Source organism: Comamonas sp. E6, from assembly GCF_001010305.1.
In the GTDB taxonomy this organism is placed as follows: domain Bacteria; phylum Pseudomonadota; class Gammaproteobacteria; order Burkholderiales; family Burkholderiaceae_C; genus Comamonas; species Comamonas thiooxydans.
In genome coordinates this window covers 1-55,954 of record NZ_BBXH01000003.1, presented here as the reverse complement: position 1 = coordinate 55,954, position 55,954 = coordinate 1, and the positions used below count along the sequence as shown (strand labels likewise).

The 55,954-nt window shown below is 61.3% G+C and carries 52 protein-coding genes and 1 pseudogene (1 of these 53 cut by a window edge); 28 read left to right on the top strand and 25 right to left on the bottom strand.

Annotated elements, in window-relative coordinates; translation table 11 throughout:
* The 3 genes from CSE6_RS00665 to CSE6_RS00655 form a co-directional block, all read right to left on the bottom strand.
* Positions 1–28: the 5' portion of an alpha/beta hydrolase fold domain-containing protein gene (locus tag CSE6_RS00665; protein ID WP_059439676.1), read on the bottom strand. The gene continues 974 nt to the left of window position 1, outside the view; only the first 28 of its 1,002 coding nucleotides appear in the window; the start codon lies at positions 26–28; its stop codon lies beyond the left edge, outside the window.
* A complete protein-coding gene (locus tag CSE6_RS00660) occupies positions 25–981 on the bottom strand; it encodes a class I SAM-dependent methyltransferase (RefSeq protein ID WP_034380845.1) in 957 nt (318 codons plus the stop codon). Before CSE6_RS00660 ends, CSE6_RS00665 begins: the two co-directional genes overlap by 4 nt.
* 150 nt (positions 982–1,131) lie before the next feature.
* Positions 1,132–1,437 carry a hypothetical protein gene (locus CSE6_RS00655; protein ID WP_034380842.1) on the bottom strand — a complete coding sequence of 102 codons (306 nt, stop codon included), beginning with the start codon at positions 1,435–1,437 and terminating at the stop codon, positions 1,132–1,134.
* A gap of 117 nt (positions 1,438–1,554) precedes the next feature.
* Here CSE6_RS00655 and CSE6_RS00650 point away from each other — a divergent pair, with 117 nt between their 5' ends.
* From CSE6_RS00650 to CSE6_RS00630, 5 genes are all read left to right on the top strand, one after another.
* Complete coding sequence (locus CSE6_RS00650; protein WP_034354171.1) at positions 1,555–2,271, top strand: methylated-DNA--[protein]-cysteine S-methyltransferase; 717 nt, start codon at positions 1,555–1,557, stop codon at positions 2,269–2,271.
* A gap of 208 nt (positions 2,272–2,479) precedes the next feature.
* Complete coding sequence (locus CSE6_RS00645; RefSeq protein ID WP_059439675.1) at positions 2,480–3,271, top strand: SDR family oxidoreductase; 792 nt, start codon at positions 2,480–2,482, stop codon at positions 3,269–3,271.
* 126 nt (positions 3,272–3,397) lie between these two features.
* A complete protein-coding gene (locus CSE6_RS00640) occupies positions 3,398–3,820 on the top strand; it encodes a PaaI family thioesterase (protein WP_012838708.1) in 423 nt (140 codons plus the stop codon).
* Positions 3,821–3,955: 135 nt separating this feature from the next.
* Positions 3,956–4,972: an NADP-dependent oxidoreductase gene (locus tag CSE6_RS00635; protein ID WP_012838707.1), complete on the top strand. Its 1,017-nt coding sequence runs from the start codon at positions 3,956–3,958 to the stop codon at positions 4,970–4,972.
* Between the two features lie 200 nt (positions 4,973–5,172).
* Complete coding sequence (locus CSE6_RS00630) at positions 5,173–6,078, top strand: SDR family oxidoreductase (protein WP_034354164.1); 906 nt, start codon at positions 5,173–5,175, stop codon at positions 6,076–6,078.
* A gap of 45 nt (positions 6,079–6,123) precedes the next feature.
* Here CSE6_RS00630 and CSE6_RS00625 read toward each other — a convergent pair whose 3' ends face one another.
* Positions 6,124–6,747: a DUF1566 domain-containing protein gene (locus CSE6_RS00625; RefSeq protein WP_238585623.1), complete on the bottom strand. Its 624-nt coding sequence runs from the start codon at positions 6,745–6,747 to the stop codon at positions 6,124–6,126.
* 200 nt (positions 6,748–6,947) lie between these two features.
* Between CSE6_RS00625 and CSE6_RS00620 the strand changes: the two genes are divergently transcribed.
* From CSE6_RS00620 to CSE6_RS00600, 5 genes are all read left to right on the top strand, one after another.
* On the top strand, positions 6,948–8,147 hold the full coding sequence (locus tag CSE6_RS00620; protein ID WP_034380836.1) for a multidrug effflux MFS transporter: 1,200 nt from the start codon (positions 6,948–6,950) through the stop codon (positions 8,145–8,147).
* A complete protein-coding gene (locus CSE6_RS00615; protein WP_059439674.1) occupies positions 8,140–9,573 on the top strand; it encodes an MFS transporter in 1,434 nt (477 codons plus the stop codon). The genes CSE6_RS00620 and CSE6_RS00615 overlap by 8 nt, the downstream gene beginning before the upstream one ends.
* 288 nt (positions 9,574–9,861) lie before the next feature.
* On the top strand, positions 9,862–11,160 hold the full coding sequence (locus tag CSE6_RS00610; protein WP_003062415.1) for an efflux RND transporter periplasmic adaptor subunit: 1,299 nt from the start codon (positions 9,862–9,864) through the stop codon (positions 11,158–11,160).
* 18 nt (positions 11,161–11,178) lie between these two features.
* Complete coding sequence (locus CSE6_RS00605; RefSeq protein ID WP_059439673.1) at positions 11,179–14,346, top strand: efflux RND transporter permease subunit; 3,168 nt, start codon at positions 11,179–11,181, stop codon at positions 14,344–14,346.
* On the top strand, positions 14,343–15,785 hold the full coding sequence (locus tag CSE6_RS00600) for an efflux transporter outer membrane subunit (protein ID WP_059439672.1): 1,443 nt from the start codon (positions 14,343–14,345) through the stop codon (positions 15,783–15,785). Before CSE6_RS00605 ends, CSE6_RS00600 begins: the two co-directional genes overlap by 4 nt.
* A gap of 125 nt (positions 15,786–15,910) precedes the next feature.
* Here CSE6_RS00600 and CSE6_RS00595 read toward each other — a convergent pair whose 3' ends face one another.
* Positions 15,911–16,549 (bottom strand): TetR/AcrR family transcriptional regulator, encoded by a 639-nt coding sequence (locus CSE6_RS00595; RefSeq protein ID WP_034354146.1) that lies wholly within the window; start codon positions 16,547–16,549, stop codon positions 15,911–15,913.
* 170 nt (positions 16,550–16,719) lie between these two features.
* Positions 16,720–17,220 (bottom strand): flavodoxin family protein, encoded by a 501-nt coding sequence (locus tag CSE6_RS00590; protein WP_034380827.1) that lies wholly within the window; start codon positions 17,218–17,220, stop codon positions 16,720–16,722.
* Between the two features lie 552 nt (positions 17,221–17,772).
* On the opposite strand from CSE6_RS00590, the gene CSE6_RS00585 reads away from it, so the two are divergent.
* From CSE6_RS00585 to CSE6_RS00560, 6 genes are all read left to right on the top strand, one after another.
* Complete coding sequence (locus tag CSE6_RS00585; RefSeq protein ID WP_059439700.1) at positions 17,773–20,904, top strand: EAL domain-containing protein; 3,132 nt, start codon at positions 17,773–17,775, stop codon at positions 20,902–20,904.
* 51 nt (positions 20,905–20,955) lie between these two features.
* Positions 20,956–21,285: a YnfA family protein gene (locus CSE6_RS00580; protein ID WP_034354139.1), complete on the top strand. Its 330-nt coding sequence runs from the start codon at positions 20,956–20,958 to the stop codon at positions 21,283–21,285.
* 252 nt (positions 21,286–21,537) lie between these two features.
* Positions 21,538–25,065 (top strand): chromosome segregation protein SMC, encoded by a 3,528-nt coding sequence (smc, locus tag CSE6_RS00575; RefSeq protein ID WP_034380825.1) that lies wholly within the window; start codon positions 21,538–21,540, stop codon positions 25,063–25,065.
* A gap of 36 nt (positions 25,066–25,101) precedes the next feature.
* The gene (locus CSE6_RS00570) at positions 25,102–26,451 is read left to right on the top strand and encodes a cell division protein FtsZ (RefSeq protein WP_034354132.1); all 1,350 of its coding nucleotides are present in this window, start codon (positions 25,102–25,104) and stop codon (positions 26,449–26,451) included.
* A 63-nt stretch (positions 26,452–26,514) separates the two neighbouring features.
* Positions 26,515–28,641 (top strand): NAD-dependent DNA ligase LigA, encoded by a 2,127-nt coding sequence (gene ligA / locus CSE6_RS00565; RefSeq protein ID WP_059439671.1) that lies wholly within the window; start codon positions 26,515–26,517, stop codon positions 28,639–28,641.
* 30 nt (positions 28,642–28,671) lie between these two features.
* On the top strand, positions 28,672–29,718 hold the full coding sequence (locus CSE6_RS00560) for a patatin-like phospholipase family protein (RefSeq protein ID WP_012838693.1): 1,047 nt from the start codon (positions 28,672–28,674) through the stop codon (positions 29,716–29,718).
* Between the two features lie 41 nt (positions 29,719–29,759).
* Here the strand turns inward: CSE6_RS00560 and CSE6_RS00555 are convergent, their stop codons facing one another.
* The 3 genes from CSE6_RS00555 to CSE6_RS00545 all read right to left on the bottom strand — a co-directional run bounded on the left by CSE6_RS00555 (position 29,760) and on the right by CSE6_RS00545 (position 32,510).
* A complete protein-coding gene (locus CSE6_RS00555) occupies positions 29,760–30,110 on the bottom strand; it encodes a hypothetical protein (protein ID WP_034380816.1) in 351 nt (116 codons plus the stop codon).
* Between the two features lie 76 nt (positions 30,111–30,186).
* Entirely contained in the window at positions 30,187–31,032 is an 846-nt protein-coding gene (gene dsbG, locus CSE6_RS00550) for a thiol:disulfide interchange protein DsbG (protein WP_052088796.1), read from the bottom strand.
* 56 nt (positions 31,033–31,088) lie between these two features.
* Positions 31,089–32,510: a prolipoprotein diacylglyceryl transferase family protein gene (locus tag CSE6_RS00545; protein ID WP_238585622.1), complete on the bottom strand. Its 1,422-nt coding sequence runs from the start codon at positions 32,508–32,510 to the stop codon at positions 31,089–31,091.
* 184 nt (positions 32,511–32,694) lie between these two features.
* Here CSE6_RS00545 and CSE6_RS00540 point away from each other — a divergent pair, with 184 nt between their 5' ends.
* The 4 genes from CSE6_RS00540 (at position 32,695) to CSE6_RS00525 (ending at position 37,083) form a co-directional block, all read left to right on the top strand.
* Positions 32,695–33,369 carry a response regulator gene (locus CSE6_RS00540; RefSeq protein WP_003062385.1) on the top strand — a complete coding sequence of 225 codons (675 nt, stop codon included), beginning with the start codon at positions 32,695–32,697 and terminating at the stop codon, positions 33,367–33,369.
* On the top strand, positions 33,369–35,186 hold the full coding sequence (locus CSE6_RS00535; protein ID WP_083994655.1) for an ATP-binding protein: 1,818 nt from the start codon (positions 33,369–33,371) through the stop codon (positions 35,184–35,186). Before CSE6_RS00540 ends, CSE6_RS00535 begins: the two co-directional genes overlap by 1 nt.
* Positions 35,187–35,368: 182 nt before the next feature.
* A complete protein-coding gene (locus CSE6_RS00530; RefSeq protein WP_034354112.1) occupies positions 35,369–36,088 on the top strand; it encodes a c-type cytochrome in 720 nt (239 codons plus the stop codon).
* Positions 36,089–36,105: 17 nt separating this feature from the next.
* A complete protein-coding gene (locus tag CSE6_RS00525; protein WP_059439669.1) occupies positions 36,106–37,083 on the top strand; it encodes a c-type cytochrome in 978 nt (325 codons plus the stop codon).
* Between the two features lie 286 nt (positions 37,084–37,369).
* Here the strand turns inward: CSE6_RS00525 and cyoE are convergent, their stop codons facing one another.
* Together cyoE and CSE6_RS00515 are read right to left on the bottom strand one after the other, a co-directional pair.
* Positions 37,370–38,275, bottom strand: a complete 906-nt coding sequence (gene cyoE, locus CSE6_RS00520) for a heme o synthase (RefSeq protein WP_003062379.1) — start codon at positions 38,273–38,275, stop codon at positions 37,370–37,372.
* A 24-nt stretch (positions 38,276–38,299) separates the two neighbouring features.
* Positions 38,300–39,478, bottom strand: a complete 1,179-nt coding sequence (locus CSE6_RS00515; RefSeq protein ID WP_034406124.1) for a heme A synthase — start codon at positions 39,476–39,478, stop codon at positions 38,300–38,302.
* A 659-nt stretch (positions 39,479–40,137) separates the two neighbouring features.
* Between CSE6_RS00515 and CSE6_RS00510 the strand changes: the two genes are divergently transcribed.
* On the top strand, positions 40,138–41,445 hold the full coding sequence (locus tag CSE6_RS00510; protein ID WP_059439668.1) for an integrase family protein: 1,308 nt from the start codon (positions 40,138–40,140) through the stop codon (positions 41,443–41,445).
* Between the two features lie 507 nt (positions 41,446–41,952).
* On the opposite strand, the gene CSE6_RS00500 is transcribed toward CSE6_RS00510, so the two are convergent.
* From CSE6_RS00500 to CSE6_RS00470, 7 genes are all read right to left on the bottom strand, one after another.
* Complete coding sequence (locus CSE6_RS00500) at positions 41,953–42,444, bottom strand: class I SAM-dependent methyltransferase (RefSeq protein ID WP_059439666.1); 492 nt, start codon at positions 42,442–42,444, stop codon at positions 41,953–41,955.
* Between the two features lie 89 nt (positions 42,445–42,533).
* A complete protein-coding gene (locus CSE6_RS00495) occupies positions 42,534–43,118 on the bottom strand; it encodes a hypothetical protein (RefSeq protein ID WP_059439665.1) in 585 nt (194 codons plus the stop codon).
* Positions 43,118–44,263 carry a hypothetical protein gene (locus tag CSE6_RS00490; protein ID WP_059439664.1) on the bottom strand — a complete coding sequence of 382 codons (1,146 nt, stop codon included), beginning with the start codon at positions 44,261–44,263 and terminating at the stop codon, positions 43,118–43,120. Before CSE6_RS00490 ends, CSE6_RS00495 begins: the two co-directional genes overlap by 1 nt.
* 52 nt (positions 44,264–44,315) lie before the next feature.
* Positions 44,316–45,008: a hypothetical protein gene (locus CSE6_RS00485; RefSeq protein ID WP_046462749.1), complete on the bottom strand. Its 693-nt coding sequence runs from the start codon at positions 45,006–45,008 to the stop codon at positions 44,316–44,318.
* Positions 45,009–45,145: 137 nt separating this feature from the next.
* Complete coding sequence (locus CSE6_RS00480) at positions 45,146–45,403, bottom strand: hypothetical protein (protein WP_034380790.1); 258 nt, start codon at positions 45,401–45,403, stop codon at positions 45,146–45,148.
* Between the two features lie 123 nt (positions 45,404–45,526).
* A complete protein-coding gene (locus CSE6_RS00475) occupies positions 45,527–46,747 on the bottom strand; it encodes a GGDEF domain-containing protein (protein ID WP_046462748.1) in 1,221 nt (406 codons plus the stop codon).
* 269 nt (positions 46,748–47,016) lie between these two features.
* Entirely contained in the window at positions 47,017–47,415 is a 399-nt protein-coding gene (locus tag CSE6_RS00470; RefSeq protein ID WP_059439698.1) for a hypothetical protein, read from the bottom strand.
* Between the two features lie 38 nt (positions 47,416–47,453).
* Between CSE6_RS00470 and CSE6_RS00465 the strand changes: the two genes are divergently transcribed.
* Complete coding sequence (locus CSE6_RS00465; protein WP_152668527.1) at positions 47,454–47,783, top strand: hypothetical protein; 330 nt, start codon at positions 47,454–47,456, stop codon at positions 47,781–47,783.
* On the opposite strand, the gene CSE6_RS00460 is transcribed toward CSE6_RS00465, so the two are convergent.
* From CSE6_RS00460 to CSE6_RS25970, 3 genes are all read right to left on the bottom strand, one after another.
* On the bottom strand, positions 47,751–48,722 hold the full coding sequence (locus tag CSE6_RS00460) for a recombination-associated protein RdgC (RefSeq protein WP_059439663.1): 972 nt from the start codon (positions 48,720–48,722) through the stop codon (positions 47,751–47,753). The genes CSE6_RS00465 and CSE6_RS00460 overlap by 33 nt on opposite strands.
* Before the next feature lie 64 nt (positions 48,723–48,786).
* Positions 48,787–48,984, bottom strand: a complete 198-nt coding sequence (locus CSE6_RS00455) for a hypothetical protein (RefSeq protein ID WP_039051124.1) — start codon at positions 48,982–48,984, stop codon at positions 48,787–48,789.
* 47 nt (positions 48,985–49,031) lie between these two features.
* Positions 49,032–49,169 carry a hypothetical protein gene (locus CSE6_RS25970; protein WP_193751081.1) on the bottom strand — a complete coding sequence of 46 codons (138 nt, stop codon included), beginning with the start codon at positions 49,167–49,169 and terminating at the stop codon, positions 49,032–49,034.
* Positions 49,170–50,110: 941 nt separating this feature from the next.
* On the opposite strand from CSE6_RS25970, the gene CSE6_RS00450 reads away from it, so the two are divergent.
* Entirely contained in the window at positions 50,111–50,371 is a 261-nt protein-coding gene (locus CSE6_RS00450; protein ID WP_059439662.1) for a hypothetical protein, read from the top strand.
* A gap of 429 nt (positions 50,372–50,800) precedes the next feature.
* Here CSE6_RS00450 and CSE6_RS00445 read toward each other — a convergent pair whose 3' ends face one another.
* From CSE6_RS00445 to CSE6_RS00430, 4 genes are all read right to left on the bottom strand, one after another.
* Positions 50,801–51,022, bottom strand: a complete 222-nt coding sequence (locus CSE6_RS00445) for a hypothetical protein (protein WP_059439661.1) — start codon at positions 51,020–51,022, stop codon at positions 50,801–50,803.
* 19 nt (positions 51,023–51,041) lie between these two features.
* Entirely contained in the window at positions 51,042–51,599 is a 558-nt protein-coding gene (locus CSE6_RS00440) for a hypothetical protein (protein ID WP_059439660.1), read from the bottom strand.
* A gap of 1,007 nt (positions 51,600–52,606) precedes the next feature.
* Positions 52,607–52,849, bottom strand: coding sequence for a hypothetical protein (locus CSE6_RS26380; protein WP_152668526.1), 243 nt, complete (start codon positions 52,847–52,849; stop codon positions 52,607–52,609).
* Positions 52,850–52,937: 88 nt separating this feature from the next.
* Positions 52,938–53,273 (bottom strand): hypothetical protein, encoded by a 336-nt coding sequence (locus CSE6_RS00430; protein ID WP_148728250.1) that lies wholly within the window; start codon positions 53,271–53,273, stop codon positions 52,938–52,940.
* Positions 53,274–53,365: 92 nt separating this feature from the next.
* Here CSE6_RS00430 and CSE6_RS00425 point away from each other — a divergent pair, with 92 nt between their 5' ends.
* The 5 genes and pseudogenes from CSE6_RS00425 to CSE6_RS00405 form a co-directional block, all read left to right on the top strand.
* Positions 53,366–53,647: a hypothetical protein gene (locus CSE6_RS00425; protein WP_059439658.1), complete on the top strand. Its 282-nt coding sequence runs from the start codon at positions 53,366–53,368 to the stop codon at positions 53,645–53,647.
* A complete protein-coding gene (locus CSE6_RS26375) occupies positions 53,640–54,086 on the top strand; it encodes a hypothetical protein (RefSeq protein WP_238585621.1) in 447 nt (148 codons plus the stop codon). The genes CSE6_RS00425 and CSE6_RS26375 overlap by 8 nt, the downstream gene beginning before the upstream one ends.
* Positions 54,083–54,802: a phage antirepressor KilAC domain-containing protein gene (locus CSE6_RS00415; protein ID WP_059439657.1), complete on the top strand. Its 720-nt coding sequence runs from the start codon at positions 54,083–54,085 to the stop codon at positions 54,800–54,802. Before CSE6_RS26375 ends, CSE6_RS00415 begins: the two co-directional genes overlap by 4 nt.
* A complete protein-coding gene (locus tag CSE6_RS00410) occupies positions 54,799–55,752 on the top strand; it encodes a hypothetical protein (protein ID WP_059439656.1) in 954 nt (317 codons plus the stop codon). The genes CSE6_RS00415 and CSE6_RS00410 overlap by 4 nt, the downstream gene beginning before the upstream one ends.
* Positions 55,742–55,954 (top strand): annotated as a pseudogene (locus CSE6_RS00405) (hypothetical protein); the annotation flags it as partial. The gene CSE6_RS00410 and the pseudogene CSE6_RS00405, both read left to right, overlap by 11 nt.

Genomic DNA, 55,954 nt, shown 5'->3' with positions numbered 1-55,954 from the left:
TGCGGCCCTGATCTGTGCCCTCGCTCATGGCTGCTGGTCCGCCGCCAGTGCAGGAGCGCGATAGACCATGACCTTGAGGCTGCGCTCTTCGTCCACATCGGCAAATACGGCCGGGTTGGCCAGGCGCTCGACGAACTGCAGCTCGGGTGCGATTTCCGCCATCTGCTCGCGCAGAAAGTCGGTGCCGAGTTCGGGGGCGTTCAGGCACAGCAGAACCTGGCCGCCAGGCACCAGCAGATCGGGCAGGCGACGCATCAGGCGCGCATAGTCCTTGGTGGCGATGAAGCTGCCTTTTTGGTAGCTGGGCGGGTCCACGACGATCAGGTCGTACGGTCCGCTGCGGTTGATCTTGCCCCAGCTGCTGAAAATATCGTGGGCGGCGAAGCTGGCGCCGGCCTTGACGCCATTGAGCTGATGGTTGTGCTGACCCGTGGCCAGAGCGCCCTTGCTCATGTCCATATTGAGAACCTGGCCCGCGCCAGCCAGCTTGGCCACGACCGAGAACGCGCAGGTATAGGCAAACAGATTGAGCACCTTCATGCGCGCGGGCCGCTCATGGGCCAGCACCTGCCGGCGCACCCAGTCGCGGCCGGCGGCCATGTCGAGGAACAGGCCGTGGTTCTGCCCGCGTGCGATATGGATCAGATAGCGGGCGCCGTTCTCTGTGACCACATGCGGCTCGGGCAGCTCGCCGGCCATGACGCGGGTTTCGACCTTGCCGCCGCTTTCGCGGGTCTGGAAGGCCCAGGTCAGAGGCAGTCCGGCCGGGGCGATCTGCTGCCAGCGCTGCTCCAGCGCCTGACCGATCTGGCTCAGCTGGGCTTCCTCCATGGGGGCAAAGCTGGTCAGCACGATGACGGGCGCAAAAGCATCCAGCGAGATCTGCTCGCAGCCCGGATACCGCCCGCCGCGGCCATGAAAGATGCGCTGGGCATCAGTGGGGAAGGGCATCTGGGCAATGGCGGCTAGCAGGGCTTGCATGGAAAGAGAACAGTCACACGGTCAAACAAGCCGCCAGTGTAGGCATTGCAGCGAGCTCCGGTGGCCAGGGCGGCACATGTCCCTTGCAATGGTTGGCGGCCCGGGCCGGCGCTGACGGCCTCGGGACTCGCGCCGCCCGCGCCCGTTCACTCAGTGGTAGATGCGCCGCACATCGAAAAAACAGCTTTCGGTGCCGCCAATGCCTTGCAGGCCGGCTTCGGCAGCGGCGCGGGCGGCTTTCATCCAGCGCTGGAAGGTGAGCTTGGCGTCGTCGGTGATTTCTTCGGGAGGGGTGTCTTCCAGGCCTTGCACCAGCGACAGGGCTTCGCCGACCTGTTCCTCTCCGCCGAGCTGGCGGGCCAGCACACGCGCATAGCGTGCCTCGGCCTGCTGGCGTTTGTCCTCGGGCAGCTCGGGGTAGTCGCAAAGAGAGACGGTGAAATGGGCTTCTTGCATGTCCGTATATCCACAGTGTTTTGACTGTTTAAATATACAGTAATTAACTGTTTTTGCATCCAGTCTTTCTGGAAATTTTTGCAAAAACAAATGGACTGCGTTTTGTAGACTGTGGCAATGAATCCTGCTGCTTCATTGCCCTTGCCAGGGCATGCCCTGTTTGTCACGCGCATCGGTGCCTGTGGTCTGGCCTGGAATGCCGCTGCCATCTGCGCCGTGCAACTGCCCGAGGCCAGCTGGGGCGAGACCCGGGAGCGCATGCTGCTGGGTCTGTCCAAACGCCATGCGCTGCAGCCGCAGCGCGGGCCTGCGGCATATGGTGCCGTGACCTCCATCTCCGCTGTTCCGGGCTTTGCCGTGCAGGCCATGGCCGGGGTGCAGTGTCTGCTGGCCGGAGTGAATGCGCAGATCGAGCCGTGCTGGGCGCAGCCCAGCGCAGAGGCCGTGGCTGCCGGCGTGCTGGGAGATATGCGGCAGGACAGAGTGCAAGGCCCGGTTGGTGTTCTGCCTGACCTGCAGGAGATTGCACTCGACGAGTTCGCCGTGCCTGCATTTCACAGCCAGGTCTATGCCTTCACGCGCGCCCTGGCGCCAGGGCGGACCAGCACTTATGGCGAAGTTGCCGCAGCGCTGGGTGAGGCCGGTGCAGCGCGCGCCGTGGGCCAAGCGTTGGGAGCCAATCCGTTTGCGCCGATTGTTCCCTGCCATCGCGTGCTGGCCGCAGGGCGGGCACCGGGAGGCTTCTCGGGCGGTCAAGGCGCTTTGACCAAGCTGCGCATGCTGGAGATCGAAGGCGGGGCCTGGGGCGGCACGCAGTCGCTGTTTGCCGATTGAAGGCGCCGGATGCGCTTTGCCTGGCTGCTGCCGGCAGACCCTGCAAGCCGCGTCAGGGGGGGCTCTGCCACCTGCGGGACAGCGCCGACACGCAGGTGACAACACCGGGCCTGAGGCGCCCGCACAATTCATGCAGCTTTTGACGGGCAGGCCTTGCAAGGCACTGCGCACCCGGTTTGAACCTTGAAAACAAACAGGAGACATGAGAATGACACGTACGGTGCAGCAACTTTTCGACCTCTCGGGCAAGACGGCCCTGGTGACCGGCGGCTCGCGTGGCCTGGGTCTGCAGATGGCGCATGCGCTGGGCGAGGCCGGCGCGAAGATTCTGCTGAGCTCGCGCAAGGCCAAGGATCTGGAAGAGGCCGCAGCCGAACTCAAGGCCGTGGGCATAGAGGCCGACTGGATTGCTGCCGACTGCTCGGACGAGGCCGATATCACGCGCCTGGCCAAGGAGGCCGTGCAGCGTCTCGGCCATGTGGACATTCTGATCAACAATGCCGGAGCCAGCTGGGGCGCGCCGGCCGAGGACCACCCGACAGCGGCCTGGGACAAGGTGATGAACCTGAATGTGCGCGGCTATTTTCTGCTGAGCCAGCAGATCGCCCGCCTGTCCATGCTGGAGCGCAAGAGCGGCCGCATCATCAATCTGGCCTCGATCGCCGGCCTGGGCGGTAATCCCACGGGCATGAAGACCATTGCCTACAACACCTCCAAGGGCGCAGTCATCAATTTCACGCGCGCGCTGGCCGGCGAGTGGGGCGAGCACGGCATCACCGTCAACGCCATCTGCCCAGGCTTTTTCAAGACCAAGATGGCCGCCGTGCTGATCGAGACATTGGGCGAGGACGAAATGCGCTCCCATGCGCCGCTGCGCCGTCTGGGCGACGATGAGGATCTCAAGGGCCTGACGCTGCTCTATGCCAGCGATGCCGGCAAGCACATCACCGGCCAGTGGATGGCCGTGGATGGCGGCGTGAGCGCTCTGGTCGGTGGTTGATAGTGGCGGATGAAGGGTGAGTCATGTTTTTTGTGCGGCGCAGCATTCTGAGGCTGTCCGCCGCGCTTACATTCACGGTTCAGCTGCTGCGGTCTGCGGCGCATCACTCTTCTGAAAGGTTTCGCGGTGTTGTCATTTGGTCCTGAAATTCCCTTTGTGCATGAGCTGGGCTTCACCCTCCACAAGATGGAGAACGGGGAGTCCGAGCTGCACTTCACACCGCGTCCCGAACATCTGAATTCCTTTGGCATCACCCATGGCGGAGCTTCGATGACGCTGATGGATGTGACCATGGCCGTGGCTGCGCGCAGCGTGGATTTCGATCTGGGCGTGGTCACCATCGAGATGAAAACATCGTTCATGCAGGCGGCCAATGGCCCGCTGGTGGGCAAGGGCGTGCTGCTGCATCGCACCGGCACCATGGCTTTTACCGAAGGCCGTATCTATGACGCGCAGGGTCGACTCTGCGTACATGCCACGGGCACCTTCAAGTACATGAAGCGCAGGCCTGCGGCCGAAGGCGGATTGCAAGCCCTGCCCACGGATTGAGTACGGATCGGTTGCTCTGTTTTTATGAGCGGCTACCGCTTTACCTATCGTTGTTTTGTGTGTTATCAGCTCCAAGTGCGAGGTATATCAAGCGCTTGAAGCTATGAAATCTGAAGTTCAAACAGGAGACGAAACATGACGGTCAATCAGCAAATCCTTCTGGACAACCGCCCCCAGGGCGAGGCGGTGGAGAGCAATTTCAAGCTGGTGCAGTCGCCGCTGCCCACGGTGGGCGAGGGCCAGGTGCTGGTGCGCCACCACTATCTGAGCCTGGACCCCTATATGCGCGGCCGCATGAACGACTCCAAGAGCTATGCCCAGCCCCAGCCGCTGGGTGAGGTCATGCAGGGCGGCACGGTAGGCGAGATCGTCGAGAGCCGCCACCCCAAGTTCAAGGCTGGCGATAAGGTGGTCGGCATGGGCGGCTGGCAGGAATATTCGCTGCTCGACCCCAGCGTGCCCGGTGCGCTGCGCAAGGTCGACACCACCCATGTGCCGCTGTCCTACTATCTGGGCGCCGTGGGCATGCCGGGCGTGACGGCCTGGTATGGCCTGGTCAAGATCATCAACCCCAAGGCCGGTGAAACCATGGTTGTCAGCGCTGCCACCGGTGCCGTGGGCAGCGCCTTTGTGGCGCTGGCCAAGGCACGTGGCTGTCGCGTGGTGGGCATTGCGGGCGGCGCCGAGAAATGCCGCTACGCCGTGCATGAGCTGGGCTTTGATGCCTGCATCGATTACCGCGAGCACCCCGATGTCAAGACCATGGCCAAGGCCTTGAAGGATGCCTGCCCCAACGGCATCGACGGCTATTTCGAGAACGTGGGCGGCTATATCTTCGACGCCGTGCTGCTGCGCACCAATGCCTTTGCGCGTGTGGCCCTGTGCGGAATGATTGCCGGCTATGACGGCCAGCCTCTGCCGCTGGCCAATCCGGCGCTGCTGCTGGTCAACCGCATCAAGCTCGAAGGCTTTATCGTCAGCGAGCACATGGAAGTCTGGGGCGAGGCCCTGACCGAGCTGGGCGGCCTGGTGGCAGCCGGCAAGCTCAAGCCGCGCGAGACGATTTCCCAAGGTCTGGCCTCGGCGCCCGGCGCGTTCCTGGGCCTGCTCAAGGGCAAGAACTTCGGCAAGCAGCTGGTGAAGCTGATTTAACCCACTGCGGCTGAAAAAATCACCCCCTGAGGCGCTTTGCCTGGGCGGCCCCGCGCCTTCCCCCTCTCTCGCTTCGCGGGAGGGGGACGATGCCTTCGCCGGAGCGGCCCCGCAGCGAGGCGGCTCTTGCTTGGCATCTCTAATCTGGAGTGCGCCAGTTGCAGGCGCTATTCCCATATAAAAAATATCCGGAGACAAGAATGATCACGAATTTCGCGGGAAAGACGGCGGTTCTGACAGGTGCGGGCTCGGGCTTCGGGCTGGAGTGCGCGCGCATCGGAGCCGCCAGAGGCATGAATCTGGTGCTGGTCGATGTGCAGCAGGAGGCGCTGGACAAGGCCGAGGCCGAGCTCAAGGCTGCCGGGGCCAAGGTGCTGGCGCGCAGGGTCGATGTGTCGGATGCGGCGCAGATGGAAAGACTGGCCGCCGAAGTCAAGGAGACCTTTGGTGCGCCGCACTTTGTCTTCAACAACGCGGGCGTCGGCGCGGGCGGCCTGGTCTGGGAAAACACCGTTGCCGACTGGCAATGGGTGCTGGGCGTCAATGTCTGGGGCGTAATCCATGGCGTGCGCCTGTTCACGCCCATGATGCTGGAGGCCGCCAAGGCCGATCCCGCCTATGAAGGCCATATCGTCAATACCGCCAGCATGGCGGGTCTGCTGGCGCCGCCGAACATGGGCATCTACAACGTCAGCAAGCACGCGGTGGTGTCGCTGACCGAGACGCTGTACCAGGACCTGGCCCTGGTCTCGGACCAGGTCAGTGCCAGTCTGCTCTGCCCCTTCTTCGTGCCCACGGGCATAGGCCATAGCGAGCGCAACCGACCCCAGGGCCTGGAGGCGCAGCCTTTGACGGCCAGCCAGAAGATCGGCCAGGCCATGACCGACAAGGCCGTGGGCTCGGGCAAGGTCACGGCGACCGAGGTGGCGCAGAAGGTGTTCGATGCCATGGCCTCGGGTCAGTTCTATATCTACAGCCATCCGCAGGCCCTGGGTTCGGTGCAGGTGCGCCTGGAAGATGTGGTTCGGGGCCGCAACCCGACGGATCCGTTCGCGCACAAGCCCGAACTGGGCGAGAGCCTCAAGGCCGCACTGCGCGCTGGCTGAGCCGGCGGGAGTTGAAAAAGCCTTGCCAAAGCGGCAAGGCTTTTTTCATGGTGTGGCCGAAGTTTGGGGGCCGAGCTCGGCCTCGGTGGCAGGGCGCACCAGGCGCAGCAGCAAGGCATTGCCTTTGCCCATATCGGGCACGGCCTGCAGTGTCTCGGTGTTGACCGCCCAGGCCTGCTGGGCCGAGAGGCCGGAGAGGCTGCTGGATTTGTCCACCTGGGCGTAGTTGTAGGTGTTCAGGCGCTGGGCATTTACGGCGGCCGTGCCCGTCCAGTGCCAGTCGCGTGGCGCATTGGGAAAGAGTTCCGGGTTCAGGCCCTGGGGTTTGCTGCTGCGGTCCAGCAGGCGCTTGAGTTCATTGACGCGTGGCAGGCGCCAGCGCAGGTTTTCGGCCTTGCTGCGTTCTGCGGCATGGGTTACGGCCTGCTTGTAGCTGAAGACCTCGGCCTGACCGCCGCAGGCCTTGCCATTCCAGCTCATGCCCTCGGCGCAGCGTGACCAGGCCAGCCTGGCGCGCGTGTCTATCACCATGCTGGCATCGGGCGAGAGCTGAAAGGCCGGGGCAGCAGGCGCGGGCTGTGCGCCGGCCGACTGAGACGCCAGACATAGCGCAGCGAGTGTGGTCAGGAGTGAAAAGGGCAGACGTGGGAAGGAGCTTGCAGCAATCACGGCGAGAGCAGGGAATGGTGGTTGAGCCCATTGTGCTTGTTGTCCATGCGGTCATGGCCTGGATGACCGGGTCTAAAGCCTTGTAATTGAGGGCTTAGGCACAGGCGCTGCCCGGCGGACTGGCGTGAGCCTGCAAGGTCATGCAGGAAACCGGCAGCTGTTCAGCACATAAATCAAGTTACCACGACAATCACACCCCTATGCAAGCTTCTGTCTCCCTGCGTCTGGTTCTGATCCTGGGCCTGTTGTCGGCCATCGGGCCTTTCGCCATCGATATGTATCTGCCGGCCTTGCCCCAGATCGGCGCCAGCCTGGATGCCCAGGTCGGGGCCGTGCAGGCCAGTCTGACCGCGTTCTTTCTCTCCATTGGTGTGGGCCAGCTGCTCTATGGGCCGGTCTCCGACATGCTGGGCCGCAAGCCGCCGCTGTACTTTGGTCTGACGGTCTTTGCCGCAGCCAGCGTGGGATGTGCGCTGGCTCCGAATATCGAGACACTGGTGGCGTTTCGCTTTGTGCAGGGCCTGGGCGCTGCGGCCTGCATGGCCGTGCCGCGTGCCGTGGTGCGTGATCTACATACCGGCCATGCTGCCGCGCGCATGATGTCGCTGCTGATGCTGGTGTTCAGCGTCTCGCCGATTCTGGCGCCTCTGGCCGGCAGCGGCGTGATTGCCCTGGCTGGCTGGCGTGCCGTGTTCTGGGTGGTGGCGGGCGCAGCCGTGCTGGGCCTGGTTGCCACGTGGCGTGGCGTGGAAGAGACCCGCACGGCCGAGGCGCGACTGGACAGCAGCCTTGGCGGTGCGCTCAAGGCCTATCTGGTCCTGTTGCGTGACTGGCACTACCTGGGCCTGGTGTTCATCGGCGGCTGCGCCATGGCGGGCTTTTTCGTCTATCTGGCGGGCTCGCCCTTTGTGCTCATCAACTACTACGGTCTCTCGTCCACCCAGTACAGCATGGCGTTCGCGCTGAACTCCATCGCCTTTATCGGCGCGGCGCAACTGACGGGGCGGCTGGGCCAGCGCTTTGGTCTGGTCAATGTGGTCAAGGCTGCGGCTTCTGCTTCGGGCCTGACCATGGCCGCATTGCTGCTCTATTACCTGCTGGGCGGTGAGAAGCTGGCGGTGCTGATCGTGCTGTACTTCATTGCCAGCGCCTTCATGGGCCTGGTGATTCCCACGACCTCGGTGCTGGCCCTGGAAGAGCATGGCGAGATTGCGGGCACGGCCTCTGCCTTGCTGGGAACGCTGCAGATGCTGAGCGGCGCGGCCGCCATGCAGATCGTGGGGCATTTTTCCAACGGCAAGCCTCTGCCCATGGTGGTGGGCATGGCGACAGGGGCACTGGTGGGTGTGGCGCTGACCTGGATCACGCTGGGCCGTGTGCACCGAGTCGCCCATGACTGAGAGCACTGCTCAAGCTTCCCCTGCCTACGATGGCCTGCCTGACGGTGCGCGTGGCCGCGCCATGCTGGTCATCATTCTGGGACTGACGCTGTCGGTGCTGGACAGCAGCATCGTCAATCTGGCCTTGCCCGCCATTGCGCGCGAGCTGCAGGCCAGCTCGGCCCTGACTCTCTGGGTGGTCAACGCCTATCAGCTCGCCGGCCTGGTGCTGCTGCTGCCGCTGGCAGCCCTGGGCGAGCGCCTGGGTTATCGGCGCATCTATCTGCTGGGCATGACGGTGTTTGTCATTGCCTCGGTGGCGGCCACGCTGGCCAGCTCGCTGAGCACGCTGATTGCAGCGCGCGTGTTTCAAGGCATGGGTGCGGCGGGCATCATGAGCGTGAATGCAGCGCTGGTGCGCTTGACCTATCCGCGCGCCATGCTGGGACGCGGCATGGCCATCAACTCGCTGGTGGTGGCGACCTCGTCCATGGCCGGGCCTTCGGTGGCCGCTGCCATCCTGTCGGTTGCCAGCTGGCCCTGGCTGTTTGTCATCAATGTGCCGCTGGGCTTGATGACCTTGTGGATGGGGCGCAAGGCGCTGCCGGCCAACCCCGTGGTGCGCAAGGATGGCGAGCCGATAGCGGCGCTTGACGTTTTGCTCAATATTCTGATGTTCACCCTGCTTTTTTTGGGCGGTGAGCAACTGGGCGTGCGCATGGGGCAGGATCAGGGCGCTGCGGGCAGCCCGCTGATGCCTTCGGGCTGGTGGCTGCTGGGTGCCGGGCTGGTGGTCGGCTACGTCTATCTGCGCCGTCAGTGGCACAAGGCGGCTCCCTTGTTTCCGGTCGATCTGATGCGCATTCCCGTGTTCCGGCTGTCGATGTGCGGCTCGGTCTCGGCCTTCTGCGCGCAGATGCTGTCCTATCTGGCCCTGCCGTTCCTGCTGCTGGAGGCGCGCGGTCTGTCACCCATGGAGGCAGGCATGCTGATCACGGCCTGGCCGCTGGCCACCGTGCTGACGGCGCCGGTGGCCGGGCGTCTGATCGGCAAGTATCCCGACGGGCTGCTGGGCGGCATCGGCATGGCCATGTTTGCCTGCGGGCTGTGGCTGCTGGCGGCCATGCCGGTCGATGTGGCGCACTGGGACATGGTCTGGCGCATGCTGCTGGCGGGCAGCGGCTTCGCGCTCTACCAGTCGCCCAACAATCACACCATCGTCACCTCGGCTCCCATGTCGCGCAGCGGCGCGGCGGGCGGCATGCTGAGTTCTGCCCGCATGACCGGGCAGACGCTCGGTGCCGTGGTGCTGGCCACCATCTTTGCCATCTCGGGCGGGCATGGTGGCAATGCTGAACTGCTGGCGCTGGCTGTGGCCGGCTGTTTTGCGGCGCTGGCCGGAGTTTTCAGCATCTTGCGCGTACGCCCGGGCAAGCAGCAGCATTGATTTGGCAGCAAAAGCGGCTTCTGTCCTGATATTGAGAGCGTAGCCAGTTGCCGATTCCGGGGTTTTGCGGGTTCTGGCTCTAGTCCGTTGTGACGAGGAGCCTTGCTGCCAAGGTTTTCTACAGTGGTGTCTCAAGCCAGAGACCGCTGCGACGCCGCATGCCCGCATGACAGGAGAATGGCAAGCGGGTGATTGCCGGCATGTCATTGCGCCTTTGGCTGCTTTACATTTTATTAATATTGTCGGCGCACAATGTTGACAAGTTCTTTAGTTCAGACCGCTCCACGTATGAAGATTGACCAGCCCGCTTCGCTGAGCCCGCGCCGAGAGGCGCATTTTTCTTGCCTTCCCAGTGCAAGCCAGCAAGGTCATCGCCAGCAGCGCTGGACACTGGCTGTGGGAGCCATGCTGATTGCCGCTGCGCTGGCGGGCTGCTCCAAGCCCGAGGCGGAGCAAAAAGGCCCGCCCAAGTCCGAGCCCAAGGTCGGCGTGGTTACCTTGCAGTCGCAAAGCCAGCAGCTGGATGCCAGCCTGCCGGGGCGCACCCGTGCCTTCATGACGGCCGAAGTGCGTCCCCAGGTCTCGGGCATCATTCAGCAGCGCTTGTTCACCGAAGGCGCTCTGGTCAAACAGGGCCAGCAGCTCTATCAGATCGACGCCGCATCGTTGAAGGCTGCCGAGGCCAGCGCTGCGGCTGCCGTGGCCAAGGCCGAAGCCAGCCAGCGCACGCTGGCTGCAACGGCACGGCGCAATGCCGAGCTGGTCAAGATCGACGCGATCAGCAAACAGGCGTTTGACGAAAGCCAGGCGGCGGCGGCCCAGTCCGCATCGGATGTGGCCGTGGCCAAGGCGAATCTGGAAACCGCACGCATCAATCTCAAGTACAGCCGGATCGAAGCCCCTATCGGCGGTCGCATCGCGCTGTCTGCCGTCACGCCCGGTGCGCTGGTCACGGCCAATCAGGCCACGGCGCTCACCACCATCGTGCGGCTGGACCCCATGTATGTGGACTTCACCCAGTCCAGCACCGATCTGATGCAGCTCAAGCGCGATCTGGATTCCGGCCGCTACCAGAAGGTGGAAGGCAACAAGATTCCCGTGCGCATCCAGCTCGACGACGGCAGCGACTACCCGCATCAGGGCAAGCTGGCCTTTGCAGGCGTGATCGTCAACGACACGACCGGCACACTGACTTTGCGCGCCGAGGTGCCCAATCCCGACGGCATGCTCATGCCCGGCATGTATGTGAAGGCCTTGCTGCCAACGGCTCTGGCACCCGATGCATTGCTGGTGCCGCAGCAGTCGGTGACCCGCGATCTGACCGGGCGTGCCAACGTCATGGTCGTCAAGGACGGCGATGTGGTCGAAAAGCGCGATGTGGAACTGGACCGCGCCGTGGGCGCTTTCTGGTTGCTCAAGACGGGCCTGAAAGCAGGCGAGCGTGTGATGGTGGATGGCTTTCAGCGTATCAAGCCCGGCGACAAGGTTCAGACCGTGGAGGTGGATCTGAAGGCCAAGGCCGAGCGCAAGAGCCAGCGGGGCGAGCCGCCCGTGCAGGCCGCTGCCGATGCACCTGCCAAGAAGTAAGCAAGGCAGGCGACACACATGGCTCAGTTCTTCATCAACCGGCCCATCTTTGCGTGGGTCATCGCCATCATCATCATGCTGGCCGGGGCTTTGTCGATCAAGCTGCTGCCGCTGGAGCAGTACCCCGAGATCGCTCCTCCCCGCGTGACCATCGGCGCCCAGTACACGGGCGCTTCGGCCGAGACGGTCGAAAACTCGGTGACGCAGATCATCGAGCAGCAGATCAAGGGCATCGACAACATGCTCTATATGAGCTCGACCAGCAATGCCTCCGGTCAGGCTCGCATCACGCTGACCTTTGCTCCGGGCACCAATGTCGACGTGGCCCAGGTGCAGGTGCAAAACAAGATCCAGGGCGCGGTCAACCGCCTGCCGGACTCCGTGAAGACGCGTGGCGTATTCATCAACAAGGGCGGCCAGGATTTTCTGGTCACCTACAGCTTCTATTCGCCCGATGAAGATGTGACCGCAGTGGACATCGGCGATTACATCAACAGCAATCTGGTGGACATCATCGGTCGCATCGAAGGCGTCGGCGACATCAACGTCTTCGGCACGCCGTATGCGATGCGCATCTGGATGGACCCCGCCAAGATGGAGAAGTACGGGCTGATTCCCTCCGATCTGAGCAGCGCGCTCAACGCGCAGAATGCCCAGGTCTCGGCAGGTCAGCTGGGGGCCTTGCCTGCGGTGCAGAACCAGCAGCTGAACGCGACCATCACGGCGCGCACCAAGCTCAAGACCGTGGAGCAGTTCGAGGGCATCGTGCTCAAATCCTCGAATGACGGCTCTGTCGTCACCATCAAGGACGTGGCCCGGGTGGAACTGGGGGCCGACAATCTGTCCATCCAGGCCAAGCTCAATGGCATGCCGGGCGCAGGCATGGGCATCATCCTGGCCGATGGTGCCAACGCCATGGCGGTGTCGGATGCCGTGGCGGCCAAGCTGGCCGAGCTCAAGCCCTTCTTTCCCAATCAGATCGACTATTTCGTGAGCTCGGACTCCACGCCCTTCGTGCGGGCCTCGATCAGCGAAGTGGTGCATGCGCTGGGCGAGGCCATGGTGCTGGTGGTGATCGTGATGTTCGTGTTCCTGCAGAACTTCCGCGCCACGCTGATTCCCGCCATTGCCGTGCCGGTGGTGCTGCTGGGCACCTTCGGCGTGCTGTCCGTCGCGGGCTTCTCCATCAATACCCTGACCATGTTTGCCATGGTGCTGGCCATCGGCCTGCTGGTGGACGATGCCATCGTGGTGGTCGAAAACGTGGAGCGGGTGATGCACGAGACGGGCAAGTCTCCCAAGGAGGCGACGCGCCAGTCCATGAAGGAAATCACGCCTGCGCTGGTCGGCATCGGGGTCACGCTGTCGGCGGTGTTTGTGCCCATGGCCTTCTTTGGCGGCTCCACGGGTGTGATCTATCGCCAGTTCTCCATCACCATCGTGGCGGCCATGGCGCTGTCCGTGTTTGTGGCCCTGACGCTGACACCGGCGCTGTGCGCGACGCTTCTCAAGGCACCGGATCGCAGCCATGGCGACGGTCATGAGCGTCCCATACGCTCCGGGGTGCTGGGCATCAACGACCGGTTCTTCCGCTGGTTCAACCGCAATTTCGATGCCGCCGCCAATCGCTACCAAAGCACCGTGGCCTTCAGCCTGGGCCGGGCCAAGCGCATGATGCTGATCTTCCTGGCCGTGCTGGCCGCGGTCTGGCTACTGATGGCCAAGCTGCCCACTTCCTTTCTGCCCGATGAGGACCAGGGGTTTGTCTACGTCAACGTGAACCTGCCTTCCGGTGCTTCAAATGCCCGTCTTCAGGAAGTGCTGGACGAGGTGCGCGAGTACCTGGCCAAGCAGCCGGATGTGATCAGCTTCAACCAGGTGTCCGGTCTCAACGGCGACCAGAGTTCGGCGCGCGGCTTCATCCGTCTGAAACCCTGGAACATGCGTCCGCTGCCTTCTCAATCGGCCGCGGCCATTGCGAACAAGGCGACCAGGGAGCTGGCCAGCATCCGTGATGCGCGCGTGCAAGTGGTGCTGCCGCCTGCAGTGCGTGGCCTGGGTTCGAGTTCGGGCTACAACTTCATGATCAAGGACATCAATGGTGTGGGCCATGAAGCACTGCTCGCCGCGCGTGATCAGGTGCTTGGTGAAATGCGCGCCAACAATCTGCTGACTGCCGTGCGCACCACCAATCTGGAAGACGCCAGCGAGCTGCGCGTGGATGTGGATGACCGCAAGGCCGCCGCGCTGGGGCTGGCGTACAGCGACATCAACAGCGTGCTCTCCAGCGCCATGGGTGGCACCTATGTGAACGACTTCTTGAACAATGGTCGCGTCAAGCGTGTCTACATCATGGGCGATGCCCAGTACCGCATGCTGCCCACCGATATCGCCAAATGGACGGTGCGCAACAACAAGGGCGAGATGGTTCCTTTCGGAGCTTTCTCCAAAAGCTACTGGGCCTACGGCTCGCCCCAGCTGCTGCGCTACAACGGCAGCCCGGCCTATGAGTTCGAAGGCCGTGCCGCAGCGGGCATCAGCTCGGGCACAGCCATGGAGACGGTGGAAGATATCTTGAAGAAGCTGCCCAACGGCATTGCCTACGAATGGACGGGCGCTTCTTTGCAGGAGCGCCAGTCCGGTGCGCAGGCGCCCATGCTGTATGCCATCTCGATTCTGTTCGTCTTCCTGTGCCTGGCCGCACTCTATGAAAGCTGGACGGTGCCGCTGTCGGTGATGCTGGCCGTGCCGCTGGGTGTGGTGGGCGCGCTGCTGGCGACCTATACCCGTGGCCTGACCAACGATGTGTATTTCCAGGTCGGCCTGCTCACCACCGTGGGTCTCGCGGCAAAGAACGCGATCCTGATCGTGGAGTTTGCCGTGCAGTTGCAGGAGCAGGGCAAGAAGCTGTTCGATGCGACGGTGGAAGCCGTGCGTCTGCGTCTGCGTCCCATCCTGATGACTTCTCTGGCCTTTGGTTTCGGCGTGATCCCGCTGGCCATCGGCACCGGCGCTGGCGCTGGTGGTCGCAATGCCATCGGCACGGCCGTGCTGGGCGGCATGGTGGCATCGACGGTGCTGGGTATCTTCCTCGTGCCGGTGTTCTTCCTGCTGGTTCGCAGCTGGTTCAAGAGCCGCTCGCGCAGCGATGAGGCGGCTGACGTCAACAAGGAAAGCGCAGCATGAGGCGCCCGAGCATGAAATTTTCGACCATGGCGGCGGCCGCAGTGACGGCCTTGCTGGCGGGCTGCAATCTGGCCCCTGCCTATAAAACGCCTGATCTGCCCGTGCCAGAGACCGTGTCCGGCAACGCCGCGCCGGCCCAGGCCAGCGAGGCGGCGCTGCAACAGGCCCAGGCGCTGCAATGGTTGCAGTCGCCGCAGCTGCGCGAGGTGGTGGCGCTGGCGCTGAGCAACAATCGCGATCTACGTGTCGCGCTGGAGAACATCGAGAAGGCCCGGGCCCAGTACGGCATCACCAGAGCCGATCTGCTGCCGGGCATCACGGCCCAGGCACAGAGCAATCGCACGCGCACCGCAGGGGATCTGACGACGGCAGGGCGCTCCAGCGTCACCGAGCAATACACGGCCCAGCTGGGTTTCGCCAGCTACGAGCTGGACCTGTGGGGGCGCATCCGCAATCTGAGCGAAGCCTCGCTGCAGCAGTTTCTGCAAAGCCAGGATAACCGGCGCAATGTGCAGATCGGCCTGGTGGCCGATGTCGCCAATGCCTGGCTGACGCTGGCGGCCGATCAGGCGCGCCTGCAGTTGGCCAGGGACACGTTGGACAGCCGCATCAAGGCTTTCGAGCTGACACGGCGCATGCATGAGCTGGGCTCGACCTCCGGCCTGGTGCTGGCCCAGAACCAGACCACGGTCGATACGGCGCGCGGCGATGTGGCCAGCTACACCTCCCAGGCCGACAGGGACCGCAATGCCCTGCAACTGCTGGTGGGGGGCGCGGTGCCCGTGCAACTGCTGCCCACTGCGCAGACCCTGGCGGGCGCGGCAGACACGGCGGCTCTCAAGGCCGTTCCCGTACCCCTGCCATCATCGGTACTGCTCAAACGTCCCGATGTGCAGGCCGCCGAGCGCAATCTGAAGGCCATGAACGCGAATATCGGCGCAGCCAGAGCGGGGCTGTTTCCCAGCATCACGCTCACTGGCAGTGTCGGTACCGGCAGCAACGAGCTGGACCGTTTGTTCGGCAACAACAACAGCACCTGGAGTTTCATCCCTCTGGTCAAGCTGCCGATTTTTGATGGCGGCCGCAACCGCGCCAATGTACAGGTGGCCGAAAGCAATCAGCGCATTGCACTGAGTCAGTACGAGAAGTCCGTGCAGACAGCCTTCAAGGAGGTGGCGGATGTGCTGGCCGACCGAGCCCAGTGGGGTGAGCGGCTGGCGGCCCAGACCAGCATGGTGGCCAATACGCAGAAAGCCTTCGATTTGTCGAACGCTCGCTTCAAGGCCGGCGTGGATAACTATCTGACGGTGCTGGATGCGCAGCGCAGCCTCTATACCGCGCAGCAGACCTTGATAGGCCTGCGCCTGTCGGAGCAGCTCAACCGCGTGACCTTGTGGAAGGCACTGGGTGGAGAAGAAGAGGCCGCACAGCAGGGTTGATGGACGAACTCGCCCGATGAACAAAGCCGCAGTCTTTCGAACTGCGGCTTTGTTTTTGATAGCTTCTCACGCTTTACCAGTAAGCGATTGAGCCAGATTTCATTGAATTTTCAACGCGCCAACACTCAAGGCATCTTGAACAGCAGAGCCACCTGAAGCCGGAACAGGGTTCCGGCATTCATGGGCACTTCGGGATGGATGACGGTGTTGTTCATCATGGCCAGCCACAGCGGCGCAAGCAGCAATTCGGGGTGCTGCACCAGCTCCGGCGCCTTGAGTTCGCCGCGTTTGGCGGCCAGCTGCGCGAGCCGGGTGAAGTGCTCGAGCAAGGCATCGTGCACGTAACGACGATACATCTGCGCCAGCAGTGGAAATTCCAGGCCTTCGGCGACGACCAGCCTGGCCGTTGCGGAGCGGCCGCTGCTGTCTATGACTTCCGCCGCGGCTCCCACTGTGCGCAGCAGATACTCGCCCACGGATTCATGCTCGTGCATGGGGCTGGACTGCAAGGCCACGGCGGCCGAGGCGATATGTGTCTGGATCACGGCCTCGAACAGGGCTTCCTTGCTGTCGAAATAGCGAAACAGCGTGACCTTGGACAGTCCTGCGCGCTGTGCAACCGACGCCGTGGTGCCACGCGCATAGCCGTGTTCCAGAAATTCTGCAAACGCAGCCGCCACGATGGAGCGGCGTGTGGCCTGGGTCTTTTGCGGACTGGGGCCGCGTGGCGTGCGCTTGGGGCGTTCGGTGTCTGGTTCAATCATGGACGCAAGAGCTGGTGAAGTCGCAGACTATGCCTGCTTGGGAGCGCGCTTCAGGGCAAAGCATGCGCGAGCAATGATGGCACATTTATACAACTCGATTCGAAGGCTCCATTCTTGCCTTTGTATGGAGCCTGTCCTGCCCGGAATGATGCGGGCAAACCCTTGTTTTTCTAAAAAATGCCCAAGGCCAGTCCCGTGGCCAGCGATTGCCCCAATTCTTCGCAGCGCTGCAAATCGGCGGCCGGTATCTGTTTGGGGGCGAGTATGGCCTCCGGCGTCTGGGCATGGGTGCAGATGATGAGCGGTTCTGCCACGGCCTTCAGGCGCCAGCCGGTGGCAATGCGTTCCATCTGCCTTGCTGCGTTATGACCGTCGCTGCCGGCGCAGACCAAACTGGCATAGGGGCGGCCCTGTATCCGGTCGAGCACGCCGTAATAGCTTCGATCGAAGAAATCCTTCATCAGACCGCTGATGGCGGCCAGATTCTCCGGCGTGGCAAACAGATAGCCCTGAGCTTGCAGCAGGTCTTGCGGGCCGGCCTGGGAGGCGTGCAGCACGCGGACCTCGACGGATTCCTCCTGCCGGGCGCCGGTGCTGGCCGCTTCAACCATCTGGAGCGTGCCGCCGGTCAGTGAGTGGTAGACGATCAGCAGGGTCGTGCGTTGTGACATGGTTGCTTTATTGCCGGTGGACAAACCGCAGGCGCTTGCAGGCGGGAATAACCGGGTACAGCGCTGTGGTTCTGCTTAATTGTTGCTAAAAAGATACGGGCTGTCGTGGTTTGTGATGCGGCCTGAATGGGACTAAGCTCCGACAAATATTGACATTTGTCAATTTTGCGACCTGAGGTTGCTCTTGATTTTGCAGCGCTTTGTAATGGATATACAAGCTTATGCCTATGATTTGATCTAAATCTAGACGCAATCATGCCAAGGCTTTCAGGGTAATCACTTGGTGTGAATGTTCTTTGGATGTAGGTTTGCTCCTACAAACTATGTCGCTCCTCATGTTGGCTCATGGTGCTGCAGCCTTTGCTGCAAGGTGCCACTGTCGACTGGAGCCGCCTCGCAACTCAGGAATCTTGTGTCTTTTGCATGTCGCAATTCGCAACGCAGCCAGTGATGAAAGTGCGTAAACCTTGGTTGGCGCTGCTGGCATTGGGTTTTGGAATTTCCTGTGGCAGTTTGGGGGGCTGGATGCTCCATCAACGCCAGGAGTCGCGCATGCAACAGCGCTTGCAGCTCAGTGCCGATATGGCGACGCGAGCTCTGGAGCAACGCCTGGGCAGCTATGACCGTCTGCTCGTCAAGCTCGCCGAGCAAATGGCCAGCAATGCGGATGCGGGCCAGCAGGTGTTTGCCCAGCATGCCCATGCTCTGCTCAGTCAGGATAGTCTGGTGGGGCTGCAGGCCCTGAGTCTGACCCGTGCGCTGACTGCGGAGCAGCACACCGATCTTGCGCGTGATTCACAGGCCTTCGAGGTTTCCTACGTCTGGCCGCTGATAGGCAACGAGGCACTGGCGGGAAGCAACGCGCGTCAGCCGGCGGCGGCATTTCATTCCTTGATGCAGGCGTGGAACTCTCGCCAGATGTCGATGTCGGTTCCATTTCGCTTTCTGCAACTGCCCGATAGTCCCAAGGGCGTGGTGTTGCGGGCTCCGTTGTGGGCTGCAGCAGAGGAGGGCGGCGCCGCCAAATCTTCAGTAAAGCCGCTCGGGACGCTCAATGCCCGGATCCGTCTGGGCGAATTTGCGAGGGGGCTGGTTCCGGCCAACCTCTACCCTCAGGTCGCCTTCAAGCTGGTGGATCTCAGCCCAGCCGACCCATCGCCAAAGGCCGGTGGGGACCACAGGAGACTGACCACGCCGCTGTCGATGCTTGCTGGCGGCTCGGAGATCTTGTTCACTGGCTCGCTGTGGGCGGAGGCGGAAACCCATCCTGAATTTGCCCTGATCAAGCCGCTGGAGCGGCAGATACAGGTGTATGACCGCATCTGGTCGCTGCAGTTCAAGCCAGCGCTCAGCACTCAGAGAAGGTTTGAGAGGTATCTGCCCTGGCTGGTATTGGGCCTGGGTCTGCTGGCGGGGCTGGTGCTGGCAGCCTGGGTCTCGGGCTGGTGGCAAAGCCGCTGGAGCTGGAGCCGGCGCCTCAAGTTCAGTGCTCAGGCAAGGCAGGATAGTGATGCACGTTTTCATGCCATGTGCGAGCAGGCTGCCATGGGCGTGCTCGAGCTTGATATCGCCACGCGCAGCGTACTCAAGGTCAACCAGCATTTCTGTCAGTTGCTGGGCTATGAGGCCCAGGAGATTCACAGACGCAGCGTGCTGGAGCTGGTCATGCCCGAAGACCAGGCGCACTGTGCGCAACTGCTTGAAGGACTGGACTTGCAGCAGTTCCAGCACAACGCGGGCGAGTTCTGTCTGCGTTCCAGGGAGGGTGCGCCAGTCTGGGTTGAACTCAATGCGTTTCTGACCGGACGTCATGAATCGCGGCGCCTGCAGGTGCTGGTGCAGGACATCGGCGGGCGCAAGCGCCTCGAGCAGATGGAGCGGCTGGGTCATCAGCAGTTGCGCAATCTCATGCAAAGACTTCCGGTGGGTCTGGTCATGGAGGATCTGGATGGGCGCCTGGTCTACTGGAACGAAGAGTTTCTGCGTCTGGCCGGCCATGGGGGCAAGCCCGGCGTATCAACCCAGCAGTGGTGGGAGCGCATGTTCCCCGATGCCGCTGAGCGCGAGCGCGTCATCCAGCGCTGGGAAGTCGCCAAGGCTCAGGCCCGCCGGACGTTGCAGCTGCGCCAATCCGAGCGTGTCGACGATGTGCAGGCCCAGTGGGACGAGCTCGCCACCGAGGCGTCGGCCTGCACGGTGTCTGCGCAGACGTTGATGCTCAGTGGGGTAGACGGTCTGCGCCGCCCGGTTGCGGTCAGTGCCGTGTTGCAAGCCGAAGGGTGCTTGATGGTGCTGCAGGATCAGAGCCAGCGCATGGCGGCCGAGCAGGAGGTCCGCCGTCTGGCCTTCTACGACGCCTTGACTGGCCTGCCCAACCGGCGCCTGCTGGCTGATCGGCTGCAACAGGCTCTGGCTGTGGCGCAACGCAAGGCCCATTTTGGCGGTGTGGTGCTGCTGGATATCGACAACTTCAAAGCCTTCAACGAGACCTATGGCCTGGATCAGGGCGATTTGCTGCTGCAGTCGATGAGTCAGCGCATCCGTGGTCTGCTTCCTTCAGGGGCCACGATTGCTCGTCAGGGCGGCGATGATTTTGTGCTGCTGATCGAGGACCTTGGCAGCGATTCCGTGGCGGCTGCCGCCAGGCTGGAGCAGCAGGCCGACCAGTGGCTGAGCCGTTTGCGTGAGCCCATAGAGATCGGCGGCATTCCGCGCTCCATCACCGTCAGCATGGGTCTGAGCCTGTTTGGCGAGCCAGAACTGACGGGTGAAGAAGTGCAGCGCCGCGCTGAAATGGCCATGTACCAGGCCAAGAGCCAGGGGCGCAATGTCAGTTGCTTCTTCGACCCCCAGCTGCAATCGGCGCTGCAGGAGCGTCGTACGCTTGAGCAGGACATGCGTGCCGGTCTGCAGGCCGGTGAATTCGAGCTGTTCTATCAACCCCAGGTGGAGATGGGCAAGGTGATTGGCGCCGAAGGTCTGCTGCGCTGGAAGCATCCTGAAAAAGGCTTTGTCCCTCCTGCGCATTTCATTCCGCTGGCCGAGGAAACAGGCGTCATCCTGCCCCTGGGCGACTGGGTGCTGCAGGCCGCCTGTCAGCAACTGGCGACGTGGGCCAAGCACCCCCGTTATGCGCAACTGGTGCTCTCGGTCAACGTCAGCCCCAAGCAGTTCCATCAGAGCGGATTTGTCGAACAGGTGCTCAAGGCGCTGGCCGAGCATGGAGCCGATGCTCGTCGGCTCAAGCTGGAGCTGACCGAAGGCATGCTGGTCTCCGACGTGGACGACGCCATCGCCAAGATGATGCGTCTGAAGTCCTACGGCATCGGATTTTCGCTGGACGATTTTGGTACCGGCTATTCCTCGCTGTCCTATCTGAAACGGCTGCCGCTGGACCAGCTCAAGATCGACCGCAGTTTTGTGCGTGACGTGCTGACCGATCCCAATGACGCGGCTATTGCCCGCACCATTGTGGCTCTGGCCAAGAGCCTGAGTCTGCATGTGATCGCCGAAGGCGTGGAGACCCAGGCGCAGTGTCGTTTTCTCGAAGGCATACGCTGCTATGCCTGGCAGGGCTATCTGATGAGTCCGCCCGTGCCCGTCAGCGAGTTCGAGAGCCTGGTCACCAATGGCAATGTGCCGGGATCTCTGACGCCGGCTCTCAGTCCGGTGTCCATGCGTTGAGGCAGTCCATGCTCTCTACAATGCCCGCATTTCGCTGTGTGAGAGATTGAATTGCCTGAAATCAAGACCCTGTTGCTATTTGTTTTGACCGCCGTGGCGGAGATTGTGGGCTGCTACCTGCCCTGGCTCTGGCTCAAGCAGGGCGGCAGCGCCTGGCTGCTGCTGCCCGCTGCGGTCAGCCTGGCCTTGTTTGTCTGGCTGCTGACTTTGCATCCCTCGGCATCGGGTCGTATCTACGCGGCCTACGGCGGCATCTACATCAGCGTGGCGCTTCTGTGGCTGTGGCTGGTGGATGGTATCAAACCCAGCGCCTGGGATATGGCAGGGGTGGCCGTCTGCCTGCTGGGTGCGGGTCTGATTGCTTTTCAGCCGCGCACCTGAGGCGTCCGCTGCTCTCTTACTCGATCAAAATCTGCCCCAATCCCTTGCCGATCCTGCGCAGGCAGCTATGGTTTGCGTGTATGCAGCAATCTTGGCTGACGAGGGGGCAGGCCGCGTTATGATTCCCGTCTGTTGACGGTTGCGAGCAAGAACAGGGCTTTTTCAAGTTTTGCGTTTGTGCAACCGCTTTTGCCGTTTGTCTTTCCCAATCACAAGCCTTTGCTGGCCAGCCTCTAGACCGACACCGACACCGTGCGCCTGAACTCCATCAAGCTCTCCGGCTTCAAATCCTTTGCCGAGCCCACCAATTTCATTCTGCCGGGGCAGATGGTCGGCGTGGTGGGGCCCAACGGTTGCGGCAAGTCCAACATCATGGATGCGGTGCGCTGGGTGCTGGGGGAGAGCAAGGCCAGCGAGCTGCGTGGCGAGTCCATGCAGGACGTGATCTTCAACGGCACCACGCATCGCAAGCCGTCCAGCCGTGCCAGTGTGGAGCTGACCTTCGACAACAGCGACCACCGTGCCGGCGGTCAGTGGGGGCAGTTCGGCGAAATCGCCGTCAAGCGCGTGCTCACGCGCGAGGGCAACAGCAGCTACTTCATCAACAACCAGCCCGTGCGTCGTCGCGACGTTCAGGACGTGTTTCTGGGTACGGGTCTGGGGCCGCGTGCCTACGCCATCATCGGTCAGGGCACGATCAGCCGCATCATCGAGTCGCGTCCCGAAGAGCTGCGCCTGTTCCTCGAAGAAGCGGCCGGGGTTTCCAAGTACAAGGAGCGTCGTCGTGAGACGGAAAACCGCCTCTCGGCCACGACCGAGAATCTCACCCGTGTGGAAGACATTCTGCGCGAGCTCAATGCCAATCTGGACAAGCTGGAAAAGCAGGCCGAAGTTGCGGCCAAGTACAACGGCCTGAACGCCCAGGTCACGCTCAAGCAGCATCAACTGTGGTTCATGAAGCGGGCCGATGCCGAGGCCGAGCAGGACCGCGTGCGTGTCGAAGGCCTCAAGGTCGTCAACGAGCTCGAAGAGCGCATGGCCGATATCCGCAACAACGAGAGCGGACTCGAGACCCTGCGCCAGTCGCACTACGACGCCAGCGATCAGGTCAATCAGGCTCAGAGCAAGCTCTACGAAGCCACGGCCGAGGTCGGCAAGCTGGAGGCCGAAATCCGCTATGTGGTCGAAGGCCGCCAGCGCGTGCAACTGCGTCTGCAGCAACTGGCCGAGCAACTGCTGCTGTGGAGCAGCCGCAGCGAAGAGGCCCAGGGCGAGATCGAGAACATCGAGGGTGCGGGCATGGATGCCGAAGAGCAGGCCGAGATGCTGGCTGCCCAGCTCGAGGAGCAAAGCACCCGCCTGCCCGATCTGGAAGATTCTCTGCATAAGGCGCAGAAAGCCGATGCAGACCAGCGCAACTCGGTGGTGCAGGTGCAGCAGCAGATTCAGGTGCTGGCCGCCGAGCAGCGCAGTCTCGATGAGCAGCGTCGCCAGTTTGAAACCCGTTACGAACGTTTGCGGGCCGACCGCAATGCACTGGAAACGCCGGACGAAGCGCGCCTGAACAATTTGCAGGCGCAACTGGCCGAGGCGCAGGAGCTGGCCGAGATGGCCGATGCCGTCCTCAATGAGTTGCAGGATAGCGTGCCGCAACTCGATGAGGATAGGCGCGCACGTCAGCAGGCCGTGAATGCCGAAAACAGTCGTCACGCCGATCTGTCGGCGCGGCTCGATGCGCTCAAGGCCTTGCAGGAAAAGGTCAAGACCGATGGCAAGCTTCAGCCCTGGCTGGCCAAGCATGGGTTGGACGGCATGCAAGGCCTGTGGAGCCGCATAGCCATCGAGTCGGGCTGGGAAAATGCGCTGGAAGCCGCACTGCGCGAACGTCTGGGTGCGCTGGAAGTCGGTCGCCTCGACATGGTGCGCGGTTTTCTGGGCTCGGGGGGGCTGGACGCTCCGCCGGCCCGGCTGGCCTTCTTCAGCCAGGCTCAGGCCGCGGGCGCACCTGCGGCTGCGCGCTTTGCGCGTCTCAGCGATCTGCTCAAGATCAATGACGCCGGCCTGCGCGCCGTGCTGGTGGACTGGCTGACGGGCTGCTATACCGCGCCCACGCTCGACGAGGCTCTGGCCAAGCGTGCCGATCTGCAGGCTGGCGAGACCATTTATGTGCCCACCGGCCATGCGGTGACCGCGCACAGCGTGACCTTTTATGCGCAGGACTCCGAACAATCGGGGCTGCTGGCGCGGGCGCAGGAAATCGAGCACCTGGAAAAGGAAGTCCGCGCCCAGGCGCTGATCGCCGATGAATCGCGTTCGGCCTTGGTGCGCGCCGAAAGCGCTTACGCCGATGCCTCGCAGCGTCTGGTGTCCGCACGCCGCGAAGCGAGCGAGTCGCAAAGCCGTGCCCATGAGCTGCAGGTCGAGACCTTGCGCCTGTCTCAACTGGCCGAGCAGGCGCGGGCACGCAATGCGCAAATTTCGGCGGATCTGTCCGAAGTCGAAACCCAGCTCTCCGATATCGAAGAGCGCAAGGTCGCCGCCGAGGCCCGCTTTGAAGAGCTGGACATGCAGCTGGCCGACAGCCAGGAGCGCCATGCCCAGCTGGGAGATCGCGTGCTGGAGGCCGAGCGCCGCCTGAACGAATCGCGCGAGCAGTTGCGCAGCCTGGAGCGTCAGGCCCAGGAGGCGACCTTCTCGCAGCGCACGCTGCACGCGCGTCGCGCCGAGCTGTCGCGCACCATCGAAACCGCCAGCCAGCAGGCCAAGTCCCTGGCCGAGGAGCAGCAACGCGCTCAGGACGAACTGGCAAGACTGTCTGATGCCGCAGCGCAGGGCGGCCTACAGGATGCGCTGGATCTGAAGATGCAGCGCGAAAAAGACGTCGCCGAGCGCCGCAGCGAATATGAGGATCTGACCAACAAGCTGCGTGCCAGCGACGAGCGCCGCCAGAGCCTGGAAAAGGCACTGGACCCGCTGCGTCAGCGCATCACAGAATTCCAGCTCAAGGAGCAGGCTGCGCGCCTGGGTCTGGAGCAGTACAGCAATCTGCTGACCGAAGCCGAGGCCGATCTGGCTGCTGTGGCTCAGTCGATTGCCGAAGGCAATGTGCGCATGCACGGCCTGCAGGGTGAGATCGACCGCCTGCACCGCGAAATCCAGGCTCTGGGGGCCGTGAATCTGGCCGCGCTGGATGAGTTGACCCTGGCGCGTGAGCGCAAGACCTTCCTCGATGCGCAGATGGATGATCTGACCAAGGCCATGAACACCTTGGAAGAAGCCATTCGCAAGATCGATGCCGAGACGCGGGATTTGCTGACCGGCACCTTCGACATCGTCAATCGCCATTTTGGCCGCATGTTTCCCGAGCTGTTCGGTGGCGGTCAGGCCAAGCTGGTGATCACCGGCGACGAGATTCTCGATGCCGGGGTGCAGGTGATTGCCCAGCCGCCCGGCAAGAAGAACCAGACCATTCACCTGCTCTCGGGCGGCGAGAAGGCGCTGACCGCGATTGCGCTGGTGTTTGCCATCTTCCAGCTCAACCCAGCGCCATTCTGTCTGCTGGACGAGGTGGATGCGCCGCTGGACGACGCCAATACCGAACGTTATGCCAAGCTGGTTTACAGCATGAGCAAGGGAACCCAGTTCCTGTTCATCAGTCACAACAAGATCGCCATGGAGATGGCCGAGCAGCTGATTGGTGTGACCATGCAGGAACAGGGCGTTTCACGAATTGTTGCGGTGGACATGGAGTCCGCCCTCTCCATGGCTGAGCTATCCTGAGCCCGGTCATCCCCTATTGAAGAACCGTTTTCTCACATGAGTAACTTGCAAATCAGTCTGGCCGTCCTGGGTGTGGTGCTGTTGGCGCTGATCGTTGCCTACAACTCCTGGACTGCGCGTCGCAATGCGCCCAAGCGGGCCGAGCCTGAGGAAGAAAGCACAGATCCTCAGCGCCTCGAGCCCGGAATGAACACCGTCGGTCATGGTGCGGACCTGACCAAATACCAGCATGAGCCCGTGCTGGGGGATTTCGGCAAGGCCATTCCCGGTACCGAGCCCCTGCAGATGCCCGAATCCGCAGGTCGCTTTGCCGAAGCCGATGCCGAACTGGCCCGCCTGGTGGCGCGCGAAGCCCATGAGGAAGCGCAGCGTCAGGAAGCCCTGGCGGCCGCCCAGCACAAGGCCGAGACGACCGAGGCTGCGCATGCTGTGGAGGAGGTGAACGCTCAGGGCACGGATGCAGCCATTGCAGCAGTGACCGAGCAGGCCGCGCAGGCTGTGGAGCCCGTGTTGACGGATGCTCCTCTGGCCGCTTCGATTCCTCCCGCGCCGTCAGTGGAGCGACGCGGCCATCTGGATGCGCTGATCGATGCGATTGCTCCGATCACCGTGGCCCAGATTGTTCCTGGTGAAGTGGCCTTGCAGGCCCAGCCCAGTACCCGCCGTGCCGGCAACAAGCCCTTTGCCATTGAAGGCATGAACCAGGACAGCAAGCAGTGGGAGCCGTTGCAGACCGGCCAGCGCTATCTGGGCTTTCAGGCCGGTGTCCAGCTGGCCAACCGTACCGGTGCCCTCAACGAGATCGAGTTTTCGGAGTTCGTCACCAAGGTGCAGCGCTTCGCCGATGCGCTGGGCGCCATGGCCGACGTGCCCAATATGCTCAACGAGGTCTCGCGTGCACGCGAGCTCGATCAGTTCGCCAGCGAGCACGATGCGCAGCTGAGCTTTATGCTGCGTGCGCGTCAGGCGTCCTGGAGTGCTGGTTATGTCCAGCAAAATGCCCAGCGCCTGGGCTTTGTCATCACGCCCATGCCGGGCCGCATGGTGCTTGCCTCCCCCATCCAGGGCCTGCCTCCGGTGCTGGTGCTGAACTACGACCCCCAGGCCGCCATGGGCGATGATCTGGATCAGTCCGTCGTGCGCGAATTCCTGCTCAGCCTGGACGTGGCCCAGGTGCCGCGTGGACAGCAGCCGTTTGCGCGCCTGCGTCAGGTGGCGGAGCAACTGTGCCAGACCATGGACGGCGTGCTCTGCGACCAGAACGGCTATCTGCTGCCGGTTTCGGCACTGGACCCGATTCAGCATGACCTGGAGCTGCTCTACGACAAGCTCGACAGCGCAGAGCTGTCGGCCGGCTCACTTCTTGCCAGAAGGCTTTTCAGCTAAAACAAACAGGCCAACAATGTTGGCCTTTTTTATCCCCGACCTTGAATTTCCAGCGGGCAGAGCATGACCGAGAATTTAGATCTTTTTTCCGCTGAACCCCAGGGCCAGAAAGCGCCAGCAGCTGTCAAAAATGGGGTTCCTGAAAGCGTGATGGCCAAGGCTGCCGCGTTGCGCTCCCAGCTCAACCAGTGGGCACATGAATACTATGTGCTCGATACGCCAACGGTGCCCGACGGGGAATATGACCGCGTTTATCAGCAACTCGAAGCACTGGAGGGGGCTTACCCCGCACTCGTTACACCGGACTCTCCCACGCAGCGCGTGATCGGTGCGGTGCTGGACGGTTTGACTCCGGTTCGCCATGCCGTGCCCATGCTGAGCATCCAGACAGAGACCGATAATGAGGCCACGGGTGCCATTGCCTTCGACCAGCGTGTGCGCAAGGAACTGGGGCTGGATGAGTCCGCTGCAGCCATCGAATATGTGGCCGAGCCCAAGTTCGATGGCCTGGCCATGAATCTGCGTTATGAAAACGGCAGCCTGGTGCAGGCCACCACGCGCGGCGATGGCGAGGTGGGGGAAGACGTCACGCACAATATCCGTACCATTCGCCAGATTCCACTGATCCTGTCCGCAGGCCGCGATGTACCGCCCGTGGTTGAGGTGCGCGGCGAGGTGCATATGGCCAAGGCCGATCTGGACAAGCTCAACGCGCGCCAGCAGGCCGCAGGTGCCAAGACCTTTGCCAATCCGCGCAATGCGGCGGCCGGATCGGTCCGTCAGCTCGACTCGAATATCGCGGCCCAGCGTCCGCTGTCGTTCTTCGCCTATGGTCTGGGCGAGATCACGCCGCCGGAGCAGGGCGGGCCGGACTTCGGCACGCACTACGCCATGCTGCAGACTTTGAAATCCTGGGGCTTTCCGGTTGCACCGCAAGTCAGTATTGCGCTGGGTGCTTCTGAACTGGTAGCGTTTCACGAGCGCATCGGTGCCGAGCGCGCCAATCTGCCCTATGAAATCGACGGCGTGGTCTACAAGGTCAACAGCCTGGCACTGCAGCGTCAGCTGGGCTTCAAGTCGCGCGAGCCGCGCTGGGCCGTGGCGCACAAATATCCGGCGCAGGAGATGCCTACGCTCATGGACGCCATTGATGTGCAGGTGGGGCGCACGGGCAAGCTGACGCCCGTGGCCCGCCTGGCTCCTGTGCAGGTGGGCGGTGTGGTGGTGACCAATGCCACGCTGTCCAATCTGTTCGACATCCGCAAGAAGGGTGTGCGCGTGGGCGATCAGGTCATAGTGCGCCGTGCGGGCGATGTGATCCCCGAGGTGGTGGGACGGGTGCCGGGCGAGCGGCCTGCTTATGTGCCCAACTTCCGCATGCCCAAGACCTGTCCCATCTGCGGCAGCGAGGTGGTGCGTGAAAAAGGCGAGGCCAACCACCGCTGCACGGGCGGCCTGTTCTGTGGCGCACAGCGCAAGGAAGCAATCTTGCACTTTGCTCACCGCCGAGCCATGGACATCGAAGGTCTGGGCGACAAGCTGGTCGATCAGCTCGTGGATGCCCAGGTGGTGCGCGTGCTGCCTGACCTTTACAGGCTGGGCCTGAGCTCGCTGGCAGCGCTGGATCGCATGGCCGAGAAATCCGCCCAGAACGTGCTGGCAGCCCTGGAAAAATCCAAGAGCACCACGCTGCAGCGCTTTCTGTTTGGCTTGGGCATTCGCAATGTGGGCGAATCCACGGCCAGGGATCTGGCCAAGCATTTCGGCAAGCTCGACGCCATCATGGACGCCAGCGTGGAGGAGTTGCTGCAAGTCAAGGATGTCGGGCCGGTGGTGGCCGACAGCATTCACACCTTTTTTGCCCAGCCCCATAACCGCGAGGTGGTGGAGCAACTGCGCGCCTGCGGCGTGCATTGGGAGGAAGGCGAGCCAGCCGAGAAGGCGCCTCAGATTCTGGCCGGCCTGACCGTGGTGCTGACCGGCACCTTGCCCACGCTGGGCCGCGACGCCGCCAAGGATATGCTGGAGGCGGCGGGTGCCAAGGTCTCGGGTTCGGTCAGCAAAAAGACCAGCTATGTGGTGGCCGGGGCCGAGGCGGGCAGCAAGCTGGCCAAGGCCGAGGAACTGGGCGTGCCCGTGCTGGACGAAGCTGGCATGCTGGCCCTGCTAAGGGGCGAGCAGCCCGGTTGAGTCGACTGTAGAAGCAGCAAGGAGGGCTACATGAACAAATTGCGACGCAAACCCGTTGTGGGCCTGGCCCTGGGCAGCGGCTCCGCAAGAGGCTGGGCGCATTTTGGCGTGCTGCGCGCGCTGCGCGAGGCCGGTGTCAGCCCCGACATCATCTGCGGCACTTCCATTGGCTCATTGGTCGGTGCAACCTATGCCGCCGGCGAAATGGATGCCTTCGAGAGCTGGGTGCTGGGCCTGGGCAAGCGCAAGGTCTTCGGCTTCATGGACTTCAATCTGGGCGGCGGATTGCTCAAGGGCGAGAAGATCATCGAGTTCTGGCGCGAGAATTTCGTCCAGGAAACCGTGGAGCAACTGGGCACGCCATTCGGCTGCGTGGCCACCGATCTGCAGACAGGTGCCGAGGTCTGGCTGCGCAAGGGCTCGATTGCCGAAGCCGTGCGCGCATCCATCGCCTTGCCCGGCCTGTTCACTCCGGTGATGCGAGAGGGGCGGCTGCTGGTCGATGGCGGTCTGGTCAACCCGGTGCCGGTGTCGCTGGCGCGCGCCATGGGTGCGGACATCGTCATCGCCGTCGATTTGAATGCCGACATCATGCGCAGGCATATGAAGCCCGTTGACATGAGCGAGAGCGAGATCAACCTGCATTCCCGCGAGCTCAGGGTCTCGCAGCTGCATCTGGATGAGGAAGAGCCTCCGGTGCCGCTGGGCCAGATTCCTGAAGCGCTGGCGGCGAATGGCTCACCGCTCGGTTGGGCGGGCGCATGGATGCGCAGCATGACGAGCGTGAAGACATTGTCCTCATCCGTCATGCGCAGGGGGCGCAAGGGGGAGGGCGATGCCGAGGACGGGGATTCTGTGCCTGTGCCCTCGCTGGTCAATGTGGTCATGGCCAGTGTCAACATCATGCAGATGCGCATCACCCGCAGCCGCATGGCGGGTGACCCGGCCGAGGTGCTGATTGCTCCGCGCCTCTCGCATGTCGGGCTGATGGACTTCTACCGGGGGCGCGAGTCCATCGATGAAGGCTATGCCGCAACCCAGTTGGCGTTGCCCGCGCTCAAGGACTGGGGTCTTTAGCCCGGAGTGCGCACGGCTCTGGAGTGCCGAGCGCAGCCTGCTCAGCTGCGGATATAGGTCCAGCCATCCTGCTGCATGCGGGCGATGGCTTCGACGGCGCCCATGGGCAGCACCTGAATATTGTCCGGTGCGCTGATGCCGGCGTTCCTGAGCGTGTTGGGGCACAGCAGCACATGTGCCAGAGCAGGGCCCATGTCGTCCGGCTGGTCCAGCACGGCTTGCACGGCCTGGGCATTGACGACAATCCAGACTTCCAACTCGGGGTTGGCGGCTTTCAGGTTCTTGAAGTTGCCGCGTGCGCGGACCAGTGCTTGCGTGCTGGGTGCGTGCAGCACGATGCGGGTGCTGGGGCGCAGGGCGGGCAGCAGGGGGGTCCAGTCAGGTCGGCTCATGGTGTTGGGGCAGATTTGCTAGCGCGATGATAGCCGCTTGCAAATTCTGTGCAGGGGCTATGCGGTGACTTGAATCCTAATGTGCGGGCGACTTGGCGGGAGCTTTGTCCATCAACTCGTCCAGCAGCCCGGGCGGCATGCCGGTGCGGATCTGCACCAGCCCCTGGGCATTCTTCCAGATCGTCACGGGTGTGGCACGCAGGCCTGCATTGCTCATCAGCGCGGCGTTGTTGGCTAGTGCATCGCGGGCCGACAGGGGGATGCGCTGCAGCGGTGCAATACCCAGGACATCGGGATTCTTGCCATGAGCGTCGGCATAGGCCATGGCATGGCTGGCAAGAGCCTGCTCGGGTGCCTTGGAGGCCAGAATGGCGGCGGCCTTGCCTTCGCTGCTGGGGCGCAGCATGCCCACCAGAATATGGCGCAACTGCAGCTGGCCAGCTTGCACCAGTGGCCTGGCATCGCGCCAGAGCTGGTTGCAATAGGGGCAGTTGGGATCGGTGAACACATAGGCGATGCGGGCGGCATCGGGCTTGCCGTCGCCAATCCAGTGTGTACGCTCCAGATCGGTCCAGAACTCCTGGCCCATGGGCTTTTGCACGGCGTTGTGCAAGGCTTTGGCGTTGACATCCTTGCCCTGGGCATCGATGACGGTGCCAATCACCCAGTGCTTGCCGTCAGGCATGCGGTAGATGGGGATGGGCTGCTGGTCGCGGTAGGCGGCCCAGGCCTTGAGGCCACCGGAGCTCTGCATGGGGCCCACGATCTGCAGGCCTTGCTCGGCGAGAAACTGCGCTGAGGGCAGGTCGCTGCTTGCCGCACCGCTTGCTGCAGCGCCGCTGGCGGCAATCACGTCGCGGGTATAAGCCACGGCCACCACGGTGGCGGCGGCTGCAGCGAAGATGGGGAGGATCAGCGCCATCAATTGGCGTGACAGGGGCTGTAAACGTGGCACGATAAACCTTTGTCCATCTTGAGTCATGGGGCCTGTGTCGGGGGTGCAATGATGCGCAGCTGCTCGCTCAGACTGGCGCGGGAGAGCTCCCCCATACGCGTGGACCGCAGGCGTCCGTTCGCGTCATAGAAATAGGTGGATGGCAGGGCGCGTTGCTGCCAGTGCTGACCGGCGAGCTGCTCAGGGTCCAGGAGCACCTGGGCAGGGGGTAGAGGCATGGACTGCAAATAGCGCAGCACTGCAGCGGCGTCTTCACCCTGGTTGATCCAGATGAAACGCACACCTGGATGGTCTTTTTGCGCTTGGGCCAGTACCGGCATCTCGCGCTTGCAGGGCGGGCACCAACTGGCCCAGAGGTTGATGACCAGCGGTTGACCGCCGTAGCTGCGCAGATCCGTGGGCTGAGCGGCAGCGCTGACCAGCGTCAGAGAGGGGAGTGAAGCCTCTGGAGGCTCAACCCAATTTCGCAGTGTGTAAGCTGCCGTCAGAATGAAGGCACCCACACCCAGGGACTGCAGCACGCCACGTTTCAGGAGTGCATGGCTGCGGCAGCTCCAGGCTGCCCAGAGAACCGCCACCAGCAGTCCGGCCCAGAGGTTCCAGCCACCGTCGCGAATATCCAGAATCTGCAGCACGCTGGTGGGAGATGCGCTCACGGGCGCCCAGTACTCGGGCCACCATTGCACGACGTAGGCCGTGCGCGCCGCCACCAGTCCGGCAAGCGTGGCCTGAAGCAGCAGAGCCTCTACAGGCTGATCGCTTTGCCGCTGCCTGTGCCGCGCCCACCACTGGCTGGCAAACAATGCCAGAAATGCGGCAAGAGCCATGGTGGGCAGAGCGAGAGGGCCTATCCGCACACTGGCGGGCAAGGCCAGTGCCTGCAGCAAGCCGGGCTGAGCTGTTTCGGTATTGCCTTCGCTCAGGGCTGGAGTCGGGGCATCCGCATTCCCGTCCATGCCTGCTTGAGCGGCGCTGATGCTCTGCTGCTGTACCGGGTAGCAGATGCCTATCTCGGCACAGCCCTGCCATTGCAGCTCCAGCGGCCATTGCGCCGACCGTTCAGGCAGCGTGGCCTGAATGCGCAACTCCCGGTGAAAGACCTGCACATGGCCAAAAAAGGCATCGCTCAGGGTCCGTCCTTCAGGAATCTGCAGTGGTATTGGCTGACCCTGAGCATCGAGCAGGCGCAACTGGTCGCGGTAGAGATAGTGACCAGGAGCAATGTTCCAGCGCAGCTCCAGCAGGCGGCGGCCATCAGCCTCTGTCTTGATGGCGCTTTGCTCGGCGTGGACCAGCTCGAAAGCCTGTTCGGCAGTCAGGACTTCGGGTTGCGCTGCGGGCTTGTCGGCATTCAGGCTGGGCAGGGTCAGCGGCTGTGCCCAGGCAGTCATCCCCGTCAGCAGGACTGAAAGCAGAACGAGGGCTGCGGCAGAGCGAAGAGACATGAATGGTGGTGGCTGGGTGTCTTGGATGAGGCAGCCCCGCATCTTGGGCGCAAGGGATTAAGCAGGGGTGAACGCTGCGAAAAGACAAATCTGCGATGCTTGACCGCTTCGGATAAACAAGGCGCGTAACGGGTGCTCACATCTCCGGATGTGATGGTGCGGGTGGCGGTTGCGCAGTGAAAAAATGCATGTGCTGTTAGTGGAAGATAACGCTTTGGTCGCCAGCGGGGTGAAGGCGGGCCTGCAGCTACAGGGCTTTGGCGTGGACGTGGTGGGTTGTGCCAGCCAGGCTGATGCGGCCCTCAAATCCTCCCACTTCGATGTATGTGTGCTGGATCTGGGTCTGCCCGATGAGGACGGTCTGCATCTGCTTGCGCGGTGGCGCCGTCAGGGGCTGGAGCTGCCGGTGCTGGTGCTGACCGCACGTGATGCAGTGGACCAGCGCATCGAAGGCTTGCAGACCGGGGCTGACGACTATCTGGTCAAGCCCTTCGATCTGCACGAGCTGGCGGCACGGCTGCATGCGCTGCTGCGACGGGCGGCGGGGCGTACCGTGGACTGGATTGTGCTGGGCGATGTCAAAGTGGATCTGGCCGCCGGCCAGGCCATACGGGAGGGCAGCATCGTGGACCTGTCGCGTCGTGAATGGGCGTTGCTGCGCGCGCTGCTGCAGTCGCCCGGGCGAGTGCTGAGCCTGGAGCAACTGCGCGACAGCCTCTATGGCTACAGCCTTGATGTGGAGAGCAACGCGGTCAATGTGCATGTGCACCATCTGCGTCGCAAGCTGGGCTCGGACATGGTGGAGACCGTGCGTGGTGTGGGTTTCAGGTTAGGGCGCGTGCAGGGAGGCAGTTGCTGATGCGCAGCCTGCGGGTCCGTTTGCTGGTCTGGCTGTGTCTGGCGCTGTGCACTTTGTGGGGCGGTGTGGCCGCCTGGATGTTTGCCGGCATGAGACATGAGCTGCGCTCCGTGCTCGACGACCGGCTGATTGCATCGGCCCGCATGGTGGCGGGCATTGTTCACCAGTTCAAGCCGCACAACACCAGTCCCGAGGACTGGGGGCCCATGCTCAATGTGGTGGCGCGTGATGGTGTGGCTTGCGAGGTCAGCATGATTCGCAGCGAAGTGCAGACTGCACCTACGCATGATGCTATGGATGCAGATGCTGTGTCGGACGAGGCGAGCGGCACGGCGGCTCGCCCGGCACTGATTCCCGCATCTCCGCTGGATGCACCGCGCGCCAAAACCGTAAAGACCGGTCGCGCCGGGGATTTCGCAGATACGGCTTCCGAGCAGGCGGCCGAGCCTACCGATTCTCAGGTGCTGGCTCGCACTGCGGGTGCGCCCAGCTTCCAGGGGCCGCTGCCGCTGGGCTTCTCGAGCATCACCAAGGGCGGCAAGCCCTGGCGTACCTATGTGCTTGAGGAGCATGGCGTGCGCATTGCCACGGCCGACCGCATCGATGTGCGCGAGGGACTGATACATGGTTTCGCCTACACCATCATCCTGCCCTTTGTGCTGGCGCTGCTGGCCAGCATGGTGTTGATGTGGTGGGGGGTGACACGCGGCCTGCGTCCCCTTGAGTCGCTGCGCCAGGAGTTGAGCGAGCGTCCGCCCGGAGATGATTCGCCCGTGGCGCAAGGCCGGCAGGTCAAGGAGCTGGCGCCACTGGTGCAGACCATCAATCACCTGCTGCAGCGCGTGCACAAAGCCATTGAGCGCGAACGTCGCTGGAGCGACGATGCCGCCCATGAGCTGCGCACTCCGCTGACTGCCGTCAAAACCCATGTACAGGTGGCGCAGATGGCGGTGGCCAATGCGGGGTCTCAGATGGTGGCTTTGAGGGATCAGCCCGGCGCTGGCAAAGAGGATGCTGCGCCCAGGCCGATTTCGGAGACCGCACAGTGGCAGATGACCCGGCAGGCGCTGGAGCAGGCGGGGGAGGGCGTGGAGCATTTGCAGCACACGCTGGAGCAATTGCTGCTCTTGGCCAGGCTGGATTGCCAGCCGGTGAGCGAAGATGCAGGAGGCTCTCGCGCCATGGCCTGCGGTAGCGAGCCCGCCTGTGCTTGGGAGGCTCTGGAAAAAGCCTGGGGATTGGCCGCCACGGCCATTCCTTCGGGCTCGCTGCGCCTGCGCTGGTTGCCTCGGCAAGCCCTGAATGACGCCAGGCTGCAGGACTTGCGTGTGGCCGTGCCTCAGCCCCTGCTGGTGTCGGCATTGCGCAATCTGATGGAAAACGCCTTGCGCTATGGGCAGCAGGCAAGTGGCGAGCCGGGCGACTCTGCGGTGCTGCTCGGCCTGCGCCACATTCCGCAGCTGGCGCAGGTCGGCGGCGACAAGCCGCAGGCGATGCCTGTCAATCCTGCCGGTTATGTGGAGTTCACGGTGATTGATCATGGGCCCGGGCTGAGCAGCGAGGACTGTGCCGTGGCGACCCAGCGCTTCTGGCGCAAGCAGCATCAGGCCCATGGCAGCGGTCTGGGGCTGGCGATTGTGCAGCGCATTGCACAGTGCAGCGACGGTGAGCTGGAGCTGCTGCCCTTGGCCCAGTGGCAGCAGCATAAGGGCTATGCATTCGAGCAGGTGCACAACGGCCTGGCGCCAGAAGCGGCGACAGGGCTGGTGGTGCGTTTATGCCTGCCGGTGAAGTCCTGTGCTGCGCTGCCTGATTAGTCAGATTGGGGGAGCCAATTGTTTGCAGCATTAATTGGCTCTTAATCTTCCATAGGTATCTTCGGGCAATGTGCTTGCTGTCATTGGGCTGCTTTGGCTCGTGACATTCCAGGTCAGACGTCGGCGTTCAGCACACGCCTGATGTGCGGCAGATCTGAGCCGCTTAAACCTCCATTCCCAAGATGAATCGCTTGAACACAAAGACTCTGCCCCGGTCGTGGGTGGCTGTCGGCATTTCCATGCTGATGGCGACCAGCGCCTGGGCGCAAGAACCTGCTGCCGCCAAGGCTGCATTGAACGGCAATGTCGCTGCCGGTGCAAAGATAGCTCAGTCCGGCTCGGCCGGCGGTGCGGCTGCCTGTGTCACCTGCCATGGTGCCAAGGGCGAGGGCCAGCCTGGCTTCCCTGCACTGGCGGGCCAGCACGCCGGTTACCTGGAGCGTCAGCTGAACCAGCTGGCGGCTGGAGCCCGTCAGTCCGCTGTCATGGCTCCCATGGCCAAGGCCTTGAGCGAGCAGGAACGCGCCGATGTGGCCGCCTATTACGCCAGCCTGCAACTGCCTATCAAGAGCGTGCGTGGTGCCTTGCCCGGCAAGAGCGACGATAGCGGTGCCTGGTTGGTCGAGCGTGGTCGCTGGGCTGACGGCATTCCTGCCTGTGCGCAGTGCCACGGCCCCGGTGGCGTGGGCGTGGGCAAGGACTTTCCGGCCATCGGCCATCTGACAGCCGACTATATGCAAAGTCAGATCGATGCCTGGAACAAGGGGCAGCGCGAGGCCGGCCCACTGGGTCTGATGGGGGCTGTGGCCAAGAAGCTCACGGCCGATGACGTCAAGGCCGTTGCTGCGTATTACCAGCGCCTGCACAACCCCGCTGCTGCAGCAGCAACCGCCAAGCCTTAAGAGTTCGGGAGTTGACAATGTCGGACAAACAACAAACTGCTTCCAAAAGCTCCAATCTCGCTGAATACGCGGTGGTGGCCTGCCTGTTCGCCGGTCTGGGCGGCGCGCTCTGGTATGGCATGAGCATCAGCAGCCCCAAGAAGGTTGAAGAACCAGCCAAGGTGGCTGCGCCTGCAGCAGACGCCAAGGCCGTGACAGTGGCAGCCAAGCCCGGCGAATTCACACCTCCCGGCGTCAGCGACTATCCGGAAGGCCCCATGGGCGAGTGGGTGCGCCGTGGCGAAGCGATCTTCACACGCACGCCGGTCAATGCCGTAGGCTTCTCGGGCAACCCGCTGAGCTGCACCAATTGCCACCTCGATGCGGGTCGCTTGAAGGGCGCAGCCCCCATGTGGGGGGCCTACCCCATGTACCCGGCCTATCGCAAGAAGACCGACCATGTGGACACCTTTGCCGAGCGCGTGCGCGGCTGCTTCATGTACTCCATGAACGGCAAGGCACCGGACGACGGTCATGACGTTCTGGTGGCACTGGAGTCCTATGCCTACTGGATGGCACAGAAGGCCCCCACGGGCGAGAAGCTGCCCGGTGCAGGTTTCAAGAAGGCGGGCAAGCCCGAAGAGACTCCCACCTATGAAGCCGGTGCCAAGGTTTATGAAGCCAAGTGCGCGCTATGCCACGCAGCAGACGGCAAGGGCCAGTTTGTCGGCGATGTGGCCGTGTTCCCGCCGCTGTGGGGCAAGGACTCCTATAACTGGGGTGCCGGCATGCATGACATCGACAAGGCGGCCAACTTCATCAAGAACAACATGCCCTACGGCAATGCAACGCTGAGCGATCAGGAAGCCTGGGATGTGGCGACCTTCATCAACAGCCAGGAGCGTGGCCAGGATCCGCGCTTCAACGGCAATCTGCAGGCCACGGCCGAAAAGCACCATGGCCAATACTCCATGTACGGCAAGGAAGTGAACGGCAAGCTGCTCAAGGGTCTGTAAATGGACGCTTGATTAGGTCTGCCGGATGCAGGCTCAAGGCCAGCCCTGTAGTCGGGGCTGGCCTTTTTTGGTGATCGGGGTGATCAGAGTGGGTGTCCGGTCAAGCCGCCGTTGAGCCGTCAGCGGTACGTTGCGCCCCGGGGCGGAGCCCGGGGTTTGGCAGGGCTGCGCAAGATCCATTGAATCCGCACCCAAACCTAGGCTCGGAAAGCACGGGAAGATCACTTTCCGACAGACGTAGAAAAGCCCGGCGAGCCGGGCTTTTGCAATGGCAGGGCTTGAAAGATCAGGCCATGAACAGGTAGTGATCCACGAGCAGGGCGAGAAACAGCAGGCTCAGGTGAAGCAGTGAAAAACGGAATGTGCGGCGCGACAGCTCGTCCGAGTAATTGCGGTACAGGGCCACGGCATAGGCGATGAAGCCTGCACCCAGAACGACAGCCGCGAACAGATACAGCCAGCTGCTCATGCCGTACATGAAGGGCAGCAGACCGGCCGCAAACAGCACAACGGTGTAGAGCAGAATCTGCAGGCGTGTGTATTCGCTGCCATGGGTCACGGGCAGCATGGGCAGGCCGGATTGGCGGTAGTCCTCCACGCGGTACAGGGCCAGGGCCCAGAAGTGGGGCGGAGTCCAGAGGAAGATGATGAGGAACAGAATCAGCGCCTCGGGGCCGACATTGCCCGTCATGGCGGCCCAGCCCAGCACGGGTGGCATGGCGCCTGAAGCTCCGCCGATCACGATGTTCTGTGGCGTGGCGGGCTTGAGAACCACGGTGTAGATCACCGCATAGCCGACAAAGGTGGCCAGTGTCAGCCACATCGTCAGCGCATTGGTCCAGACCAGCAAGATCGTGGCGCCAATCATGCAGAGAATGGCCGAGAAGGCCAGTGCCTGCTGACTGGAGAGTTCGCCGCGCGCCGTGGGACGCCAGGAGGTGCGCTTCATCTTGGCATCGATATGACGTTCCACCAGGCAGTTGAAGGCCGCAGCGGCAGCCGCCACCAGCCAGATGCCGACGCAGGCGACGCCCATATGTATCCACTGATTGGCCGTGGGCCATCCGGGCACGGCCAGCACCATGCCGATCAGGGCGCAGAACACGATGAGCTGCACCACGCGCGGCTTGGTCAGCGCATAGAACTGGCTGATTCGCGAGGTGTTGTTCAACAAGGCTTCACTTTGACTCATGCAATCACTCTTTTGCGCTATGCCTCAGGCAGGGCGGTGCGCCATTTCAGGGTCGGGGGCGGTGACGGCATGGCTACGCGTCACGGCCAGGCTCCAGACCACAATCGTTACCAGGGCCGCGGCTCCACCGGTGTGGAGCACGGCCGCCACCAGGGGCCAGTCCAACACCACGTTGGACAGACCCGTCAGAACTTGCAGCACCGCAAAAAATCCCAGCAGCCGGCGCTGCTTGGCCAGTGCAGGGGCATGGCGCAATGCCCACCACAGGCTGGCCAGTGCCAGAACCACCACATAGGCTGCCAGCCTGTGGGTGTAGTGGATCGCGGTCAGCGCTTCGAAGCTGATGTGGCTGCCGTCCTTGAGCATGCCCAGAGGGCGCCAGATCTGCAGCGCTTCGGCGAAATTCATGGCCGGCCACCAACTGCCCTGGCAGCCAGGGAAACTCGTGCAGGCCAGCACGGCGTAATTGGTGCTGACCCAGCCGCCCAGGCTGACCTGGGCGACCAGCAGCGCCAGACACAGCCATAGCGCGATGCGCAAGCGTCCGGCAATCGGGGCCGCAGAGCGACCGGCCTGCTGCTGGCTCAGTCCCGATGCAGGAATGGCCAGCAAGGCCAGCAAGCCGGTACCGCCCAGCAGATGCAGGGTGACGATGGCCGGAAACAGTTTCATGGTGACCGTCAAGGCACCGAAAGCGCCCTGTATGCAGACCCATACCAGAGCCAGAGTCGGCCACCAGGGGTTGGCCGCGCCGCTGAAAGACGCATGCTGGCCCTTGCGCCTGGCGGCCCGTGCCTGCTTCCAGCTCATGACCGTCATGGCAATGATGAGCACGCCGACCGTGGTCGCCAGATAGCGGTGAATCATTTCCACCCAGGCCTTGCCATGGGTGACCGGGCCGGTCGGCATGGCAGCTTGCGCCTCGGAGATCTGGGCATGTGCTGCGATAGGGCTGGCCGTGCCATAGCAGCCAGGCCAATCAGGGCAACCCAGGCCCGAGTCCGTCAGCCGTGTGAAGGCGCCGAACAAGACCAGATCGAAGGTCAGGAACAGCGTCAGCACGCAAAGGGCCTGCAGACGTTTGCCGGGGCCGGTGCCGCGACTGCGCCACCAGACCCAGCACAAGGGCCCCAGGGCCAGCACCAGACCGAAAGCCATCAGCTCCAGCGCAGGAGCCAGGTCATAAAGCTGCTGCTCCGTCATGCCGCAGCTCCGCGGGCCGGCTTCCATCGTCCAGCCGCCTGTGCTTCAGACAAGGCACGGCGGTCAGCAGGCAGGAAAAAATCGCAGAAGCAAAGCGGCATGATTCGGCAGGGGCGGTCAGTACTTGACCAGTATTTACAGAAATTATTGAAGATCTTGGTCAAGCGTAAAACGCGAGGAACCTGCTTGCCCGTAGCGAGACTTGCATGCTCCAGGACCAGGACTTTGCTCGACGCTTGGAGCAGCAGTTGAATGCAGGCTCTTTGATCCCGCACAATTTTACCCATGTGATTTGAGGCTAGGCAGTCGTGACCGGAGTGTCCCTAACAACGAGGAAGAAAGGCTTGTCCTCAAAACCCTGCTTTCGGGGAAACTCCGAGGCAAAAAATTGCCCAAATGCTCCGATTTTGAACGGAGGCTACACAGCCTTGATGTACGATAGCCCAAGCTCGCAGCCTGGAACTGTGAGCGTGTCGAAGACAGCTGCAGTCGTGGCTTCGTCGCAGACGCGGGTGTCGTTCAATGGTAGAACGGCAGTTTCCCTCTGAAAACTGCATAAATTCCACAAAACCTATACTAAAACCTATACTGACTCTTTTCCCTATACGGACGAGTTTGATTGGGTTTGGTTGAGGCTAAGGCCGAGGGCTCAGGAAGTTATGTACTTTGACGTTCGCGCAGCCAAGCTGCTTGCACCCGGTGAGGTGCTAGCCGTTGAGGGATGCCCAGGCCTACGCCTTGTGGCAGTTAAATCGTCCAAGACTTGGACTTATCGCTATCGAGATGTTGCCGGTCGCCTCAAGCAGGTCAAGCTGGGGTCTTGGCCTGAGATGAACATTCAGGAGGCGCTTGGCATATGGACAAAGTACCGCGCTGACCGTGAGGCGGGTGTCAATATTGTTGAGCAGCGTAAGCAGGCCAAAGAAGAGAGCAAAAAGGCTTTGCTTCCCCAGGAAGAGGCTGTTTATAGCGTGAAGCGTCTGGCGCAGGACTATGTGGACGGGCACCTGGCCCATTCGCGAAAGCCTGAAGGTCTGGCTGCCGCGAAAAGTGCCTTTCTGCGATTGTTTGAGGCGAACCCAGATTTCGCCAACATGCCCGCAGACTCCGTCACTCGACAGATCGCCTTTGGAATCCTTGAAGACAAAAAAATTGACGCACCATGTGCAGCGCAGAAGTTGCGCTCCATGTTTGGCGGTGCCTGGGACTATGCCTTAGACGCAGGCCGTATTTCTGGGGAAACGCCGAACTGGTGGCGATCAGTCCAGAAAGGGCGCTTGCTGTCCAAGGGGAAGAAGATGGGTGGCAAGCACATCGGCCGGCGTAGGCGCTTTTTGACCGACGACGAAATTGGTGTGCTGCTGAATTGGCTGCCCAATATGCATGTGATCGGCAGGGATGCCGTCATTCTGTATTTGTGGACGGGTACCCGAGGATCTGAGATTTTTGGGATGAATGTCGAGCACCTTGCTGAAAAGGATGGCGTCCTGTGGTGGACGATCCCGAAGGCGCTGACCAAGAATGCGCGCTTCCCTGACGCGACAGACTTACGGGTTCCGCTGCTTGGCCGGGCCCGAGAAATAATTCAACGTCGCCGCAGGGAGGCAGACGATGAAGGCAATTTGTTTGTGGGTGCCACAGGCAATCGCTATAGCACCCATACTTTTTCGGGATACCTCTACGACTTGCAGCCATATAGCCCGAAGTCAAAGCGCAAGGGGCGAGTGAGAAAGATCTTGCCTGTGACGGACTGGAGTGCTCATAACTTGCGTCGCACAACACGCACCATGCTCTCCGCGCTAGGCTGCCCCAAGGAGATTGCCGAGGCCATCGTGGGCCATATGCCAGAGAAGATCGAAGGCACTTACAACGCCTACTCCTATGATGCCGAGCGCATTTACTGGCTCGGCAAGGTTGATCAGCGCCTGGAGGAACTGGCTTCTTTGGCTTTGCCTGCACGCCCATAACCGCTGTTGCGTGGCGGCAGTCCGTGTGACACGGGCAGGTTACGAGCCACAGCCAACAGCTCTTCATACAGCCAACCGATGCGACCAGGTGAGATTTCACGCGCCGGAGGGTATCGCTTGGAGCGCACTTCGCTTTCAAAAGTGGTGATGGAAATGGTTAAGGCCTTCGCCGCGGCCTCCTTGGACAGAATAATGAAGGGGAATGGGGTAGCTGTAGCAGTCATGATTTCGCTTTCGGTGCGGTGAAATATTTGCGGCCAGCCTCACTGGGCTGGTGATTAATGCCGTCCAGCATTCCGGCGCGGAGCAGTGCATGAAGGGTGCTGCTGGCTTAGTTGCTGAAGCTAGTGGCCCGGTTGTATGCGTCCCACAGCGTTTGGCCTTGGGGGCAGCGCGCCTGTTTGCCGCCGGATAGACCAGCAGCGCAGCAAGTAGGGCAGTTGAAGTGGTGGGCTATGTAGGCCTTGTCTTCTGGCAGGCCCACGGTGCTGGCGCTGGTTGCCTGGGTCATGGCTTCATGAAAACGAGCCAGTGAGTCATTCCCGAGCGGCCGCTGACTTGACCGAACAGTGGCTTCTCTGGTGTCAGGGCTAGGACTTCTTTCACTTTCACCTGCGTTTCGTTCCACTTGAACACCAAGGTCCCACCTGGCTCCAGCACGCGGAAGCACTCGGCAAAGCCTTGGCGCAGGTCTTCGCGCCAGTCTGGTCCTAGCTTTCCGTACTTGGCTCCAAGCCATGATTTCGGTCCCGCATGGACAAGGTGAGGCGGATCAAACGCCACCAGCTTGAAGGCCCCATCTGGGAAGGTCAGAGCGCGAAAGTCCATCAGACAGTCGGGCTCGATGCGCAGCACGCGCTGGCCAGTCGCATTGCCGCGTGAGTTGTCAGTGACGGTGATGGTTTCGCGGCGCTGATCCACGAACACCGCGCGCGGGTCTGCTTTGTCGAACCACATCATTCGACTGCCGCAGCAGGCATCAAGAACCGCTGGGTTCATGCGTTGCTCCAAAAAAGAACCCCGCTCAGTGGCGGGGCTCGGGGTTGCGGTTTTGCTGCTTCTCTTGGCGAGCGCGGCGGATCTCTCGTTTAGATGGACGGGCCATTTCGTTTCTCCTGGATTCCGAATTCATTGCCATCGCTGCCCCACATGGGTACGTGCCGGCAGCTGTCACAGCGGTGAAAGTCGTAGTACCCATTGCCGTCAGCGCGGTACGTCCCTTTTTTGCAGCGCGAGCACTGCAGACCGATACGTGAGCGATACAGCGCATCTTTGGCCGCGATAAGGCTTTCTTGGGCAGCAATGATTTCGCCGTCCGTCAGGTGTTGGGGGTCGTCCCCTGGTGGCAGTGGCGCCGCGGCGAGCATTCGCATGTACATACGCCGGTTGTTTGAGTCCCAGCGATCTGGTGCACACGGATGGCTTTTCTGGCTGCGAACAGTTGCCAGCTGGGCTTCTGTCGGCTCCACAGGCACCAGCTTCCAGCCCTGCACCACGGTCCGCCTGACTGGATCGGGTAGGGTGAGGGAGTAGTCCGGCGGGATAACGTCTTTGACCGTCTTGCAGGCGGGGCAGACATGGCGGTATCCCTTTCCTGGTGGGATGTAGAGGCCAGTCGGCGGGTCGTGCTCCGGATGGATGCACGTTTTGTCTGATGGCAAGTCGAAGAACATCACTCGCCCCCTTGCGCTGCTTGGTTTGCGCGCCTGTCAGCCTCCTGGCCCTGTTGCCAGTACATATTCAGGGCCAATTCGATTGCATTCATTGCTGCACCTGCCGCCACGCCGCCATGCTTCCTGTTGTCCAGTGCATAGTGAAAATCGCGCACGGCTTGGCGCACCAATCGCAGCGCATCCTGCTCACTCGCTGCTAGTGCCGCATCCCGCGCGTCTGCCTGCGCCTGGGGTGATTGACCATCCCACCACCAGCCAACAAAGCCGCCATGGTTGATGAAGCCACGTTCTGGCTGCGCACCTTCCACGGGCTTCTCCAGCGCGTAGCCGGTGATCTGGTAGCCGCGCTCCTGCAGGCTCTTGAGCTTCAATGAGGCAACGTGGCAGAAGGCGGGCACCGCCTGCGCGGGAAGTCCGGTAGCAGTAGCCAGCAGGGCGCGCAGCTTGGATTCGATTGACCTCACAGTTTCCTGCTCCTGTGCGGAAGACTTATCCGATAGCTCTTTTGGTTGCCCTGTGTAAATCAAGACTGCCGTTGATGCCCTTTGGATGGACGCCATCTCAACCAGCCGCATCAATTCGCTGACGGCTGCATCAGGCTCAGGCAACACCACTGGCACGGCTGCTGGGGTGGCGTCAAGCGCGGCGCGGGCCTGCCACACATCCCAGCCAAACTGGATGTAGTCATCGTCGCCGCCATAGAACCCGTCTTTAAAAGAGAAGTCGGACGGGACGTAGTGATGGTTGTCAATCAGCTCGCGCTCAAAGGCGGCGCGGTCATCAGGAACTGCCACGGCTGCGGGCGCTGCCTCTGGGGTACGGGGGATGTGAGGAAAGTCAGCCCACCAGTTCACAGCGCTCAAGAAGTCATGCGCGCTGATGTGATACCTGTCTTCGTCGCATGGCGTCTGGTCTTCTGCTGCAAATTGCGCAGTGATGAAATCAGAGCGGAAGAAATCACGCACATCCTGCGCATTTTTGGGCCATGCAATGGGCTGCGCTGCCAGCACAGGGGCTGGCTCCTGAATCTGGTGCAGGCACTGGCCGCGGGCTTCAATAGCCGCTTCATATCCCAGCACCCACATAGCCTTGTCATTGGTGTTCAAGCAGTCAGGTGCATCTGCGATCGTGATCTTGTCTTGCATATAGGTGGCTCCCAGAATGAGAAAAGCCCGCGGCGGCGGGCTGGGGTGTTGGTTAGGTGACTGATGCCTGTTGCTTCACGTTGTCGTAGGCCTTGATTCCCCACGCGATGGCATAGCAGTTCCATAGGAAATGGAATTTGAATTCCTTGCAGTTCCACTCCCAGCAGTCATCCATCTGAAAGCCAGGCACGTCATCACATCGAAAGTCGCGGGCAGCGTCGTAGGCTCGTACTTCGCCATCATCGGCAGTCGATAGAACTTCATCGTTCAGAGCGCTCCAAAGCGCTGCCTTGTCGTCGCTGAATTGGTCGTGCTCCGCCTGGGTGCTGTATTCAGCATCGGGTTCACTGCACTCAACCCAGCTATCAAATGCCTCTTTGACATGCTCCCGAAAGCTATCGGCACTGAACTCCATGACATCCCTTGGTGCCGGTGCGAGCAGCTTCTCGTCCCAATAGCCAGGGTTGATTGCCAGTTGATCAGCGCGGCCTGTTTTGTTGTAGTGCTCTTGATCTGTGCGAAAGAACGTGAACATGTCCTGCAAGCGTCGGAATACGAAAGTTCCCATGTCGCCATCAATGCACAGCGTGCCAGGCCAAGTGATGATGTCGAACCAGTAGGCGCGGCTGGAGGGATCTTTGAACCGCAAATGACGGTTCACACCGTCGTCGCGCATGACTTCCATCTGGTGCGCTTGCGCATCCTTGAGGAAGCGATCCTCGGTGCATGCAATTTCTCGGGGCATTCGTGTCTCCAGAAAGCAAAAAGCCCGCTCAATGGCGGGCAGGTGATGGGTGGATAGGTAGTGACTGGTCGTCCTGACCAACGTCGGCTGAAGCGATGGCAAGCAGCGAGCCGTCTATAGACTGGGGATCCTTGTAGTCAGCAAGACGATCTGGGGTATAGCAATAGCTCCATCAGGTCTGTCTTGGCCACAACGGTGACAAGTCCAGCTGCCACGAGTGCGCGTACAAAGCCGAACCCGTGCTGACGAGCGTTCTCCAGCTGTATCGCCGATTCCGGCTTCTTGTCATAGGCTGCGCGAACCCTGTCAACGATGATCTTCCAATCAGCGTGAAGATTTTCTGGCAACAGTTCGTAGCGATATGCCTGTACGGGTTGTGAAGCATTGCTCGCCATGTCTGCTCCTCGGTGACTCGGCCTATAGATTACGCTTCTTCATTCCTGGAACGCTTTCTATGGAATGAAAAAAGCGGGTGGTGGGCTGTGGTGATTACGGGTGAAACGCTCGTTGCGAGGGCGCTATGTGCTTTTGCTGTAGGGCATGTGGTAGCTTGGGTTTGCAACGGGATCGAGTTCGATGGATATATCCGGATAGTTGCCCCCGGATACGTGCACCCGATCTCGCCCAGCATTTTTGGCTTCGTAAAGAAGCCGATCGGCCTCTCGCAGGGCTTGATCTAATGGCGTGTTGCTGTCGAGCGCTGAAATCCCGAAGCTCAGGGTCAACGTGTAGCCTGATGGGAGAACTTCATTGTTCAAGCGGAGGTCGCGCTGGATGCGAAGGGCAATGGCCTCGGCATCTTTCAGTGAAATCTCCGTCAGCAAAAGCACAAACTCTTCCCCGCCGAACCGTGCGACAAGGTCGTTCTCCCGCACGCTGTCTTTAAGAGTCGTTGAAACCAGTTGCAGAACCTCATCGCCGCGCTTGTGGCCCCAGGAGTCGTTAATGCGCTTGAAGTGATCTATATCGCAGGCCAGCACGGCCATCGGATAGAGCCGTATGTCAGCGAGGCGCTGCTGGGCATATTCTTGAAAAGAGCGGCGATTCAGCAACTGGGTCAACGCATCAAGGTCTCGCTCACGTCGTAGCTTGTCTACCGTTTCCTTCGCGGCAATAGCAGTCATCACCAAGCTGAAGAGCAGCGCGAAGTTCAAGATGCTCACCAGCGTTAGGAGCCAGTAGGGCGACTTTGGCAATGACCGAAGATCCGAGTAGCCCAGCAGCCAGATCAAACCGGGCCGAGTGAAGGTATAGGTAGTGAATGCGATGCTTAGCCAGAGCAGCAATTTATCGAGCCAGTGTAAAGAGCTCATCCTTGAGCGGACCTGCAGGATAGGCAGCATTAGAACCAAGCCCGAGCCTATACTGAAGGAACAGATGCGAACCCAAGGAATCGGATTCACCCAGCTGAAGTGATACACAACGGCTAAGGTGACGATGGAGATCTGCAGTGCAATGTGCGGATGCGTTGATACACGCCACCTGTCCGCCCAGCACTTCGCAAGACACCAGGCTCCCAGCAGATAGATGCTGCCAATCAATAGCGCATAGCGCGTGAGCACCTCAAGGGGAATCAAGGTTTGAGCAGCGAGGGGCAGTGCCGTGAGCGAATAGGCGCAGGCTTGCCAAAACAGAAAGCGCTGGGATCGTTGGTTAAACCAAGCAACCATCAGGACGGCAGCAAGAACCAGTAGCGCCAGAGGTGGTGTCAGTACCAACAAGTTGTAATTCGCGGACATCTGACCAGAGCCTCCCCGATCAAAGAGCAATCATTTCAACCCTGAGCGTTAAACGGCGATCTGGAATCTCGATGCTCGTATTTTCGCTTTTGTCACAAATTATTACGCCACCGCAGGCTGATAGATTGCTGTCAGCCGAACTCTTGTTACGAGCACAAAAGCAGCCAAAAGTCATCAAAAGCGGCCTCAGTTGCACGAATGAAAATCGTTCCAAATGTGTAGCCTTGTCTTCGCGGGTGGCACTGTGTGCAGATCAGATTTTTGATAACTCAGGCGACTACCTTTTTGATCTCTATCAACTGGACTTCCAGCCATCCCGCCTTGACGGTCAGCTCTTTGCATTGTTGAGCTGCCTCCTGAAGGATGTAGGGCTTGCTACGCACTGCAGTGCGCTTGGCTGTGCGCAGCCATGCGGTTTCATCAAACGGCTCCGGCGGATTGCCTCCGGCCTTTTGCGCCATCTGGCAAAGCCGCTCGTGCGCCTGCTTTGCCTCATCCAGCATTCCGGGCTTGATGCCCGAGACGCGCCAGCCTTTGTGAACGGACACCGCATCCGCCGTGGCAGCCAGGCGGCGCTGGCGCTCGAGTTCCATTCCTTGAGCTCGCATAGCGGCCATGCGGGAATCGGTGATGGGGTCGCCGTTGTGATTCACGAAAGTCAGACCCATGGAGGCCTCCAAAGAAAAGCCCACTCTTTGGCGGGTGTATGGTTATTAGAAAAAATCAATCCCAAGTCAGTAAACGGTTGGTTACATTCAGCGCTTTGCTTTGTTCACCTGAGTACGGACCGGGTATGGCACTTGATGATCGAACGCGCAGATTGCTTGAGGAGTGGGAGGTCAAGCACGGTCTGTCAGTCATCCAAAAGAGGCTTGATATGGGCTTGTTTGAGTTCGACCGTGAAAAGCAAAAGAATTGCTATTTATGGCTTAAGGCACGACAAGTCACTCTCTGGACTTCTATTGCTGGCCGACTTGCTTTAGGAAGTGCCGCAGTGGCTGCGTTAGTCGTTGCTTTCACACCTGCGCTGAAGTGATGCGTGGCCGCTGGCGCTGGCAGCCCGCGTGGCGGGCAGGTCACCCAGGCCGTTGCGGCCTTCGCCGCCAAGGGCTTCGATCAGGTCGGGAATCAAGCGCGAGAGCTCGCCGGTGGCAATGGCCACATCGGTATCGAAGCCGCCATCGTCCTGGCTGTTGCCGTCCATGACTGCATCCAGCAGCGCGATGTTCTTGATCTGCAGGCCTTCGGTCAGCACAAAGCTCACGCGGTCATCCCAGGTCATCGCCAGCTTGGTGGGCAGCTTGCCTTGCTCGATGTGCTTGCGGACTTCATCAATATCCAGCGGGTGGCGGGCGTAGCGCACCACGGCCTTGGACTCGTCGCATGCTTTCAGCTCCGTTTCTCGATCCGCGCTGAAGCCGGCGGGCGGCTCCTGTGTCATCAGCCAGTGCGCCATGGCGGCCTGTGGGCTGGTCTGGGTATCCAGCAGTGCCAGGGCAAAGCCGGGCAGGCCTTCGACCAGCAGCGTTACCACCTCGTCGGCGCGCCCCTGAGCGCTGGTATCAAGTACCAGGGTGCGCGCCTGCGGATCGATCCAGACCCACATGCTGCCCTGCTTGGTGAAGGCCATGGGCAGCAGATCGAGCTTGGCCTCGTCCTTGAGGTCGCGCTTTTCCTTCTTGCCGGGCTTGCGACCCTCGGTCTTTTCGATGTGCTCGGCCTTCTCGTTGACCTTGCGGTTGAGCACGCTGGCAGGCAGCACCTTGGCCTCGGTCATGAAGCGCATGACCCACTGACCAGCCACGGATTCGACCAGCAGGCCGTGCTGCTCTCCGCGCGGCGGCACCCAGCCGATGGAGCGCTCCTGCGTGGCGCCGCACTCCTCAAAGACTGTCTTTTGCAGGGCATCCTCCAGCGCCTGCAGATCGCTTTGCCAGCTTTCGGCAATGCGGTAAATGATCATGCTCTTGAACATCAGGACTCCAGAAAAGAGAAAGCCACCGGATCGGTGGCAGGTGGGGTGGAGAATGGCGCTCGGATCACGGCAGCACCTTCAGGCATTGCACGGTCTTGTCATCAATCCACTGGGCATACATGCCCGGACAGGCGAACTCGTTGCGCAGGCTTTGGGTGATGGTCTGGTGCGCATCAGCCTGGACATCAGGCGCCGCTAGCCAGGCCACAAGAAGCAGGGCGCCAACGATGACCAGCAGGGATTCAACAATCGTCTTCAGCATGAGGATCTCCTGTTTAAAAATCGTGTCCAGCTATCCAAGCTGAACGCTCAGAGGGGCCAGGCTTCTGGCGTGAGTGCGATCACCACGGCCGCTCCGACCAGGCAGAAGAGGCCGAAGCCGGTGAGCGCCCATTGAGCCGCGAGCAGCAGCTTTCTGGTGTGGGCAGGGGATGGAGTCGAATGCATGGAATCTCCTGTGGACAAAGAAAAAGCCCGCGAGCGGTTGCTGCGGGCTTGAATAGAGTGCCGGTGACCTTTTGGGTCGTGCCTGGTAAAGAGGGTCAGAGGGAGGGAGGAGAGATGCCCAGGCCCGGCATAACAGGTAGATGGGGCGGAATTCTGCATGATGCTTTTCAGGTGTTCAATAGGAGTTCGGCTTACCTAAAACTGGTACGAAAGAGAAAGTCTGCGAGCGGTTGCTGCGGGCTTGAATAAAGAGCCGGTGACCTTTCGGTCTTGCCTGGGTGAGCAAAAGGGAGTGAAAAGGTGCCCCAAGCCCGGCGAAACTGGTATATGACGCAGCAGTTTTCCCATGGTTAAAGAAAAGGTTCTGCGCCCTCTGGCGTGACCACTGTCGCTCACGACGCAAAGCGCCGTGCTCCCAATTGACGGCAGCCCAGGCCCATTCCTGAGATACCGTACCTGCTTGAGTGGCCACACCGGATGGCTCTGGCTTTGGTTTAAAAGAAGCCACCCCGCGGAGGGTGGCTTAAGGAGGCTTCTCTCACACCTGAGTAGCTGCACTCATTCAAAGACATCAATTAAGGTGAATGCTTTCACCAATTGCAGGTGTTGCCAGTATTTTCTATTGATTGAAGTAAATTAATACATATTTGCTATTTTGATGAACCCTCTATGGCCCTGCGGGGAGAGGTACATGCGAGGCCTAAGCCTGTAAGTGCCTATTGCTTGGCGAGTAGCAGTTTTGTCGCGCGGGTGGTGGTTGGACTCGAGTGCATGTGGTCTCCTGTGGGCAAAAGAAAAAGCCCGCGAGCGGTTGCTGCGGGCTTGAATAAAGAGCCGGTGACCTTTCGGGTCTGTCTGGGCAATGGTTCAGAGAGGGAGGGAGGAGATAAACCCCAGACCCGGCTGGAAACTAGAATGGGTCATCAGACTGGAGGTGCCTCATGACCCAGGAGGAATCTGGCGCATTTGCTGCGATGTCGATGATCTTGACCGCAGTCGTCAAGGCGTTACCGCGCGAGACTGCCCATCAAGCGGCGAGGGAGCTGCGCGCTGCACAACTGGATGCCAAGCATCAGGACGGGCCTGATAGAACGGATCCCGAGTTCAGGCATGGCCGCGATCACTTGGTGAATGCGTATCGCGAGCTTCTCAATAACGTGGCCGAGGGCAACGTCTACCTTGTCGGTGGTGTGAAGAAGTAAAACTGACTTGCCATCTGGCGTGACCACTGTCGCCACGACGCAAGCGCCGTGCTCCTGATCGACGCCAGCCCAGGCCCATTCCTGAGCTGCCGTACCTGCTCGAGCAGTCACGCCAGATAGCCCCCGCTACTTTCCCGGGGTGTTCATGATGGGCACCTAAGACCGGTGCGATTACCCTCTTGCAGTATTCCAGCCGGGCCTTGCAGGCCTGGTTTGTAAGAACCGGGGAGCCGACCCCCGGCACCATCAAGAAAAAGAGCGGATCACCCGGCTTGCGGTCTGTCGGTGGCGGCATCTCGGATTGCCAAACTCCACACCCGGTTTCAGTTTTTCAGTGCCGCGCTCTTTCTTGATGGCCCCGCTGTAGCCCTGCGGGGGAGGGCACATGCATGGCCGCATGCTGGCTCAACGCTCACATTTCAATCTCCATCAGGTCGTCGCAGGCAGCAGAAGCCCATGCTCGCGGCAATAGGCCATCTCTTCGTCGTAGTCGGAATCCACCAGCACCAGCGTGCCGTCAGGGGCGTAAATGTCTCGCTTCGGGGAACCCATGGCGCGCTCTGTGCGCTCCACTCGGTAGCCGTGCCGCGCCCAGCATCCGTTGGGGCTGTTGGGGTTGGGAGGCTGCTGGGTGGTGTTGACTGTTTCCATAGCTTTGAAGTCCGTGTGCCTATGCATTCAGCAAGTGCGCCTTAATGAAGGGCCCGAAAAACGGGTTGTCGCCTTTTTTGTATTCCAGGCGGATACGGTCGCCAGGGTGGAAGCCACCAGGCGGCGCAATATGGGCATCCACTCGAACGTCAAATCCCATGTCTCCACTGCGCACAGTCAGGCTCCAGGCTCCGCTGACGAATTGCTCGGCGCACTGCACAGTGGCGCCCAGGAAAGAGGTCTGCAGGGTGGCTGTCACCACCTCATCCTGCTTTTTGGCAGGAATCAGGTTGTCCACCTTCTTAGGCAACTCAGCCCATGCAAGCGTTTCGTCGGCGCCGTCACTGTTTCGCAGTGGCCGCAGTTCGATATCACGATAGACGACGGTGTTTCGCGGGTCGGGAGGGCAGGTGCGGTCGCCAAACTTGAAGGTGGAGAGGGGGCGCCCTACCCAGTCGGCAGGGATCGCGTGCGCTCCCGGTGTGGCGCGACCGAGGATTTCCAGCAGACAGCCGTTGTTGACGGGGTACTCCAAGTCGTTGACGACGATAGCCAAATCACCAGGCTTGCACTGCATTTCTTCTCCAATAACTGTGTATTTGTACAGTATCTTAGGGTGAGGTTCGGGCCTGGTCAACGTTTAAATATCACTTGATACGGTCGGGTTCTGAGTACTAAAACGATCTTTTATCTTGAAGAGTTGCATATCTGTAGCGATCAACCCGCAGCCCCGCACGCGATGCTGTGGGTTGATTCCCGGGTAACGCTCCGGGCGGCGCCGCTGCTGCGGTGGGCTTTGCTGTTCTTGGTATCCCTGAAAACCTCACCTGTTTGTCCGTGTACCGCGCTTAGGCAGGACTGGAGCCGGGTAGGACTACCCGCGCAGAGCAGCGGCCGTGCCCGCTGGTGCTTGTGCCCGGGGACGCTGCGCATTGGTGCGGCGAACTACATGGGCATTTATGGAGCTGAGAGCAGATTGAATGGGGTGGTCATCTGAGATACTTGCGGTGGGCGCCCGACAACGCCCACTGCGGCTCGTCAAGCCGCTTAAGGTGATGACTGGTGTTGCTGGATGGCTGTCCATCCTTCGCCCGCTCTGCGATAAGAGCGGCAACATCAATCTCAGAGCCGAAGCCAGACTCCTATTCGCGGTAAGAGGCTGGCCGCGCTAGCAACGGCGCGTAATAAGTCGTAGCGGGTTATTGACCCGTGGCCACGGGTCTTCACCGGAGCAATCCAATGAAGACTTCTGTGCGTGTGAGCATCAACATCGATGTAGCCAAGTGCATTCGTGCAATCGGTTTTGTCGTGTTCCTATTGATGCTGTGACCGAGTGGGGCAGGGCGGGAAACCGCCCTGCTACCCGCTGAACTTCTTTCGCGCTCTCAGCGACCACCCCAATCAATCTGTTCTCAAGCTCTCTTTTTAAAGACCTGAAGTGCTGGCTCGATCACTTGGCACCCGTCACACTGGTTTGGTGACGGGATTGAATGTATCAAATGATATTGATTGAGTCAATATCAAAAGATACTTTTTTGACGAAAAAAAAGCCGACAACTGTCGGCTGGTTACATCATTAGGTCTTCAACTTCCGGCGGTCATGGCTTCATTGGCTTCATGAAGCATGCTGGCAATGAGGCGCAGAGTCGTGTGCAGACTGGCGTTATCGTCCTTGATGTTCATTGCGCAGAGCTCGGCCAAGTCTGCAGCCGTTTCCAGCCGCCCTCGGCAGAATGCTTCCCGCTCCTGCTTGGTAGCAAGGCACAGCGTCCCTCCTCCATGGTGGAAAAGCTGTATGGACTCCTCTGAGGAGGGGCTGCTGCTCACAAATACCTCATGAAAATACTGTTGTTCCGTACAGTATTCATGGGCGAGGCGAGTTTGTCAATTTGTCGGAAAGTCAAAAAATCGGGCGTTACGCGCGTGTTTGTGGGAGTTCCAGCATGCCGCGCAGCAGGTTTTCTATGCGTCGAACCTCAGCGGGCTCCAGTTTTGCAATAGCTGCTACCACTTCCCGCGATAGTGCTCGCTCTTGGAATTTTGTGTCGCTAAACCAGCCCGTGGCGCCAGGCAGTTGCTCGCAGAGAACGATAGTTTTTTCAGTGATCGGCCGAATGCCAGAAATCATGTGGTTCACGTAACCACCATCTTTGTACCCCAGCGCACGACCCAAGGCGGCGCGCCCACCCATGTGATCAGCTAACGCAGCTAGGCGTTCGCGTCTGAAGGTGTCAACAGCATCTTTGTCCATCCGAACAGGATAGACAGGCCGTATCTTATGGTACAGATCTGATGACATATCAAAAGGTACGCAATGAGTATCAAAAGATATAGAATCGGCGCATGAGCAAACTTACGCCATGCCCTGAATTGAGGACGTACCTTGAGTCCGAAGGTGCGCTATCCATAGCCCAGCTCCGCGAGAGTGTTGGCGCGAAGAAAGACGACCAGATTCGTCATTGGCGGGATGGCATTCGCCGCCCAAAGCCGATAACTGCGGTTGCCATTGAGCAGGCAACGCAGGGTGCAGTCCCGCGCCAAGTTTGGTATCCCAAAGACTGGGAGCAAATTTGGCCTGAGCTGGCGCAGCCATCCACTTCAACAAAGGAGATGGGCAATGACTGAAACCACCAAGTGCATTACGCAACTCACTCACCTGTCCAAGGCTCAGAACACGGCGCTTGCTGCTGTTCTGGACGCGCTCAAGGGTCTTCCTCCCGAGGACGCTCAGGAGGTCTTGGACCATGCGATCGAGCACCTGGCTGCCGATGATCAACCCCCGATGTTTGCCCGCGGCATCGCTGGCCCGCTGGGAAAGCTGATCTGCGCCGTCAAAACCAAGATTGATGACGTCACCTATGGCCTGTGGCTGCAGTACTGCGCTGCGCGCGGCCTGGATACCGCATGCGTGCTGCGCGACTGCATCTACGCCCTGGTGCACGGCAAGACGTATCGGCAAATGGTGATGGAGAAGATGAACCATGAAGCCAATCGTATTGATGCAATGGCTCGGCTCATAGGTCCATTTGGGGCCCCCGAACTCATGGGGGACCGCAAGCAATGAATCTGACTTCGACCATGACGGCGGCGGCTGTGCCGCTGACGATGAGCAGCCGCGAGATTGCGGAGCTGACGGGCAAGGAACTGGGCCATGTGAACCGCGACATTCGCGCGATGCTGGACAGCCTGCAAGATGATCCAGAACTGGAGCATGTGCGCGAAGACCAGGACGGGCGGGGTTACACCACTGCTTTCCAGCTGGGCCGCGAGCTGACCTACACGCTGCTGGCTGGCTACAACGTGGTGCTTCGCCGCCGCGTCATTGCACGCTGGCAGGAGCTGGAGGCTCAGCAGGCCCCCAAGCTGCCCCAGACCATGGCCCAGGCGCTGCGCCTTGCCGCAGAGCAGGCCGAACAGATTGAAGCGCAACAGGAGCAGCTGGCGCTGGCCGCGCCCAAGGTAGCCTTTGTGGATCGCTATGTCGCAGCCACGAGTGGCGAGAAGGGATTCCGCGAGGTCTGCAAGCTACTGGGCGCCAATGAACATGAGTTCAGCGAATTCCTGGCGCGGGCCAAGATCATGTACCGCCTTGCCGGGAAGATGACGCCCCACGCAGAGCACCTGGCTGCCGGCCGCTTCAAGGTGAAGACGGGCACGGCGCCGCGCAATGAGCATGCCTACGCACAAGCCAAGTTCACCCCCAAGGGTGTGGAATGGGTTGCAGGCCTGTGGGGTTCGCACAAGGCCAGGCTGGCGCAGGAAGGCAGCGCCAGCGCATGAGCACCATTAGCACCTATCTGGATCGGCCAGTGGCCTTTCAGCGCGTTTTCGTGAATCTGGGCGCGGGCATCACCGGCGCCTTGATGCTGTCTCAGGCTATCTACTGGGCCCGTCGCACGGAAGAGGAAGGCTGGTTCTACAAGACCATCACGGAGTGGACCGAAGAAACCGGACTGTCCCGCACAGAGCAAGAGAATGCTCGCGCCAAGCTGCAGAAGCTCGGGGTTTTGGAAATTGACCGCCGCGGTATCCCCGCCAAGCTGTACTTCCGTGTGGACTTCGACGCCCTGCAGAACGCCTTGGAAGCCACCCCCCCTGAAAACAAGATTGCAGGAAACCTGCAAACTGGATTGCAGCAAACCCGCAAACAAGATGCGACCGAACATGCAAGCAAGTCGCCGGGTAAGCCGCAAACTAATATAGGAAAGACTACCAAGAAGACTACAGCAGAGACTACTCCAGAGAATTCTTCGTCCGGGGCTCCCGCCCCAGCCGCCCCGATGCAGGTAGCGGCACCCAACGGCACGGTTTATGAGATTCCAGGAGAGCTGCGCTACCCCGGACCCGAGGCCAAGAGCCACAAGACCTGGATTGCCTACGCAATTGCCTACCAGCAGCGCTACGGCACTTGGCCGCTGTGGAACAAGACGGTGGCGGGCAAGATCACCCAATTCATTGACCGCGTAGGCGCAGAGCTGGCGCCGCGCGTGGCGGTGCATTACGTGCGCCGGGTGCAAGAAGACTTCATCGTCAAGCAGATGCATTCCGTGGGGATGCTGGTTCAAAGCTCGGAGAAGTGGGCAACCCAGTTCCAGACGGGCACCAGCATGACCAGCGCCCGTGCCAAGCAAGCCGACCAGTTGGATGCAAACGCCAGCGTGGCAGACGAGGCAATGGCCATCCTTCGCGCCCAGCGCTCTGCGAAGCAAGGAGGCTTTGATGCTGAATGACGCAGAACTGTCTCGCCTGTGCTCGCAACTGGCCCTGACCTCTGAGGCAATGGGGCATGCGCTGTCTCCTGCCGCTGCAGCGATGATGGCCGATGACCTGAGCATTTACCCGCTGCAAGCTCTGGAGCGTGCACTGAAGCGCGTGCGCGCACAGCACACGGGCAAGCTCGGAACCAAGGTGGTTCTGGATCAGCTTGAAGCT

Bases quoted from the DNA above. Each gene is read 5' to 3' on its own strand.
- CSE6_RS00660 (WP_034380845.1), bottom strand. From the start codon at position 981: ATGCAAGCCCTGCTAGCCGCCATTGCCCAGATGCCCTTCCCCACTGAT.
- CSE6_RS00655 (WP_034380842.1), bottom strand. From the start codon at position 1,437: ATGCAAGAAGCCCATTTCACCGTCTCTCTTTGCGACTACCCCGAGCTG.
- CSE6_RS00650 (WP_034354171.1), top strand. From the start codon at position 1,555: ATGAATCCTGCTGCTTCATTGCCCTTGCCAGGGCATGCCCTGTTTGTC.
- CSE6_RS00645 (WP_059439675.1), top strand. From the start codon at position 2,480: ATGACACGTACGGTGCAGCAACTTTTCGACCTCTCGGGCAAGACGGCC.
- CSE6_RS00635 (WP_012838707.1), top strand. From the start codon at position 3,956: ATGACGGTCAATCAGCAAATCCTTCTGGACAACCGCCCCCAGGGCGAG.
- CSE6_RS00630 (WP_034354164.1), top strand. From the start codon at position 5,173: ATGATCACGAATTTCGCGGGAAAGACGGCGGTTCTGACAGGTGCGGGC.
- CSE6_RS00620 (WP_034380836.1), top strand. From the start codon at position 6,948: ATGCAAGCTTCTGTCTCCCTGCGTCTGGTTCTGATCCTGGGCCTGTTG.
- CSE6_RS00615 (WP_059439674.1), top strand. From the start codon at position 8,140: ATGACTGAGAGCACTGCTCAAGCTTCCCCTGCCTACGATGGCCTGCCT.
- CSE6_RS00610 (WP_003062415.1), top strand. From the start codon at position 9,862: ATGAAGATTGACCAGCCCGCTTCGCTGAGCCCGCGCCGAGAGGCGCAT.
- CSE6_RS00605 (WP_059439673.1), top strand. From the start codon at position 11,179: ATGGCTCAGTTCTTCATCAACCGGCCCATCTTTGCGTGGGTCATCGCC.
- CSE6_RS00600 (WP_059439672.1), top strand. From the start codon at position 14,343: ATGAGGCGCCCGAGCATGAAATTTTCGACCATGGCGGCGGCCGCAGTG.
- CSE6_RS00595 (WP_034354146.1), bottom strand. From the start codon at position 16,549: ATGATTGAACCAGACACCGAACGCCCCAAGCGCACGCCACGCGGCCCC.
- CSE6_RS00590 (WP_034380827.1), bottom strand. From the start codon at position 17,220: ATGTCACAACGCACGACCCTGCTGATCGTCTACCACTCACTGACCGGC.
- CSE6_RS00585 (WP_059439700.1), top strand. From the start codon at position 17,773: ATGCAACAGCGCTTGCAGCTCAGTGCCGATATGGCGACGCGAGCTCTG.
- CSE6_RS00570 (WP_034354132.1), top strand. From the start codon at position 25,102: ATGAGTAACTTGCAAATCAGTCTGGCCGTCCTGGGTGTGGTGCTGTTG.
- ligA (WP_059439671.1), top strand. From the start codon at position 26,515: ATGACCGAGAATTTAGATCTTTTTTCCGCTGAACCCCAGGGCCAGAAA.
- CSE6_RS00560 (WP_012838693.1), top strand. From the start codon at position 28,672: ATGAACAAATTGCGACGCAAACCCGTTGTGGGCCTGGCCCTGGGCAGC.
- CSE6_RS00555 (WP_034380816.1), bottom strand. From the start codon at position 30,110: ATGAGCCGACCTGACTGGACCCCCCTGCTGCCCGCCCTGCGCCCCAGC.
- dsbG (WP_052088796.1), bottom strand. From the start codon at position 31,032: ATGGCGCTGATCCTCCCCATCTTCGCTGCAGCCGCCGCCACCGTGGTG.
- CSE6_RS00545 (WP_238585622.1), bottom strand. From the start codon at position 32,510: ATGTCTCTTCGCTCTGCCGCAGCCCTCGTTCTGCTTTCAGTCCTGCTG.
- CSE6_RS00540 (WP_003062385.1), top strand. From the start codon at position 32,695: ATGCATGTGCTGTTAGTGGAAGATAACGCTTTGGTCGCCAGCGGGGTG.
- CSE6_RS00535 (WP_083994655.1), top strand. From the start codon at position 33,369: ATGCGCAGCCTGCGGGTCCGTTTGCTGGTCTGGCTGTGTCTGGCGCTG.
- CSE6_RS00530 (WP_034354112.1), top strand. From the start codon at position 35,369: ATGAATCGCTTGAACACAAAGACTCTGCCCCGGTCGTGGGTGGCTGTC.
- CSE6_RS00525 (WP_059439669.1), top strand. From the start codon at position 36,106: ATGTCGGACAAACAACAAACTGCTTCCAAAAGCTCCAATCTCGCTGAA.
- cyoE (WP_003062379.1), bottom strand. From the start codon at position 38,275: ATGAGTCAAAGTGAAGCCTTGTTGAACAACACCTCGCGAATCAGCCAG.
- CSE6_RS00515 (WP_034406124.1), bottom strand. From the start codon at position 39,478: ATGACGGAGCAGCAGCTTTATGACCTGGCTCCTGCGCTGGAGCTGATG.
- CSE6_RS00510 (WP_059439668.1), top strand. From the start codon at position 40,138: ATGTACTTTGACGTTCGCGCAGCCAAGCTGCTTGCACCCGGTGAGGTG.
- CSE6_RS00500 (WP_059439666.1), bottom strand. From the start codon at position 42,444: ATGAACCCAGCGGTTCTTGATGCCTGCTGCGGCAGTCGAATGATGTGG.
- CSE6_RS00495 (WP_059439665.1), bottom strand. From the start codon at position 43,118: ATGTTCTTCGACTTGCCATCAGACAAAACGTGCATCCATCCGGAGCAC.
- CSE6_RS00490 (WP_059439664.1), bottom strand. From the start codon at position 44,263: ATGCAAGACAAGATCACGATCGCAGATGCACCTGACTGCTTGAACACC.
- CSE6_RS00485 (WP_046462749.1), bottom strand. From the start codon at position 45,008: ATGCCCCGAGAAATTGCATGCACCGAGGATCGCTTCCTCAAGGATGCG.
- CSE6_RS00480 (WP_034380790.1), bottom strand. From the start codon at position 45,403: ATGGCGAGCAATGCTTCACAACCCGTACAGGCATATCGCTACGAACTG.
- CSE6_RS00475 (WP_046462748.1), bottom strand. From the start codon at position 46,747: ATGTCCGCGAATTACAACTTGTTGGTACTGACACCACCTCTGGCGCTA.
- CSE6_RS00470 (WP_059439698.1), bottom strand. From the start codon at position 47,415: ATGGGTCTGACTTTCGTGAATCACAACGGCGACCCCATCACCGATTCC.
- CSE6_RS00465 (WP_152668527.1), top strand. From the start codon at position 47,454: ATGGTTATTAGAAAAAATCAATCCCAAGTCAGTAAACGGTTGGTTACA.
- CSE6_RS00460 (WP_059439663.1), bottom strand. From the start codon at position 48,722: ATGTTCAAGAGCATGATCATTTACCGCATTGCCGAAAGCTGGCAAAGC.
- CSE6_RS00455 (WP_039051124.1), bottom strand. From the start codon at position 48,984: ATGCTGAAGACGATTGTTGAATCCCTGCTGGTCATCGTTGGCGCCCTG.
- CSE6_RS25970 (WP_193751081.1), bottom strand. From the start codon at position 49,169: ATGCATTCGACTCCATCCCCTGCCCACACCAGAAAGCTGCTGCTCGCG.
- CSE6_RS00450 (WP_059439662.1), top strand. From the start codon at position 50,111: ATGACCCAGGAGGAATCTGGCGCATTTGCTGCGATGTCGATGATCTTG.
- CSE6_RS00445 (WP_059439661.1), bottom strand. From the start codon at position 51,022: ATGGAAACAGTCAACACCACCCAGCAGCCTCCCAACCCCAACAGCCCC.
- CSE6_RS00440 (WP_059439660.1), bottom strand. From the start codon at position 51,599: ATGCAGTGCAAGCCTGGTGATTTGGCTATCGTCGTCAACGACTTGGAG.
- CSE6_RS00430 (WP_148728250.1), bottom strand. From the start codon at position 53,273: ATGGACAAAGATGCTGTTGACACCTTCAGACGCGAACGCCTAGCTGCG.
- CSE6_RS00425 (WP_059439658.1), top strand. From the start codon at position 53,366: ATGAGCAAACTTACGCCATGCCCTGAATTGAGGACGTACCTTGAGTCC.
- CSE6_RS26375 (WP_238585621.1), top strand. From the start codon at position 53,640: ATGACTGAAACCACCAAGTGCATTACGCAACTCACTCACCTGTCCAAG.
- CSE6_RS00415 (WP_059439657.1), top strand. From the start codon at position 54,083: ATGAATCTGACTTCGACCATGACGGCGGCGGCTGTGCCGCTGACGATG.
- CSE6_RS00410 (WP_059439656.1), top strand. From the start codon at position 54,799: ATGAGCACCATTAGCACCTATCTGGATCGGCCAGTGGCCTTTCAGCGC.